The organism is Ruegeria sp. MALMAid1280, from assembly GCF_049195285.1.
In the GTDB taxonomy this organism is placed as follows: domain Bacteria; phylum Pseudomonadota; class Alphaproteobacteria; order Rhodobacterales; family Rhodobacteraceae; genus Ruegeria.
This window is the reverse complement of sequence record NZ_JBMIRT010000036.1, coordinates 112,829-168,088: the sequence shown is the minus strand read 5'-3', so window position 1 is coordinate 168,088 and position 55,260 is coordinate 112,829. Positions and strand designations below refer to the sequence as shown.

Annotated in this window: 64 protein-coding genes and 1 tRNA gene (2 of these 65 only partly in view); 44 read left to right on the top strand and 21 right to left on the bottom strand. The window is 57.1% G+C overall.

The window, feature by feature from the left end; all coding sequences use genetic code 11:
* The 33 genes from ACOQFT_RS03755 to ACOQFT_RS03595 all read left to right on the top strand — a co-directional run.
* Positions 1 to 214, top strand: partial view of a 2OG-Fe(II) oxygenase family protein gene (locus ACOQFT_RS03755; RefSeq protein ID WP_421596708.1) — the end only. The gene continues 407 nt to the left of window position 1, outside the view; only the last 214 of its 621 coding nucleotides appear in the window; the start codon falls outside the window, past its left edge; its stop codon occupies positions 212 to 214.
* A gap of 3 nt (positions 215 to 217) precedes the next feature.
* Positions 218 to 829, top strand: a complete 612-nt coding sequence (locus tag ACOQFT_RS03750) for a hypothetical protein (protein ID WP_421596707.1) — start codon at positions 218 to 220, stop codon at positions 827 to 829.
* A 235-nt stretch (positions 830 to 1,064) separates the two neighbouring features.
* The gene (rpmC, locus tag ACOQFT_RS03745) at positions 1,065 to 1,271 is read left to right on the top strand and encodes a 50S ribosomal protein L29 (protein WP_039538276.1); all 207 of its coding nucleotides are present in this window, start codon (positions 1,065 to 1,067) and stop codon (positions 1,269 to 1,271) included.
* Between the two features lie 4 nt (positions 1,272 to 1,275).
* Positions 1,276 to 1,506, top strand: a complete 231-nt coding sequence (gene rpsQ, locus ACOQFT_RS03740; RefSeq protein ID WP_152459158.1) for a 30S ribosomal protein S17 — start codon at positions 1,276 to 1,278, stop codon at positions 1,504 to 1,506.
* Positions 1,507 to 1,582: 76 nt separating this feature from the next.
* Positions 1,583 to 1,951, top strand: a complete 369-nt coding sequence (rplN, locus tag ACOQFT_RS03735; protein WP_008757934.1) for a 50S ribosomal protein L14 — start codon at positions 1,583 to 1,585, stop codon at positions 1,949 to 1,951.
* A 2-nt stretch (positions 1,952 to 1,953) separates the two neighbouring features.
* Positions 1,954 to 2,265, top strand: coding sequence for a 50S ribosomal protein L24 (gene rplX, locus ACOQFT_RS03730; protein ID WP_170440482.1), 312 nt, complete (start codon positions 1,954 to 1,956; stop codon positions 2,263 to 2,265).
* The gene (gene rplE, locus ACOQFT_RS03725; protein ID WP_421596706.1) at positions 2,258 to 2,818 is read left to right on the top strand and encodes a 50S ribosomal protein L5; all 561 of its coding nucleotides are present in this window, start codon (positions 2,258 to 2,260) and stop codon (positions 2,816 to 2,818) included. Before rplX ends, rplE begins: the two co-directional genes overlap by 8 nt.
* 19 nt (positions 2,819 to 2,837) lie before the next feature.
* Positions 2,838 to 3,143, top strand: a complete 306-nt coding sequence (rpsN, locus tag ACOQFT_RS03720) for a 30S ribosomal protein S14 (protein ID WP_010437098.1) — start codon at positions 2,838 to 2,840, stop codon at positions 3,141 to 3,143.
* A gap of 13 nt (positions 3,144 to 3,156) precedes the next feature.
* Entirely contained in the window at positions 3,157 to 3,549 is a 393-nt protein-coding gene (rpsH, locus tag ACOQFT_RS03715) for a 30S ribosomal protein S8 (RefSeq protein WP_010437099.1), read from the top strand.
* A gap of 11 nt (positions 3,550 to 3,560) precedes the next feature.
* Positions 3,561 to 4,094 (top strand): 50S ribosomal protein L6, encoded by a 534-nt coding sequence (gene rplF, locus ACOQFT_RS03710; protein WP_010437101.1) that lies wholly within the window; start codon positions 3,561 to 3,563, stop codon positions 4,092 to 4,094.
* Positions 4,095 to 4,105: 11 nt separating this feature from the next.
* On the top strand, positions 4,106 to 4,465 hold the full coding sequence (gene rplR / locus ACOQFT_RS03705; RefSeq protein WP_170356678.1) for a 50S ribosomal protein L18: 360 nt from the start codon (positions 4,106 to 4,108) through the stop codon (positions 4,463 to 4,465).
* 116 nt (positions 4,466 to 4,581) lie between these two features.
* A complete protein-coding gene (gene rpsE / locus ACOQFT_RS03700; protein WP_421596705.1) occupies positions 4,582 to 5,151 on the top strand; it encodes a 30S ribosomal protein S5 in 570 nt (189 codons plus the stop codon).
* 12 nt (positions 5,152 to 5,163) lie between these two features.
* A complete protein-coding gene (gene rpmD / locus ACOQFT_RS03695; protein WP_005621828.1) occupies positions 5,164 to 5,352 on the top strand; it encodes a 50S ribosomal protein L30 in 189 nt (62 codons plus the stop codon).
* A gap of 113 nt (positions 5,353 to 5,465) precedes the next feature.
* Positions 5,466 to 5,849, top strand: coding sequence for a hypothetical protein (locus tag ACOQFT_RS03690; RefSeq protein ID WP_421596704.1), 384 nt, complete (start codon positions 5,466 to 5,468; stop codon positions 5,847 to 5,849).
* A gap of 187 nt (positions 5,850 to 6,036) precedes the next feature.
* Positions 6,037 to 6,252, top strand: coding sequence for a DUF1127 domain-containing protein (locus ACOQFT_RS03685; RefSeq protein WP_421596703.1), 216 nt, complete (start codon positions 6,037 to 6,039; stop codon positions 6,250 to 6,252).
* Positions 6,253 to 6,431: 179 nt separating this feature from the next.
* Positions 6,432 to 7,292, top strand: coding sequence for a hypothetical protein (locus ACOQFT_RS03680; RefSeq protein WP_421596702.1), 861 nt, complete (start codon positions 6,432 to 6,434; stop codon positions 7,290 to 7,292).
* 145 nt (positions 7,293 to 7,437) lie between these two features.
* Positions 7,438 to 7,911: a 50S ribosomal protein L15 gene (rplO, locus tag ACOQFT_RS03675; RefSeq protein WP_421596701.1), complete on the top strand. Its 474-nt coding sequence runs from the start codon at positions 7,438 to 7,440 to the stop codon at positions 7,909 to 7,911.
* Between the two features lie 109 nt (positions 7,912 to 8,020).
* Positions 8,021 to 9,385 carry a preprotein translocase subunit SecY gene (gene secY, locus ACOQFT_RS03670; RefSeq protein WP_421596700.1) on the top strand — a complete coding sequence of 455 codons (1,365 nt, stop codon included), beginning with the start codon at positions 8,021 to 8,023 and terminating at the stop codon, positions 9,383 to 9,385.
* On the top strand, positions 9,382 to 10,026 hold the full coding sequence (locus ACOQFT_RS03665; RefSeq protein WP_421596699.1) for an adenylate kinase: 645 nt from the start codon (positions 9,382 to 9,384) through the stop codon (positions 10,024 to 10,026). Before secY ends, ACOQFT_RS03665 begins: the two co-directional genes overlap by 4 nt.
* Positions 10,027 to 10,227: 201 nt before the next feature.
* Positions 10,228 to 10,596, top strand: coding sequence for a 30S ribosomal protein S13 (gene rpsM / locus ACOQFT_RS03660; RefSeq protein WP_170377641.1), 369 nt, complete (start codon positions 10,228 to 10,230; stop codon positions 10,594 to 10,596).
* Positions 10,597 to 10,611: 15 nt separating this feature from the next.
* Positions 10,612 to 11,001 (top strand): 30S ribosomal protein S11, encoded by a 390-nt coding sequence (gene rpsK, locus ACOQFT_RS03655; RefSeq protein WP_008757289.1) that lies wholly within the window; start codon positions 10,612 to 10,614, stop codon positions 10,999 to 11,001.
* A gap of 115 nt (positions 11,002 to 11,116) precedes the next feature.
* Positions 11,117 to 12,133 (top strand): DNA-directed RNA polymerase subunit alpha, encoded by a 1,017-nt coding sequence (locus ACOQFT_RS03650; RefSeq protein ID WP_170403678.1) that lies wholly within the window; start codon positions 11,117 to 11,119, stop codon positions 12,131 to 12,133.
* A 118-nt stretch (positions 12,134 to 12,251) separates the two neighbouring features.
* Positions 12,252 to 12,671 (top strand): 50S ribosomal protein L17, encoded by a 420-nt coding sequence (gene rplQ / locus ACOQFT_RS03645; RefSeq protein ID WP_170334079.1) that lies wholly within the window; start codon positions 12,252 to 12,254, stop codon positions 12,669 to 12,671.
* 112 nt (positions 12,672 to 12,783) lie between these two features.
* On the top strand, positions 12,784 to 13,407 hold the full coding sequence (locus ACOQFT_RS03640) for a YitT family protein (protein ID WP_421596698.1): 624 nt from the start codon (positions 12,784 to 12,786) through the stop codon (positions 13,405 to 13,407).
* A gap of 60 nt (positions 13,408 to 13,467) precedes the next feature.
* Entirely contained in the window at positions 13,468 to 14,856 is a 1,389-nt protein-coding gene (locus ACOQFT_RS03635; RefSeq protein ID WP_421596697.1) for a trypsin-like peptidase domain-containing protein, read from the top strand.
* 1 nt (position 14,857) lies between these two features.
* Positions 14,858 to 16,171 (top strand): replication-associated recombination protein A, encoded by a 1,314-nt coding sequence (locus ACOQFT_RS03630; protein ID WP_421596696.1) that lies wholly within the window; start codon positions 14,858 to 14,860, stop codon positions 16,169 to 16,171.
* A 106-nt stretch (positions 16,172 to 16,277) separates the two neighbouring features.
* Positions 16,278 to 17,321 carry an RluA family pseudouridine synthase gene (locus ACOQFT_RS03625; protein WP_421596695.1) on the top strand — a complete coding sequence of 348 codons (1,044 nt, stop codon included), beginning with the start codon at positions 16,278 to 16,280 and terminating at the stop codon, positions 17,319 to 17,321.
* Positions 17,318 to 17,989 (top strand): HAD-IA family hydrolase, encoded by a 672-nt coding sequence (locus tag ACOQFT_RS03620; RefSeq protein ID WP_421596694.1) that lies wholly within the window; start codon positions 17,318 to 17,320, stop codon positions 17,987 to 17,989. The genes ACOQFT_RS03625 and ACOQFT_RS03620 overlap by 4 nt, the downstream gene beginning before the upstream one ends.
* Positions 17,990 to 17,993: 4 nt before the next feature.
* On the top strand, positions 17,994 to 18,701 hold the full coding sequence (locus ACOQFT_RS03615; protein ID WP_421596693.1) for an ATP12 family chaperone protein: 708 nt from the start codon (positions 17,994 to 17,996) through the stop codon (positions 18,699 to 18,701).
* 207 nt (positions 18,702 to 18,908) lie between these two features.
* On the top strand, positions 18,909 to 19,925 hold the full coding sequence (locus tag ACOQFT_RS03610) for an amino acid ABC transporter substrate-binding protein (RefSeq protein ID WP_421596692.1): 1,017 nt from the start codon (positions 18,909 to 18,911) through the stop codon (positions 19,923 to 19,925).
* Between the two features lie 127 nt (positions 19,926 to 20,052).
* The gene (locus tag ACOQFT_RS03605) at positions 20,053 to 21,321 is read left to right on the top strand and encodes an amino acid ABC transporter permease (protein WP_421596691.1); all 1,269 of its coding nucleotides are present in this window, start codon (positions 20,053 to 20,055) and stop codon (positions 21,319 to 21,321) included.
* 1 nt (position 21,322) lies between these two features.
* Positions 21,323 to 22,627 carry an amino acid ABC transporter permease gene (locus tag ACOQFT_RS03600; RefSeq protein WP_421596690.1) on the top strand — a complete coding sequence of 435 codons (1,305 nt, stop codon included), beginning with the start codon at positions 21,323 to 21,325 and terminating at the stop codon, positions 22,625 to 22,627.
* Between the two features lie 12 nt (positions 22,628 to 22,639).
* A complete protein-coding gene (locus ACOQFT_RS03595; protein WP_421596689.1) occupies positions 22,640 to 23,431 on the top strand; it encodes an amino acid ABC transporter ATP-binding protein in 792 nt (263 codons plus the stop codon).
* A 45-nt stretch (positions 23,432 to 23,476) separates the two neighbouring features.
* On the opposite strand, the gene ACOQFT_RS03590 is transcribed toward ACOQFT_RS03595, so the two are convergent.
* From ACOQFT_RS03590 to rpmH, 12 genes are all read right to left on the bottom strand, one after another.
* Positions 23,477 to 23,974 (bottom strand): SixA phosphatase family protein, encoded by a 498-nt coding sequence (locus ACOQFT_RS03590; RefSeq protein ID WP_421596688.1) that lies wholly within the window; start codon positions 23,972 to 23,974, stop codon positions 23,477 to 23,479.
* Positions 23,971 to 24,657 (bottom strand): ferredoxin, encoded by a 687-nt coding sequence (locus ACOQFT_RS03585; RefSeq protein ID WP_421596687.1) that lies wholly within the window; start codon positions 24,655 to 24,657, stop codon positions 23,971 to 23,973. The genes ACOQFT_RS03590 and ACOQFT_RS03585 overlap by 4 nt, the downstream gene beginning before the upstream one ends.
* A 19-nt stretch (positions 24,658 to 24,676) precedes the next feature.
* Complete coding sequence (gene argB / locus ACOQFT_RS03580) at positions 24,677 to 25,540, bottom strand: acetylglutamate kinase (protein WP_170328750.1); 864 nt, start codon at positions 25,538 to 25,540, stop codon at positions 24,677 to 24,679.
* Between the two features lie 60 nt (positions 25,541 to 25,600).
* A complete protein-coding gene (gene yihA, locus ACOQFT_RS03575; RefSeq protein ID WP_421596686.1) occupies positions 25,601 to 26,254 on the bottom strand; it encodes a ribosome biogenesis GTP-binding protein YihA/YsxC in 654 nt (217 codons plus the stop codon).
* Entirely contained in the window at positions 26,251 to 26,988 is a 738-nt protein-coding gene (locus ACOQFT_RS03570; protein ID WP_421596685.1) for an MOSC domain-containing protein, read from the bottom strand. Before ACOQFT_RS03570 ends, yihA begins: the two co-directional genes overlap by 4 nt.
* Complete coding sequence (yidC, locus tag ACOQFT_RS03565) at positions 26,985 to 28,814, bottom strand: membrane protein insertase YidC (protein WP_421596684.1); 1,830 nt, start codon at positions 28,812 to 28,814, stop codon at positions 26,985 to 26,987. Before yidC ends, ACOQFT_RS03570 begins: the two co-directional genes overlap by 4 nt.
* Before the next feature lie 123 nt (positions 28,815 to 28,937).
* The gene (locus ACOQFT_RS03560) at positions 28,938 to 30,482 is read right to left on the bottom strand and encodes a putative bifunctional diguanylate cyclase/phosphodiesterase (RefSeq protein WP_421596683.1); all 1,545 of its coding nucleotides are present in this window, start codon (positions 30,480 to 30,482) and stop codon (positions 28,938 to 28,940) included.
* A gap of 72 nt (positions 30,483 to 30,554) precedes the next feature.
* Positions 30,555 to 31,448 carry a tRNA 2-thiocytidine(32) synthetase TtcA gene (ttcA, locus tag ACOQFT_RS03555; protein WP_421596682.1) on the bottom strand — a complete coding sequence of 298 codons (894 nt, stop codon included), beginning with the start codon at positions 31,446 to 31,448 and terminating at the stop codon, positions 30,555 to 30,557.
* 44 nt (positions 31,449 to 31,492) lie between these two features.
* Positions 31,493 to 33,109 carry an acyl-CoA dehydrogenase family protein gene (locus ACOQFT_RS03550; protein WP_421596681.1) on the bottom strand — a complete coding sequence of 539 codons (1,617 nt, stop codon included), beginning with the start codon at positions 33,107 to 33,109 and terminating at the stop codon, positions 31,493 to 31,495.
* Between the two features lie 67 nt (positions 33,110 to 33,176).
* Entirely contained in the window at positions 33,177 to 33,419 is a 243-nt protein-coding gene (yidD, locus tag ACOQFT_RS03545) for a membrane protein insertion efficiency factor YidD (RefSeq protein WP_421596680.1), read from the bottom strand.
* On the bottom strand, positions 33,416 to 33,841 hold the full coding sequence (rnpA, locus tag ACOQFT_RS03540) for a ribonuclease P protein component (RefSeq protein ID WP_421596679.1): 426 nt from the start codon (positions 33,839 to 33,841) through the stop codon (positions 33,416 to 33,418). The genes yidD and rnpA overlap by 4 nt, the downstream gene beginning before the upstream one ends.
* Before the next feature lie 25 nt (positions 33,842 to 33,866).
* The gene (gene rpmH / locus ACOQFT_RS03535; protein ID WP_005980833.1) at positions 33,867 to 34,001 is read right to left on the bottom strand and encodes a 50S ribosomal protein L34; all 135 of its coding nucleotides are present in this window, start codon (positions 33,999 to 34,001) and stop codon (positions 33,867 to 33,869) included.
* A gap of 297 nt (positions 34,002 to 34,298) precedes the next feature.
* Here rpmH and ACOQFT_RS03530 point away from each other — a divergent pair, with 297 nt between their 5' ends.
* The 4 genes from ACOQFT_RS03530 to ACOQFT_RS03515 all read left to right on the top strand — a co-directional run bounded on the left by ACOQFT_RS03530 (position 34,299) and on the right by ACOQFT_RS03515 (position 37,995).
* Entirely contained in the window at positions 34,299 to 35,030 is a 732-nt protein-coding gene (locus ACOQFT_RS03530; protein WP_421596678.1) for a TVP38/TMEM64 family protein, read from the top strand.
* Between the two features lie 4 nt (positions 35,031 to 35,034).
* Positions 35,035 to 36,453 (top strand): dihydrolipoyl dehydrogenase family protein, encoded by a 1,419-nt coding sequence (locus ACOQFT_RS03525; RefSeq protein ID WP_421596677.1) that lies wholly within the window; start codon positions 35,035 to 35,037, stop codon positions 36,451 to 36,453.
* Positions 36,454 to 36,471: 18 nt separating this feature from the next.
* Positions 36,472 to 37,854 (top strand): ATP-binding protein, encoded by a 1,383-nt coding sequence (locus ACOQFT_RS03520; RefSeq protein WP_421596676.1) that lies wholly within the window; start codon positions 36,472 to 36,474, stop codon positions 37,852 to 37,854.
* Between the two features lie 64 nt (positions 37,855 to 37,918).
* Positions 37,919 to 37,995 (top strand) — tRNA-Arg (locus ACOQFT_RS03515).
* A gap of 355 nt (positions 37,996 to 38,350) precedes the next feature.
* Here ACOQFT_RS03515 and ACOQFT_RS03510 read toward each other — a convergent pair.
* The 9 genes from ACOQFT_RS03510 to ACOQFT_RS03470 form a co-directional block, all read right to left on the bottom strand.
* The gene (locus ACOQFT_RS03510) at positions 38,351 to 39,358 is read right to left on the bottom strand and encodes a hypothetical protein (protein ID WP_421596675.1); all 1,008 of its coding nucleotides are present in this window, start codon (positions 39,356 to 39,358) and stop codon (positions 38,351 to 38,353) included.
* Positions 39,327 to 39,680: a hypothetical protein gene (locus tag ACOQFT_RS03505; protein ID WP_421596674.1), complete on the bottom strand. Its 354-nt coding sequence runs from the start codon at positions 39,678 to 39,680 to the stop codon at positions 39,327 to 39,329. The genes ACOQFT_RS03510 and ACOQFT_RS03505 overlap by 32 nt, the downstream gene beginning before the upstream one ends.
* Positions 39,680 to 40,462 (bottom strand): dCTP deaminase domain-containing protein, encoded by a 783-nt coding sequence (locus ACOQFT_RS03500; protein WP_421596673.1) that lies wholly within the window; start codon positions 40,460 to 40,462, stop codon positions 39,680 to 39,682. Before ACOQFT_RS03500 ends, ACOQFT_RS03505 begins: the two co-directional genes overlap by 1 nt.
* 196 nt (positions 40,463 to 40,658) lie before the next feature.
* On the bottom strand, positions 40,659 to 41,504 hold the full coding sequence (locus ACOQFT_RS03495) for an NgoMIV family type II restriction endonuclease (protein ID WP_421596672.1): 846 nt from the start codon (positions 41,502 to 41,504) through the stop codon (positions 40,659 to 40,661).
* A complete protein-coding gene (locus ACOQFT_RS03490) occupies positions 41,504 to 42,475 on the bottom strand; it encodes a DNA cytosine methyltransferase (protein ID WP_421596671.1) in 972 nt (323 codons plus the stop codon). The genes ACOQFT_RS03495 and ACOQFT_RS03490 overlap by 1 nt, the downstream gene beginning before the upstream one ends.
* Positions 42,476 to 42,656: 181 nt before the next feature.
* The gene (locus ACOQFT_RS03485; protein ID WP_421596670.1) at positions 42,657 to 43,151 is read right to left on the bottom strand and encodes a hypothetical protein; all 495 of its coding nucleotides are present in this window, start codon (positions 43,149 to 43,151) and stop codon (positions 42,657 to 42,659) included.
* Between the two features lie 18 nt (positions 43,152 to 43,169).
* A complete protein-coding gene (locus tag ACOQFT_RS03480) occupies positions 43,170 to 46,325 on the bottom strand; it encodes a hypothetical protein (protein WP_421596669.1) in 3,156 nt (1,051 codons plus the stop codon).
* A gap of 48 nt (positions 46,326 to 46,373) precedes the next feature.
* Positions 46,374 to 46,847, bottom strand: coding sequence for a hypothetical protein (locus tag ACOQFT_RS03475; RefSeq protein ID WP_421596668.1), 474 nt, complete (start codon positions 46,845 to 46,847; stop codon positions 46,374 to 46,376).
* Positions 46,848 to 47,156: 309 nt separating this feature from the next.
* On the bottom strand, positions 47,157 to 47,681 hold the full coding sequence (locus ACOQFT_RS03470) for a hypothetical protein (RefSeq protein WP_421596667.1): 525 nt from the start codon (positions 47,679 to 47,681) through the stop codon (positions 47,157 to 47,159).
* A gap of 247 nt (positions 47,682 to 47,928) precedes the next feature.
* On the opposite strand from ACOQFT_RS03470, the gene ACOQFT_RS03465 reads away from it, so the two are divergent.
* The 7 genes from ACOQFT_RS03465 to ACOQFT_RS03435 form a co-directional block, all read left to right on the top strand.
* Positions 47,929 to 48,147, top strand: coding sequence for a helix-turn-helix domain-containing protein (locus ACOQFT_RS03465; protein WP_298937879.1), 219 nt, complete (start codon positions 47,929 to 47,931; stop codon positions 48,145 to 48,147).
* Positions 48,148 to 48,336: 189 nt separating this feature from the next.
* Positions 48,337 to 49,110 (top strand): TnsA endonuclease N-terminal domain-containing protein, encoded by a 774-nt coding sequence (locus tag ACOQFT_RS03460; RefSeq protein ID WP_421596666.1) that lies wholly within the window; start codon positions 48,337 to 48,339, stop codon positions 49,108 to 49,110.
* Positions 49,107 to 51,245, top strand: coding sequence for a Mu transposase C-terminal domain-containing protein (locus tag ACOQFT_RS03455; RefSeq protein ID WP_421596665.1), 2,139 nt, complete (start codon positions 49,107 to 49,109; stop codon positions 51,243 to 51,245). Before ACOQFT_RS03460 ends, ACOQFT_RS03455 begins: the two co-directional genes overlap by 4 nt.
* Entirely contained in the window at positions 51,184 to 52,233 is a 1,050-nt protein-coding gene (locus ACOQFT_RS03450) for a TniB family NTP-binding protein (protein WP_421596664.1), read from the top strand. Before ACOQFT_RS03455 ends, ACOQFT_RS03450 begins: the two co-directional genes overlap by 62 nt.
* Positions 52,223 to 54,097 carry a TniQ family protein gene (locus ACOQFT_RS03445; RefSeq protein WP_421596663.1) on the top strand — a complete coding sequence of 625 codons (1,875 nt, stop codon included), beginning with the start codon at positions 52,223 to 52,225 and terminating at the stop codon, positions 54,095 to 54,097. The genes ACOQFT_RS03450 and ACOQFT_RS03445 overlap by 11 nt, the downstream gene beginning before the upstream one ends.
* A 182-nt stretch (positions 54,098 to 54,279) precedes the next feature.
* Positions 54,280 to 54,540 carry a hypothetical protein gene (locus tag ACOQFT_RS03440; RefSeq protein WP_421596662.1) on the top strand — a complete coding sequence of 87 codons (261 nt, stop codon included), beginning with the start codon at positions 54,280 to 54,282 and terminating at the stop codon, positions 54,538 to 54,540.
* A 175-nt stretch (positions 54,541 to 54,715) separates the two neighbouring features.
* On the top strand, positions 54,716 to 55,260 hold the 5' portion of the coding sequence (locus ACOQFT_RS03435; protein ID WP_421596661.1) for a hypothetical protein. The gene runs 397 nt beyond the window's last position; only the first 545 of its 942 coding nucleotides appear in the window; the start codon lies at positions 54,716 to 54,718; its stop codon lies beyond the right edge, outside the window.

Genomic DNA, 55,260 nt, shown 5'->3' with positions numbered 1-55,260 from the left:
GAGCGCGTTGAAACTGGAAGACCCGCGTTCGGGCCGCATGATGGCCGCCCCGACGCGCCTCAAGGACGGACGGCGGGATTTGCAGCCGTTCATCTATATGAAGCCACAGGTAGGGGACGTGCTGCTTTGGGAAAGTTGGCTGCGCCACGAGGTGCCGATGAACATGGCTGAGGAAGAGCGGATTTCGGTAAGCTTCAACTACAAGTGGGAGTAAACCGTGTTCGCGCTATTTCCGGCCAAGGTCACGCAAGCATTTACGCTGTTCTTTGCGATAGCAGCCATGCCCGCACTTGCAAACTGTCCCACTCAAGGGGATGTTTCTAGTGGCATCTGGCTGAAGAATGGGGAAACGTGGCTGTTGCGAGAGCAAAGTCTTGTTGAGACGGGGATTGTCGTTGAGATGAAATCCCAGGACACCAGACGCATAGGTTTCGCTAACCACTACGCTCACCCTATGTTGTTTAGTGAGCTCTTCATGAGCTTCACTTCTTCCAAACGTGCATATGAGCAACCTGTCGCCCCTCTGGATGACCTAGAGAGCCTAAAAAAGTGGCAATCGGATTTTACTGTCACGGATGGTAGGAATGAACCTGAAATCGGCACTGTGTCGGTCGAGTTCCAGAAAAATCGCATAGAGCGGGTTGGAAGCTGCAAGTACAAAGTTTGGGAGGTTCTTGTCCGCGAGCATCTGGCGGGTACCGAAGACAGAGTTCAGAAAGTCTTGTACTCTCCAGAGCTCAAGATCGTTCTTAAGCGCTCTTTCGCAATGCATAATTCTGCTTTGGTGTGGGATAGGGGCTATGATGGTATACGAACCAATAGCGAGTAAGCCTACTGTTTTGCGCCGATCTGAAGCCCCCATCAAAGATAGAGAAAAGATCACACCAGGCAGGCTGCACTCTTCCAGAGCTTTCCTCTTGCCACCCACCCCCCAAACCCTTATACGGCGGCATCCTGCGATCTCCCGGCGTTGTCGGGCGATTCGTAAGTCTATCATTCATCCACCAGGTCCAAGGTGACCCTGTCAGGGGGCCTTCTGGTGTTTTGAGCAAAGGAAAAAGGCGATGAACGCCCAAGAACTGCGTGACAAGACCCCGGACCAGCTCCGCGAGGAACTGGCCAACCTGAAGAAAGAAAGCTTTAACCTGCGCTTTCAACAGGCAACCGGTCAGCTGGAAAACACTGCCGGCATCAAAGCGGCCCGCCGCAACGCTGCCCGCGTCAAAACCATTCTGAACCAAAAGGCCGCTGCCGCGGCATCCGAGGAGTAATCAGATGCCCAAGCGTATCCTGTCCGGCGTAGTAACCAGCGACGCCAATGAGCAAACCGTGACTGTTTCGGTTGAACGCCGTTTCAAGCACCCGCTGCTGCACAAAACCGTTCGTAAGTCCAAGAAATATCGGGCTCATGACGAAAAGAACGCCTTCAAGGTCGGCGACACCGTACGCATCATCGAATGCGCGCCGAAATCGAAGACGAAACGTTGGGAAGTTCTGGAAGCGTAAGCCTCCGGGATTTTCCCATTTGTCGAAACCCTGGGGGATCTAACCAGACCAGCCCCCACAGGTCGGGAGAAACCACATGATCCAGATGCAGACCAATCTGGATGTCGCTGACAACTCCGGCGCACGCCGAGTTCAGTGCATCAAGGTCCTGGGTGGTTCCAAGCGTAAATACGCCTCCGTCGGCGACATCATTGTCGTCTCGGTGAAGGAAGCCATCCCGCGCGGCCGCGTAAAGAAAGGTGACGTCCGTAAGGCCGTCGTCGTACGCACCGCCAAGGAAGTCCGCCGCGAAGACGGCACCGCGATCCGTTTCGATCGCAACGCTGCCGTCATCCTGAACAACAACAACGAGCCCGTAGGTACCCGTATCTTTGGCCCCGTTGTTCGCGAACTGCGCGGCAAGAACTTCATGAAAATCATCTCGCTGGCTCCGGAGGTGCTGTAATCATGGCTGCTAAACTCCGCAAAGGCGACAAGGTCGTCGTGCTGGCCGGCAAGGACAAGGGCAAAGAGGGCACTATCACCTCGGTTGACCCGAAGGCCGGCAAAGCTGTTGTCGACGGCATCAACATCGCCATCCGCCACACCCGCCAGACCCAGAACTCGCAAGGTGGTCGTCTGCCTCAGGCAAACCCGATCGAGCTGTCGAACCTGGCTCTGCTGGACAAGAACGGCAAAGCAACCCGCGTTGGCTTCCGCATGGAAGGCGACAAGAAGGTGCGTTTCGCCAAGACCACAGGGGACGTGATCGATGCTTGATTCCGCAACCTACACTCCGCGTCTGAAAGCTCAGTACGTTGAAACCATCCGTGCCGCTCTGAAAGAAGAGTTCGGCTACAAGAACGACATGCAGCTGCCCAAGCTGGAAAAAATCGTTCTGAACATCGGTTGTGGTGCTGAGGCCGTCAAGGACTCGAAGAAAGCGAAAGCTGCTGTCGAGGATCTGACCGCGATTGCTGGCCAACAGGCCGTTTCGACCAAGGCGAAGAAGTCGATCGCGGGTTTCCGCGTCCGTGAAGACATGCCGCTGGGCGCAAAAGTGACCCTGCGCGGTGACCGGATGTACGAATTCCTGGATCGTCTGATCACAATCGCGATGCCGCGTATTCGTGACTTCCGCGGTGTTAAGCCGTCTTTCGATGGTCAGGGCAACTTTGCCATGGGCATGAAAGAGCACATCGTGTTCCCGGAAATCGACTTCGACAAGGTCGACGAGGTCTGGGGCCTGGATATCGTAATTGCCACCACAGCGAAAACCGACGCTGAAGCAAAGGCACTGTTGAAAGCGTTCAACATGCCGTTCAACGCGTAAGCGCCGGGAGGATTGAGACATGGCTAAAAAAGCAATGATCGAACGCGAGAAGAAGCGCGAACGCCTGGTGGCCAAATATGCCGCAAAGCGTGCCGAGCTGAAAGAAATCGCAAACGACGAGAGCAAGCCGATGGAAGAGCGTTTCAAAGCGCGTCTGAAACTGGCGAAACTGCCGCGCAACAGCTCGGCTACCCGTTTGCACAACCGCTGTCAGCTGACCGGTCGTCCCCACGCTTACTACCGTAAGCTGAAGGTCAGCCGTATCGCGCTGCGCGAGCTGGGTTCTGCTGGTCAGATCCCCGGCATGGTGAAATCGAGCTGGTAAGGGAGACATAGATATGAACGATCCTATCGGCGATATGCTCACCCGTATCCGCAACGCGCAAATGCGCGGCAAGTCCACCGTCTCCACCCCGGCTTCCAAGCTGCGTGGTTGGGTTCTGGACGTGCTGGCGGACGAAGGTTACATCCGTGGCTACGAAGCGACGACCGGTGAAAACGGTCATCCGGCCATCGAAATCAGCCTGAAATACTACGAAGGCACCCCTGTTATTCGCGAACTGAAGCGGGTCTCGAAGCCCGGTCGTCGCGTATACATGGGCGTCAATGACATCCCGCAGGTCCGTCAGGGTCTGGGTGTGTCGATTGTCAGCACTCCGAAAGGTGTGATGTCGGACGCAAACGCTCGCTCCAACAATGTTGGCGGCGAAGTGCTCTGCACCGTCTTCTAAGGAGGTCTGCAATGTCTCGTATTGGTAAAAAACCGGTCGAGCTGCCCAGCGGCGTTTCCGCCTCTGTGTCGGGTCAGACCATCGAAGTCAAAGGTCCGAAAGGCACCCGCAGCTTCACCGCGACTGATGATGTAACGCTGTCGGTCGAAGACAACGTTGTGCAGATCAACCCTCGTGGGATGTCCAAGCGCGCGCGCCAGCAGTGGGGCATGAGCCGCACTATGGTTGCCAATCTGGTTGAAGGCGTCACCAACGGCTTCAAAAAAGAGCTGGAGATCCAGGGTGTTGGTTACCGGGCTCAGATGCAGGGCAACACCCTGAAGCTGAACCTGGGCTACAGCCACGATGTTGATTTCACCGCTCCGGAAGGTGTCACCATCACCGCACCGAAGCAGACCGAGATCGTTGTGGAAGGTATCGACCAGCAGCAGGTGGGCGAAGTCGCGGCCAAAATCCGCGAATGGCGCCGTCCCGAGCCGTACAAAGGCAAGGGCATCCGCTATAAGGGCGAGTTCATCTTCCGCAAGGAAGGCAAGAAGAAGTAAGGACGCAAACAATGGCAAACAGCAAAAGAACCCTGTTTCTGAAGCGCCGCCTGCGCGTTCGGAACAAACTTCGCAAAGTCAACGCGGGCCGTGTACGCCTGTCGGTTCACCGTTCGAACAAGAACATCAGCGTTCAGCTGATCGACGACGTTCGTGGCGTGACCCTGGCTGCAGCCTCGACCCTGGAAAAAGATCTGGGTGTTGTTGGCAAGAACAACGTCGAAGCGGCCACGAAAGTGGGCGCGGCCATCGCCGAGCGTGCCAAGAAGGCAGGCGTCGAAGAGGCCTATTTCGATCGTGGTGGCTTCCTGTTCCACGGCAAGGTGAAGGCAGTTGCCGACGCCGCGCGTGAAGGTGGTCTGAAGATCTAAGACCTGCGGGCAGCTTTGCGGCTGTCCCGATGATCCGGGGGCCTCGGCGACAGTCGGGGCTCACTTGGATTGAAGAAAACGGTGCCGAGAGCGCCATATGAGAAAAGGGATGCCAAATGGCAGAACGTGAAAACCGTCGGGGCCGTGGCCGCGACCGTGACGAAACACCGGAATTTGCAGATCGCCTGGTTGCAATCAACCGCGTGTCGAAAACCGTAAAAGGTGGTAAGCGCTTTGGCTTCGCCGCTCTGGTGGTTGTCGGCGATCAGAAAGGCCGCGTCGGCTTTGGCAAGGGTAAAGCGAAAGAAGTACCTGAGGCCATCCGTAAGGCGACCGAACAAGCCAAGCGTCAGATGATCCGCGTGCAGCTGCGCGAGGGCCGGACACTGCACCACGACATCGAGGGCCGTCACGGCGCCGGTAAAGTGGTAATGCGCACCGCACCTGAAGGTACTGGTATCATCGCCGGTGGCCCGATGCGTGCCGTGTTCGAAATGCTGGGCGTGAAGGACGTTGTGTCCAAGTCGCTGGGCTCGCAGAACCCGTACAACATGATCCGCGCCACCATCAACGGCCTGCAAAAAGAGCAGAGCCCGCGTTCGGTTGCCGCACGTCGTGGCAAAAAGGTTGCCGACATCCTGCCCAAGCGGGACGAAGCACCGGCTGCTGCTGAAGCAGAAGCATAAGGAGAGCGACCCATGGCAAAAACCATCGTCGTCAAGCAGATCGGTTCCCCGATCCGCCGCCCCGCCGAACAGCGCGCAACCCTGATCGGCCTGGGCCTGAACAAGATGCACAAGACCCGTGAGCTGGAGGACACTCCTTCGGTCCGCGGCATGATCAACAAGATCCCGCATCTGGTAGAGATCGTCGAAGAGCGCGGCTAAGCGCATCTTCCATTGAACCAATGAACGCCTCCGACAATTCGGGGGCGTTTTTTATTGCCATTTGAATAGGTCGGGGTACATTTGATCGTGTTTTTTTTGAATGGATGTTGAGTATGAAACTGTTTTTCGCTGCGCTTTGCGTATCTGCAATTGCTACGGCGGCCTATGCCGAATGCCCGGCCAAATCTCCGAAGTTTTCGAAAAGCTATTTTTCCGATGGCGATCAGAAAGTGAATGCGGCTTGGCTTCAAAAGAACCTTTCCGGGCGCAAGGTCGTATATCCCGGGAAAGAATTTGAGACCTACTTTGCCAACGGGTCCTATTCTTACACGGCTAATGGGCAGGCGTGGGAAGCGAGTTCCTACAGGTTCTACGACAACGGGGTGCGGTGCATCGGTTATGACCAGCCCCGATTTGATCTGTACGTCGTGAACAACGGCCAACTGGTCTTGGTGAACCAGCAAAAGCAACGCTACGTCGGAGAAATCCGGAAGTAGCTTGCAGATGCCCGAATAGCGTCAGCCTGTTTGGTGCAGCAGAATACACCCATGCATTATTTGCAAAGCGGCTAGACCGAAACTTCGGTTGTTAGCGCAATGTGCCCAGCCTATCTGAGCCCTGTCCCAAACAGGAACAGAACAAAGTCATCGGGGAATGCGCCCCGATCAGGAAAGGAATTCAGATATGGCTTACACATCAACAACCACGCATGGCGGCATCAACCTGATCGCACGCGTCGCAGAATTCGCCGCAAAGGTGAAAGAGGCCTATGCCCTGCGCGCCATGTACAACCGGACCTATTCGGAACTGCAGGGTCTGACCGACCGTGAGCTGAACGACATCGGCGTACGCCGTTGCGATATCAAGGATATCGCGCATGATCACGTTTACTGCGCCTAAGCGCATTCCCTGATGCAGTCAGCCCGAGGCGCCAATTGGCGCCTCTTTTGGTTTCAGGGTCCATCCCGCCACAGGCAGCATATATTTGGGCGACAAGCATTGCGACGGTGCCTCTATTGAGTCACATGCGGATTGGACGGCTGTTTGAAGTCGCGACAACTGTGTGGAAAGACGTATTTATGGCGCGCGAATATCAGATCGGAATGCTGTGGGTCGATGGACCGCTGAGCTTTCTCGAGCAGTTATGCATCAAGTCCTATCTTGATGCCGGGCAACATGTGCGACTTTACACCTATGGGACTGTAACAGGTATCCCCGAAGGCGTAGAGCAGCGCGATGCACGCGAGGTTCTGCCCGATTCCGAATTCATCACCCATGGCAGAACCGGAAGCCCCGCACCGCATTCGGACAAGTTCCGGTACCGGATGCTGGCGCAGGAGCCTGATTTGATCTGGGCGGATACGGATGCCTATTGCCTCAAGCCGTTTACAACCGAAAACGGCCATTATTACAGCTATCTCGAAGGCGGGGTGGCCATCGGCGTGCTTGCCCTGCCTCAGGACAGCGACACGTTGGGCAAGTTGATCGAATATACCAATGATCCGTACCTTATCCCGCCCTGGCTGCCCCCTCGGCGTCGCAAGCCGCTGGAAGAGGCGCTGGAGAACGGAGAGCCCGTGAACGTACCCGAAGCGCTTTGGGGCGTTTGGGGGCCGAACGCATTCACCTGGGCATTGAAGCAAACGGGCGAGATAAAATATGCGTTGCCAGAGCATGTGTTCTACCCGCTCAACTACACGCGCCGGCGGGCTTTGGCCCGGCCCGGGGCCGAAATCGACCATTTTTTCAAGGATGACACGGTTTCCATCCATCTTTATGGCAGACGGATGCGGGCGATCATGCGGGACAAATATGACGGTCAGCCCGATCCTGACAGCCTGATCGGCCGGCTGGTCGAAAAACACGGCATCGATCCGCTTGCCGCGCCTATTGCCAAACAGGTTGCGGATGAAGCCGAGGCACCGCAAGTCGACAGCTGATCCTGCACCGATCCACGGGCTTGCCAAGCGGGGGCAACGGGCCTATACGCCTCCGGTGGGTTTCCGCCCATGAGAATCAAAACCAAGAAATGCCGTGTTTGGCCCATCACGCTTCGGGGGTCACATCCGGCTTAGGAGAAGCGAAATGAAACTGAATGAACTGCGCGACAATCCCGGCGCCAACCCGAAACGCACCCGCGTTGGTCGTGGTCCCGGCTCGGGCAAAGGTAAAATGGGTGGCCGTGGTATCAAAGGCCAGAAATCCCGTTCGGGTGTGGCCATCAATGGCTATGAAGGCGGCCAGATGCCGCTGTACCAGCGCCTGCCCAAGCGTGGCTTCAACAAGCCGAACCGCAAGGCATTTGCCGTTATCAATCTGGGTCTGATCCAGAAATTCGTCGACGCCGGCAAACTGGACGCCAAGGTTGCGATTACCGAGGATGCACTGGTTGCATCCGGCCTGGTACGTCGCAAGCTGGACGGTATCCGCGTTCTGGCCAAAGGCGAGATCAGCGCCAAAGTGAACCTGGAAGTAACCGGTGCTTCGAAAGCTGCCGTTGAGGCAGTCGAAAAAGCGGGCGGTTCGCTGATGGTCACAAAAGCTGCTGCGGCAGAGTAAGCGCTTGTGAGCGGGCCAAGACCCGCTTACATAGACCTCAGAGTTTTCCAAGACGCCGCCCGAGCCGGAAAACGGTTCCGGGCGGTGTTTTCATAAGAGAGACCGATTTATGGTATCAGCAGCAGAACAAATGGCAGCCAACACAAGCTGGGCTGCTTTGGGCAAAGCCACCGATCTGCGCAACCGCATCCTGTTCACGCTGGGTTTGCTGATCGTCTATCGCCTGGGCACTTTCATTCCGGTGCCGGGGATCGACGGGCAGGCGCTGCGCGAGTTCATGGAGCAGGCGGGGCAGGGCATCGGCGGCATGGTTTCGATGTTCACCGGCGGGGCGCTGGGGCGGATGGGCATCTTTGCCCTTGGCATCATGCCCTACATCTCGGCCTCGATCATCGTGCAGCTGCTGACATCGATGGTTCCCGCGCTCGAACAGCTCAAGAAAGAGGGCGAGCAGGGACGCAAGAAGATCAACCAGTACACCCGTTTTGGCACCGTGGCGCTGGCCACCGTTCAGGCCTATGGTCTGGCCGTGTCGCTGGAATCGGGCGATCTGGCGACCGATCCGGGCATGTTCTTCCGCATGTCCACCATGATCACTCTGGTCGGTGGCACCATGTTCCTGATGTGGCTGGGCGAGCAGATCACCGCACGCGGCATCGGCAACGGTATTTCCCTGATCATCTTCGTCGGCATCATCGCCGAGGTTCCGGCTGCATTGGCGCAGTTCTTCGCCTCTGGCCGCTCGGGCGCGATCAGCCCCGCCGTGATCATCGGTGTGATCGTGATGGTGATCGCCGTGATTACCTTTGTGGTGTTCATGGAACGCGCGCTGCGTAAGATTCACATCCAATACCCGCGCCGTCAGGCCGGTATGAAAATCTATGAGGGTGGCTCCAGCCACCTGCCGGTCAAAGTGAACCCGGCGGGCGTGATTCCGGCGATCTTTGCCAGCTCGCTGTTGCTGCTGCCGGTGACGATCTCGACCTTCTCGTCGGGCGCCACCAGCGGACCGGTCATGTCGTGGTTGCTGGCCAACTTTGGTCCCGGCCAGCCTCTGTACCTGCTGTTCTTCGCGGCCATGATCGTGTTCTTCGCTTATTTCTACACGTTCAACGTGTCGTTCAAGCCGGACGATGTCGCGGACAACCTGAAAAAGCAGAACGGTTTTGTGCCGGGTATCCGTCCGGGCAAGAAAACAGCCGAGTATCTGGAATACGTTGTCAACCGCGTGCTGGTTCTGGGCTCGGCCTATCTGGCGGCTGTCTGTCTACTGCCTGAAATTCTGCGGAACCAGTTTGCCATCCCGTTCTATTTCGGCGGCACCTCGGTTCTGATTATCGTCTCTGTGACCATGGACACGATCCAACAGGTTCAGAGCCACCTGCTGGCGCATCAATACGAAGGGCTGATCGAAAAGTCCCAACTGCGCGGCAAGGGTAAGAAACGCGGCAGGAAGGGACCCGCTCGTCGATGAACATCATTCTTCTTGGCCCCCCGGGGGCGGGCAAAGGCACTCAGGCGCGTCACCTGGTCGAAACTCGGGGCATGGTCCAGCTGAGCACCGGCGACATGCTGCGCGAAGCCAAGACCAGCGGAACAGAGATGGGCCAGAAGGTTGCGGCGATCATGGATGCGGGCAAGCTGGTCACCGATGAGATCGTGATCGGCCTGATCGAAGAGAAACTGACCACCGAAACTGGCGCCGGATTCATCTTTGACGGTTTCCCACGTACGCTGGCACAGGCCGATGCGCTGGCGGCGCTGCTGACCAAGCTGGGCCAGTCGCTGCACACGGTGATCGAGATGCGTGTGGACGACGATGCGCTGGTGGACCGGATCACCGCGCGGTCAACCTGCGGTGGTTGTGGTGAGGTTTATAACGACATCACCAAGCCGATCCCGGCCGATGGAAAATGCACCAATTGCGGCAAGGAAAATGACTTCCAGCGTCGCGCGGATGACAACGAAGACAGCCTGCGCACACGCCTGATGGAATACTACAAAAAGACCTCGCCACTGATTGGGTATTACTATGCCAAAGGCGATCTGCGCCCGGTCAATGGTCTGGCCGAGATCAAGGAAGTCACCGCCTCGATCGAGGCGATTCTGGGCTGACTTCAGGTTGGGGCTTGACGGCCCCACCAAAACCCCATATCGACCCCCATCCCCTTGGGGAATCAAGACCGCAGGCGGGATTCGTCCCAACTGCCCCGACCACCTCGAATAATGCTGAACCCTCTGGCGACACTGCCACGGTAAAGCGTTGTGAAAAAAGGTTCTGGAGTTACGGAACCGCAACGAAAAGGAAAGTGACACGTGGCACGTATTGCCGGCGTAAACATCCCGACTGCAAAGCGGGTACCTATCGCCCTCACATATATCACCGGTATCGGTAACACCTCGGCTAAAGCGATCTGCGAAGCCGTGGGCATTGAAGCGACCCGTCGCGTCAACGAACTGTCGGATGCCGAAGTTCTGAAAATTCGCGAATTTATCGACGAAAACTTCACCGTTGAAGGTGACCTGCGTCGTGAAGTTCAGATGAACGTCAAGCGCCTGATGGACCTGGGCTGCTACCGCGGTCTGCGTCACCGCCGCAACCTGCCGGTTCGCGGTCAGCGTACCCACACCAACGCTCGTACCCGCAAAGGCCCCGCAAAGGCCATCGCTGGTAAGAAGAAATAAGGGAGGGTCTGACTGATGGCACGTGACAAGACTCGCGTTAAGCGCAAAGAGCGTAAGAACATCGCATCGGGCGTTGCCCATGTGAACTCGACCTTCAACAACACCAAGATCCTGATCTCGGACGTGCAGGGCAACGCCATCTCGTGGTCGTCTGCCGGTACCATGGGCTTCAAGGGATCGCGGAAATCGACCCCCTACGCCGCTCAGATGGCTGCAGAAGACGCAGGCAAGAAGGCGCAGGAACATGGCGTCAAGACGCTGGAAGTCGAAGTTCAGGGCCCCGGTTCGGGTCGTGAATCGGCTTTGCGCGCGCTGGCTGCAGTGGGCTTCAACATCACGTCGATCCGCGACGTGACACCGATCGCTCACAACGGCTGCCGCCCGCCGAAGCGCCGCCGCGTCTAAGCGATTTTGAATTGAGCTGGGGCCCGCGTTTTCGCACGGCCCCAGCACGTCATTTTGAACCTCGGGCGTCTGCACCTTGTTGGTCATGGGGCGCGGACAGGAATGGAGGGATTACATGATCCATAAGAATTGGGCAGAATTGATCAAGCCGACCCAGCTGGATGGCAAGCCGGGCAACGATCCCGCACGTCAGGCGACTCTGGTTGCCGAACCGCTGGAGCGTGGCTTTGGTCTGACTCTGGGCAACGCCCTGCGCCGCGTTTTGATGAGCTCGCTGCAAGGCGCGGCCATCACCAGCGTCCAGATCGACAACGTCCTGCACGAGTTCTCCTCGGTCGCAGGTGTACGTGAAGACGTCACCGACATCATCCTGAACCTCAAGCAGGTTGCCCTGCGCATGGAAGTCGAAGGCCCCAAGCGCCTGTCGATCAATGCCAAAGGCCCCGCAGTTGTCACCGCTGGCGACATCAGTGAAAGCGCTGGTATCGAGGTTCTGAACCGCGATCACGTCATCTGCCACCTGGACGATGGCGCCGACCTGTTCATGGAACTGACCGTCAACACCGGTAAAGGCTACGTCTCGGCTGAAAAGAACAAGCCCGAAGACGCGCCTATCGGCCTAATCCCGATCGACGCGATCTATTCGCCGGTCAAAAAGGTCGCCTATGACGTTCAGCCGACCCGTGAAGGTCAGGTTCTGGACTATGACAAGCTGACCCTGAAGATCGAAACCGACGGTTCGATCACGCCTGAGGATGCGCTGGCCTTCGCCGCACGCATCCTGCAGGACCAGCTGTCGATCTTCGTCAACTTCGACGAGCCGGAATCGGCTGGCCGCCAGGACGAAGACGATGGTCTGGAGTTCAACCCGCTGCTGCTGAAGAAAGTGGACGAGCTGGAACTGTCGGTCCGGTCGGCAAACTGCCTGAAGAACGACAACATCGTTTACATCGGCGATCTGATCCAGAAAACCGAAGCCGAGATGCTGCGCACCCCGAACTTCGGCCGCAAGTCGCTGAACGAGATCAAGGAAGTGTTGTCCGGTATGGGTCTGCACCTCGGCATGGATGTCGAAGATTGGCCGCCCGACAACATCGAAGATCTGGCGAAGAAATTCGAAGACGCGTTCTAAGCGCGTCTTCCCCAATGCCCGGGCTGCCGGGGAATATATGGGCACTTCCGCCCCAAGGAGAGCCGGTGACACGCATCGCCGGCCAGACAAAGCAAAACGCGAAAGAAGGAACTAGAAAATGCGTCACGCACGTGGTTACCGCCGCCTGAACCGTACTCATGAGCACCGCAAGGCGCTGTTTGCGAACATGGCTGGCTCGCTCATCGAGCATGAGCAGATCAAAACGACTCTGCCCAAGGCAAAAGAACTGCGCCCGATCATCGAAAAGCTGGTCACTCTGGGCAAGCGCGGCGACCTGCACGCCCGTCGTCAGGCCGCTGCCCAGCTGAAAGAAGACAAAGACGTCGCCAAGCTGTTCGAAGTTCTTGGCCCCCGCTACGCCGAGCGTCAGGGCGGATACGTCCGCATCCTGAAAGCTGGCTTCCGCTATGGTGACATGGCACCGATGGCGATCATCGAATTCGTTGATCGTGACGTCGACGCCAAAGGCGCGGCCGACAAGGCCCGCGTGGCCGCCGAAGAAGCCGCTGAAGAGTAATTGATCAGGGATACCTGATCACAGACCCCCGTTCGGTTGAGCGGGGGTTTTTCTTTGCCGACTGTTCGATGTATGGGACGGCAATGATCCAGCGAAGTCCCCGGAGAATCCATTGACCAACCGCATGTCCGTTTTTGATGTTCAGGGCCTTGCCGTCGGCATTGTCATGACAAGCCTGAGCGTCGTATTTCTGAAAGCCGCCGGTCTGGTGACAGGGCAAACCGCAGGAATCGCTCTGCTGTTGTCCTATGTCTTGCCGCTTGGGTTCGGCCCGCTGTTTTTTCTGATCGGAATTCCGTTTCTGATTTTGGCATGGGTCAAACGCGGGCCGGTTTTTGCCATTCGCACAATTGTCGTTGTGGTCGGGATTTCGGTTTTGTCCCAGCTTCTTGGCAATATTGTGGTGTTCGAGCGGCTGGACCCGCTGGTCGCCGCGGTTCTGGGCGGAGCCTGCAGCGGGATGGGGTTGATCGCCATTTTCCGGCACAACGCATCGGCCGGGGGGATGACCATTCTCGGTATTATTCTGGAACATAAAACCGGGTTCAAAGCGGGCTGGTTTCAGCTATCTGTTGACGCCATGGTCTTCCTCGCGTCGGCCTTTGTGCTGAGCCCCGCGCAATTGTTCTACTCGTTTCTTGGTGCTGTGATCACCAATATGGCAATTGTCTGGAATTTCGACGTCGCCCAAAGCCGAACCGGGCGCCCCGGGTATGGGCGGTCGGCAAACGAATAGCGATCTTGCAAACGGTGTTGCTTGCGGACATATCAATCCTTGAACGTATAAGAGGGTCTCATGTTCCGCACGCTTTTGCTTTGTCTGCCGCTTGCACTCCTGAACGCGCCGGTGATGGCCCAAACGAAAGTGCCGCAATCGCAGGCCGAGATTTCGATCGGCTTTGCGCCGGTGGTCAAACAGGCGTCTCCGGCGGTGGTCAACATCTATGCCAAGATCGTGCGGCAGGGGCGGGCGAATCCGTTTTTCTCGGACCCGTTCTTTCAGGACTTCTTTGGTCGTGGGTTCGGTGAACCCCGCCCACGGGTGCAGAACTCGCTGGGGTCAGGCGTGATCCTGTCGGAAGATGGTTACGTGGTGTCGAATTATCATGTGGTGGGGACGGCCACAGAAATCCGGGTCGTGACCACGGACCGGCGCGAGTTTTCGGCGCAGGTGGTTCTGGGCGACAAGGAGAGCGACATCGCCATCCTGCGGCTGAAAGAAGCCGAGGACCTGCCCTACCTGCAGATGCGGGACTCGGATCATGTCGAGGTTGGCGAACTGGCGCTGGCCATCGGCAATCCGTTCGGCGTGGGGCAGACAGTGTCGTCGGGCATCATCTCGGGGCTGGCGCGGACCGGGGCGGCCACGGGCAATGCGCGGGGCTATTTCATTCAGACGGATGCGGCGATCAATCCCGGAAATTCCGGCGGAGCGCTGATTGATGTGAATGGCGATCTGATCGGGATCAATACCGCAATCCTGACCCGCTCGGGCGGCTCGAACGGCATCGGCTTTGCAATCCCCGCCAATCTGGTGGCCGAGTTTCTGCGACAGGCGCAGGGCGGCCATGACAGTTTCGTCAGCCCCTGGGCCGGAATGGCGGGTCAACACATGAGCGCGGATATCGCCGAGTCTCTGGGTCTGGTGATCCCGCTGGGTGTGGTGATTTCCGACCTGCACCCCCTGAGCCCCTTGGCCGAGGCCGGATTGCGCGTGGGCGACGTGGTGACCCATGTGGACGGGGATGAGGTGAACTCGCCCGCCGAGATGAAGTTCCGCATGGCGGTTGCCGGTGTGGGTGGCACATCCATGGTAACCCGGCTGCGCGGGGAAGAGCGCGCCGAGGTAGAAATCGCGCTGATCAAAGCGCCCGACACCCCGGCGGCCGAGGAAACCACGCTGGATGACCAGACCGTGATGCCGGGCCTGACGGTCTCGCGCGTCAACCCCGCGGTGATTGCCAGGATGGGTCTTGTGTTGTCGCAGACCGGAGTGGTTGTGGTGGATGCCGGCCCCTATGGCGGCCGATCCGGGCTACGTGCGGGTGATGTGGTCAACAACATCAATGGCACAGAAATTGAGACCCCCCGTGACGTGGTTGGCGCGCTGACCGATCCGGGACGCCGGATCAATCTGGATATTCTCAGGGGGGGCCGTTCGATCTCGCTTCGGTTCCGGTTGTGACGTGAGCGATCTGTTCGATACCGGGGCTGACCAGCCCGCACCGCCCGCGCACCGTCCGCTGGCCGACCGGCTGCGCCCGCAGACGCTGGCAGAGGTGATCGGGCAAGCGCAGGTGTTGGGCCCGGATGCGCCCCTTGGGGTCATGCTGGCCTCGGGCAGCCTGTCCAGTCTGGTGTTCTGGGGGCCTCCGGGCGTTGGCAAGACAACCATCGCGCGGCTGCTGGCGCAGGAGACCGATCTGCATTTCGTTCAGATCAGTGCGATTTTCACCGGTGTGCCGGACCTGAAAAAAGTGTTCGAGGCCGCCAAGATCCGCCGCCAGAACGGACAGGGCACTTTGCTGTTCGTGGATGAGATCCACCGTTTCAACAAAGCCCAACAGGACGGATTCCTGCCCCATATGGAGGACGGCACCATCCTGTTGGTCGGGGCCACGACCGAGAACCCCTCATTCGAGCTGAACGCCGCTGTGCTCAGCCGGGCGCAGGTGCTGGTGTTGGAACGCCTCAGCCTTGCCGATCTGGAACGCCTGACCCAACGGGCCGAGAAAGAACTGGATCGCGCGCTGCCCCTGACTGGACCTGCACGTGAGGCGTTGCAGGAAATGGCCGATGGCGATGGGCGCGCGCTGTTGAACCTGATCGAACAGATCGCGGCGTGGAAGGTTGATAAACCGCTGGACCCGGATGCGTTGTCGACGCGGTTGATGCGGCGGGCAGCTAAATACGACAAGTCCGGCGATGAGCATTACAATTTGATCTCGGCCCTGCACAAATCGGTGCGCGGTTCCGATCCAGATGCCGCGCTTTACTGGTTCGCGCGGATGCTGACGGGGGGCGAGGACCCTCGGTATCTGGCGCGACGGATCACCCGCATGGCAGTTGAAGATATCGGTCTGGCCGATCCACAGGCGCAGGCGATCTGCCTGCAATCGTGGCAAACCTATGAACGGCTGGGCAGCCCCGAGGGCGAGCTGGCTTTGGCGCAAGCGCTGGTCTATCTGGCGCTGGCTCCGAAATCGAACGGCGCTTACGTGGGCTACAAGGCGGCGTTGCGGCTGGCCAAGCAATCCGGTAGCGAACCGCCGCCCAAGCATATCCTGAACGCCCCGACCTCGCTGATGAAGGATCAGGGCTATGGCGCGGGCTATGCCTATGACCATGACGCCGAGGATGGGTTTTCGGGCCAGAACTATTTTCCTGACGGGATGGAGCGGCCCGCGCTGTATCAGCCGGTTGAGCGCGGGTTTGAACGCGAACTGAAAAAGCGGCTGGATTACTTTGCCAAATTGCGGGCGCAGCGGAACAAGGGCTAGCGCTGGCTTGACTCTTGCGGTGCAGCACGCCACAGACGCGCATGTTTTCTAAGGCACCTTTGGGCACACAATCCGCGCGGAACCGCCGCGTGAAGGGGATATCGGCATGAGCGGCGTACAAATGATCACTGTGGCAGAGGGGGATGGCGACCAGCGGATCGACCGCTGGCTGCGCCGTCTGTTCCCGCATGTCAGTCAGGGCCGTATCGAAAAGATGTGCCGCAAGGGTGAACTGCGCGTCGAAGGCGGCCGGGTGAAGGCTTCGACCCGGCTTGAGGCCGGGCAGGTCGTGCGGGTACCGCCTCTGCCCGATGCGGATCACAAGCCTGCCGAGGTCAAGCGGCGCATTTCAGACGCTGATGCCAAGATGATCCAGTCTTGCGTGATCTATCGCGACGATCACGTGCTGGCGCTGAACAAGCCACACGGGTTGCCTGTACAGGGTGGCAGCGGCCAGACCCGCCACGTAGACAGCCTGTCCGAGGCACTGCGCTTTGGCTGTGACGAGAACCCCCGCCTTGTGCACCGGCTGGACAAGGACACTTCGGGCGTTCTGTTGCTGGCCCGCACCCGCGAGGCCGCCAAGGGGCTGACGGCGGCGTTCCGGCATCGTGACACGCGCAAAATATACTGGGCTTTGGTGGCCGGGGTGCCGACCCCCTATCTGGGTGAGATCAAGACCGGCCTCGTTAAGGCGTCGGGTCATGGTCAGCAGGGCGAGGGCGAAAAGATGATCCCCGTCCACCTGAACGAAATCAATGACACGCCGGGCGCGAAACGGGCGCATACGCTTTATGCGACGCTGTACCGGGTGGCTGGCCGCGCCGCCTGGGTCGCGATGGAGCCGATCACCGGCCGTACCCACCAGTTGCGGGCGCATATGGCGGCAATTGGGCACCCGATCATCGGCGACGGCAAATATGGCGGTTCAGGGCAGGAAAACCTCGGCGATGGCTGGGGCGCGCAGCTTGGTGGGATCATCAGCAAAAAGCTGCACCTGCACGCCCGGCAGGCGACGTTCCAGCACCCGATGACACGCAAGACCATCACCGTCACCGCGCCGCTGCCGGATCACATGACGCACAGTTGGGACACCTTCGGCTGGACCGAGGACCTGGCCGCAGACGACCCGTTCGAGGAACTGCAATGAGCGCACCGCTGCGTCTGGTGCTGTTCGACGTGGATGGCACGCTGGTCGACAGTCAGGGCAGTATCGTTTCAGCGATGACTGCCTGTTTCGGTGCCCAATCTCTTCCGGTGCCGGACCGCGATGCGATCCTGTCCATCGTGGGGCTGTCTCTGCCCAACGCCATGGCGCAGCTGGCGCCCCAGCATTCCGACAGCGTGCAGCATCGCCTCGTCGAGGGCTACAAGGAAGCCTATCACGCGCAACGGCTGGCGCAGGGTGCGGCAAGCTCTCCGCTGTATCCGGGCGCGCGCGCCGTCATTGAAGCCCTGCAGGCGGTGCCCGAGGTTCTGCTGGGCGTGGCCACCGGGAAATCGCAGCGCGGTCTGGATGCGTTGATCGAGGCGCACGGGTTGGAGCGTTACTTTGTGACCCGTCAGGTGGCGGATCACCACCCCTCCAAGCCGCATCCGTCGATGATCGACACGGCGCGCAGCGAAACCGGGGTGGTTGCGGCCAATACGGTCATGATCGGTGACACGAAGTTCGACATGGACATGGCCCGCGCCGCCGGGGTGGCGGGCATTGGCGTGACCTGGGGATATCATGACCGATCCGCTCTGGACGGCGCGACCTGCATTATTGAAACTTTTGACCAGCTGCCTCGCGCGTTGGACGATATCTGGACCTGACATCATGAGCGACTGGAAACCCAAGCGATTTTGGACCGAAAGCGCGGTGGTCGAAGCCGAGGGCGGCTATACCGTCGAACTGGATGGCCGCCGTGTGAAAACACCGGCCAAGGCGACTTTGGTTCTGCCGACCCGCGCCATGGCCAACGAGGTTGCCTCGGAATGGGACACTCAGGAAAAAGTGATCGACCCGACGGTGATGCCTTTCACCCGGTCGGCAAATGCCGCCATCGACAAGGTTCGCCTTCAACACGCCGAGGTTGCAGACATGCTGGCAGATTACGGCGATTCGGACCTGCTGTGTTATCGCGCGGTTCACCCGCAGGAGTTGCAGCAACGTCAGGCCGAACATTGGGACCCGGTGCTGGATTGGGCCGCCGAAACGCTGTCGGCGCGACTATTGCCTGTGGCCGGTGTGCTACACCAACCGCAGCCTGAGGCGGCGCTGGCAACCCTCAGGCAGCGTGTGCATGGGCTGAACAACTTTCAACTGGCAGCCTTTCACGATCTGGTCAGCCTTTCGGGCTCTCTTATCCTTGGATTTGCAGCGGCGCAAAACCGGGGCGATGCAGAAGAAATCTGGCAGATTTCAAGGCTGGATGAGCAATGGCAGATCGACCAATGGGGTCATGATGATGAGGCCCACGCCGTTGCCGAGACCAAGAAAGCGGCTTTTTTGCACGCCAAACGGTTCTTTGACCTCTCGATTTGATCCCTCAGGACCTGATTTTCGAACGCTGGGCGAGCCATCTCTGGATTGACCCATCGTTTTCCCTGATCGAACCCTTGACGTTTGTTTATGAATGCGCCCAAACTCGTGGCCACTAAAGGGGAGACACCTTTGGGAAACCTTTCTGGTGCCAGAGGTGCCGGACAGAACCGTCCTATGATCGGGGCGGAAAATCAGGAAGAGGTAAAAATGAAAAAATCCGTAATCTTGGGCGTGGCAACCATCGCCGGCCTGGCTGCTGGTGCAGCGGCGGCGGGGACTGTCGATGATGTCAAAGCGCGCGGCAAGCTGAACTGCGGCGTGGCGACCGGCGTTCCCGGCTTTGCCAGCCCGGATGCCAACGGTGTATGGCAGGGCTTCGACGTGGCTGTGTGCCGCGCAGTTGCAGCCGCCGTTCTGGATGATCCGATGGCTGTTGAGTTCATTCCGACCACCGGTAAAACCCGTTTCACCGCGCTGGCTTCGGGCGAGATCGACATGCTGGCCCGTAACACCACCTGGACCTTCAGCCGCGACGTCGACCTGAAGTTCGAATTCGTCGGCATCAACTACTATGATGGTCAGGGTTTCATGGTTCCCAAGGCTCTGGGCGTCAGCTCGGCCAAGGAACTGGACGGCGCCACCGTCTGCATCCAGACCGGCACCACTACCGAGCTCAACCTGGCGGATTTCTTCCGCATCAACAACATGAGCTACGAGCCGGTTCCGATCGAAACCAATGCCGAAGCACAGCAGCAGTATCTGGCTGGTGCCTGTGACGTCTACACCACCGACGCATCGGGCCTGGCGGCGACACGCGCCACCTTTGAAAACGCGGGCGACCACGTAATCCTGCCCGAAATCATCTCGAAAGAGCCGCTGGGACCGCTGGTTCGTCACGGCGATCACGAGTGGGGTGACGTTGTACGCTGGACCTTGAACTCTCTGATCGCAGCCGAAGAGCTGGGCGTGACCTCGGCCAACATCGACGAGATGGCTGCTGGCACCGACAACCCCGAAGTGAACCGTCTGCTGGGCAGCGAAGGCACCCTGGGCGAAATGCTGGGTCTGGACGCAACCTGGGCACAGCGCGCGATCAAGGCCGGTGGCAACTACGGCGAGGTCTTTGCCAAGAACATCGGTGAGGAAACTCCGATCGGCCTGGCACGTGGCCTGAACGCACAGTGGACCGATGGCGGCCTGCTGTACGCTCCGCCGTTCCGCTAAAGTCCACGGAAAAGGGCGCAGGGCAACCTGCGCCCTTTTTCAATCAATAAGAAACACGCCCGGAACGTTCTGAGCAGAGACCAACTCTGCCACTGAGAACCGGGATGCACGGGGAAATACTTAGGTCATGACGACACTCACTGACCCGCCGAAGGAGCACTTCCGGCTGTCCATGCTCCTTTACGATACGCGGTATCGATCTGCGACCATTCAGGTCATCGCTTTGATCGGTTTCATGCTTTTGGCAGCCTGGCTGATCAACAACACCATTCAAAACCTGGAAGCGCTGGGTAAAACGGTCGAGTTCGGCTTTTTCGGCGAACCGGCCAGCTATGACATCAACCAGCGTCTGCTGGAATACAACTCGCGCGACAGCCATTTGCGAGCGGCCTTTATCGGGCTGCTGAACACGCTGGTTGTGGCGGTTCTGGGTTGTATCACGGCAACCATCGTCGGCGTCATGGTCGGTGTTCTGCGCCTGTCCAACAACTGGCTGGTCGCCCGGATCATGACCGTCTATGTCGAGATGTTCCGCAACGTGCCGGTGCTGCTGTGGATCGTTCTGGCCATGGCCGTCCTGATCGAGGGCCTGCCCGCGCCACGCGCCTTCCGGGGTGAAGACCCCGAGGCGACGATGAAACTGTTCGAATCCGTCGCAGTGACCAACCGTGGGGTCTATATCCCCGAGTTCCTGTTCTCGCGCGGATTGGGTGACATCCACCTGTTCGGCACGTCGAGCCTGCGCTTTGACGTCTCGCTGGACCTTATCGCGTTCCTGATCGTGTTTGGCGGCAGCATCTTTGCCATGCGCAAGGTGGCGGCCTGGGCCAACGCCACGCAGGAAAAGACGGGTGACCGTCCGACCATCTGGCACATCCAACTGGGCCTGTTCTTTGTGCCGTCGGCGATCCTGCTGGGCGCACTGGGTTTCCATCTGGGCTACCCCGAGCTGAAGGGCTTTAACTTCAGCGGCGGTACTCACCTTCGGAACTCGCTGATCGCGCTGTGGCTGGCCTTGTCGCTGTATACCGCCGCCTTCATCGCCGAGATCGTGCGCGCCGGTATTCTGGCCATCTCCAAGGGTCAGACCGAGGCCGCATCCGCCCTGGGCCTGCGTCCGGGCCGGACCATGCGGCTGGTGATCCTGCCGCAGGCGCTGCGAGTGATCATCCCGCCGATGATCTCGAACTATCTGAACCTGACCAAGAACTCGTCGCTGGCGATCGCGGTCGGATACATGGACATCACGGGGACCCTGGGCGGCATCACCATGAACCAGACCGGGCGCGAGCTGGAATGTGTTCTGCTGCTGATGCTGGTCTATCTGGCCATCTCGCTGAGCGTTTCGGCGGTGATGAACTGGTACAACAACCGTGTCAAACTGGTGGAGCGGTAATATGAGTGATGTTTCATTTGTCCGCACGGAAATGTTGCCCGAACAGGCCCCGCCCGCCTCTGAGGTTGGTGTTGTGGGCTGGGTCAGGAACAACCTGTTCTCAAGCTGGCTGAACTCGATCCTGACGCTCGTGTCGCTTTATGCGATCTGGTACGTGCTGGCTGGTGTTTTGCCGTGGATCTTCGAATCTGTCTGGAACGCCAACTCGCTGAACGAATGCCGCGAGATTATGATGGCCACGTGGGGCTCAACCCACGGTCACGCATGTTGGGGTGTCATCAACGACCGCTGGCTGCAGCTGCTGTTCGGCTTCTACCCGAGCCATCTGTACTGGCGTCCGATCCTGGCGCTGCTCCTGCTGCTGGTGGCTCTGGCGCCGGTGCTCTACTCGGACCGCGTTCCGACCAAGCTGCTGATCCTGACCGCGATCTATCCCTTCCTCATGCCATGGCTGATGTGGGGTGGGACCATCTGGGCGCCGATATCGGCCGCGTTGGGTTTTGTTGTTGGCTGGGGGGTCTATACCGTTGTTGGCAAACAACTCAGCAACCTGTTCGCGTTGATTGCGGGGGTCGCGGCGTCTTTGATATGGTGGCTGGTCCTGTCCAGCTATTTCACAGACGCGATGGCTTCGATCCTGCCGATCGGTATCGAATACGTGCAAAGCCGTGCCTTTGGTGGGTTCATGCTGGCGATCCTGCTGGGGGTCGTGGCCATTGGTGTGTCACTGCCCATCGGCATCGTTCTGGCGCTGGGCCGTCAATCCGATCTGCTGATCGTCAAATACCTGTGCGTGGGCTTTATCGAGTTCATCCGCGGCGTGCCGCTGATCACCTTGTTGTTCGTGGCCTCGCTGCTGTTGAACATCTTCATGCCGCCGGGCACCAATTTTGACATCATCCTGCGGGTGATGATCATGATGACCCTGTTTTCGGCCGCCTATATGGCCGAGGTGATCCGGGGCGGTCTGGCCGCCCTGCCGCGCGGCCAGTACGAAGGGGCCGACAGTCTGGGCCTGAACTATTGGCAGGCACAGCGGTTGATCATCATGCCGCAAGCCCTGAAAATCTCAATTCCGGGCATCGTGAGCACATTCATCGGGATCTTCAAGGATACGACTCTGGTGTCGATCATCGGGCTGTTCGACGTGATCGGACTGGCATCCGCCATCCGCGCCGACACCGCCTGGAACGGCATCTACTGGGAACTGTTCGCGTTCATCGCGGCGTTGTTCTTCGTCGTCTGCTTCTCCATGTCCCGTTATTCCATGTATCTGGAGCGCAAGCTTCAGACTGGCCACCATTAAGGAGTTCAACACATGTCTGAACTTGCAATTGAACGCGAAATCGACCGCTCCAAGATGCAGGTGAGCGACGAGGTCGCCATCGAAATCACCAACATGAACAAGTGGTACGGGTCCTTCCACGTGCTGCGCGACATCAATCTGACCGTCAATCAGGGCGAGCGGATCGTGATCGCGGGGCCGTCGGGGTCGGGTAAGTCCACCCTGATCCGATGCCTGAACGCGCTGGAAGAACACCAGCAGGGCACCATCGTGGTGGACGGGACCGAGCTGTCGAATGACCTGAAAAACATCGACAAGATCCGGTCCGAGGTTGGCATGGTGTTCCAGCACTTCAACCTGTTCCCGCATCTGACCATTCTGGAAAACTGCACGCTGGCCCCGATCTGGGTGCGCAAGACGCCCAAGAAAGAGGCCGAAGAGCGCGCGATGCATTTCCTGGAAAAGGTGAAGATCCCCGATCAGGCACTGAAATATCCCGGTCAGCTTTCGGGTGGTCAGCAGCAGCGTGTGGCGATTGCGCGAAGCTTGTGCATGATGCCGCGGATCATGTTGTTCGATGAACCGACATCGGCGCTGGACCCCGAGATGATCAAAGAGGTGCTCGACACCATGATCGAGCTGGCCGAGGAAGGCATGACCATGCTGTGCGTGACTCATGAGATGGGCTTTGCCCGTCAGGTCGCCAACCGGGTGATCTTTATGGATGCTGGTCAAATCGTGGAACAGAATGAACCGGAAGAGTTCTTCAACAACCCACAGAGTGAGCGGACCAAGCTGTTCCTGAGCCAGATTCTGGGCCACTAAGCCTAACGAAACAGATCAAAAGGCGGGGTGTTGCCCCGCCTTTTGTCATTCCAGCAGCTCGCGCGGAATGACAAATCCCTGCACGTTACCGCTATGCCAGCGGACCTGCGCCCAATCGTCGATGTCGAGGCGGATCACGGTCGTGGCGCAAGTCGGGTAGTCGTGGAATCGCGCGTGGTCCGGGGCGTGCCGGACGATACGGCTGGCAAAGGCGGCGATGCCGGGGTTGTGGCCCAGTATCAGCACCGTGGGTTCCGTGGCGCCCGACAGTTCGACCAGCATGTCCTCGGGGGCTGCGTGATAGAGCGTGCGGTGGAAACAGACCTTATTCGCGTGAAGCCCCATCCGATCCCAGGTCTCGCGTGTGCGGGTTGAGGTGGAGCTCAGCACTTCATCCGGCAGCCAGCCATTGTCACGCAGCCAATCGGCAATCGCCGGGGCCGATTTGCGTCCGCGCTTGTTCAGGGGGCGGTCGTGATCGCCTACGCCCAGATTGCTCCAACTGGATTTCGCATGGCGGGTCAGGATCAGGGTGCGGGTCATGACGGGTGAAACGCTCTCATGTGGTGGGCGGATTGTTCCGGGTCGCGCCCCGCACCTGCGCTGAGCGGGCAGGACAGCCGCGCAAGGCAGCCTCCGGTCATGCAGGTCTGCCCCTCTGGGGTGGAAAGATGTGCGTGGCAGGCGGCTACGTCATAAAAGTCTCGGGTGTTCAGTGCCTGGACCGGGCAGGAGGTTGCACATGGGGCGGGGCAATCCATGCACGGCGACGCGCTGCTGCCTTCGGGGATGTCGAATTCCCGCGCGAAATGCAGCGCCCCACGAAACGAGATCATCATACCCACGGTGTCATGCACCAAAGCGCCAACCGGGCTGCTGAAGGTGCGCCCGGATTTCAGCGCCCAGTCGATGAAAGGTGCATAGGGTGGTCCGCCAAACGGAAAAAATGCCTGCGCGCCCAGATCCTGCGCCATCTGACCAATGACGCGGCTGGACCAGCGGTCCACCGGGTCAGGCTCCGACCACTCCGGGGATGCCTTCAAGACAGGCCAGAAAGCTGAACCCGCGCCCAAAAGGATCAGAGTCCCCCCATCCAGACCCTTGGCGCCGCTTTTTCGCGGATGAGTCGCGCCCATGACGATCAGGCCCGCTTGATGCGCCGCGCGCATTACCCAGCCATAGCTGATTGCTGCTGCGTACGAGGAGGGTGGGGGGCGTCCGTTCATCTCTCCTCCGCGGGTTACGTCAATCGGGGCGGATCAGTGACCCGGCACCGTGCTCGGTGAACAGTTCCAGCAGCACCGCATTGGGCGCGCGACCGTCCAGAATGACAACCGCCCGCACACCGCTGTGCAGCGCGTCCAGCGCCGTTTCCGTCTTGGGGATCATGCCGCCCGCGATGGTGCCTTCCATCGTCATCTCGCGGATCTGACCCGCCTTCAACTCGGTCACGACCTCTCCGGCCGCGTTCTTGACGCCCGAAACATCGGTCAACAGCAGCAGCCGGTCCGCCTTGAGCGCGGATGCGATGGCGCCCGCCGCCGTATCCCCATTGATGTTGAACGTCTCACCGTTCTTGCCTGCGCCCAGAGGGGCAATCACAGGGATCACATCATGCGCGAACAGGTCGTGCAGAATTTTCGGGTCCATCTTGGACGGAGAGCCGACAAATCCCAGCGCCGGATCGGCCTGATCACAGACCATCAGGTTCGCGTCCTTACCCGACAGGCCCACGGCCGTACCGCCCTGACCATTGATCGCCTGTACGATGCGCTTGTTCACAAGGCCGGACAGGACCATCTCGACCACCTCAACGGTGGCTTTGTCGGTCACCCGCTTGCCGTTCACGAATTCGGATTGAATATTCAGCTGATCCAGCATCGCGTTGATCATCGGACCGCCGCCATGCACGATCACCGGGTTCACGCCGACCTGACGCATCAGCACGACGTCGCGGGCAAAGCTCTCCATCGCCTCGTCGCTGCCCATGGCGTGACCGCCCAGTTTGATGACGACAATCGCGCCGTCGTAGCGCTGCAGATAGGGCAAGGCGCTGTTCAAAGTGGCGGCGGTGGCGATCCAGTCCCGGTTCATATCTCTTGTCTTCATGGCTTAGGTCCCTTTGACGTTCCGTGTTAGGGCCTTTGCGTGGTGCTGCCAAGAGGCAAGCTATTCCAGATGCGCGATGATCGAACGAAGAGTGGGGATGCCGTCGCCCTTTTCAGACGAGGTCAGTACGATTTCCGGGAAAGCCGCCGGGTGTTTCGACAATGCGCCGCGCACCTGTTCCAGAACCTTTTCGCGATCCTTGGCCTTGACCTTGTCGGCCTTGGTCATCACGCATTGAAAGGTCACGGCGCTGGTGTCCAGCAGCTTCATGATCTCGGCATCGACCGGCTTCACCCCATGGCGCGAGTCGATCAGGACAAAGGCCCGGCGCAGGGTCTGACGACCGCTCAGGTATTGTTTCAGCAGCCGTTGCCATTTTTCCACCACCTTCACCGGCGCGTTGGCATAGCCATAGCCCGGCAGGTCGACCAGAAATAGTTCTGGGCCCTGGGTGAAAAAGTTGATTTCCTGCGTGCGGCCCGGCGTGTTTGACGCGCGCGCCAGCCCCTTGGTGCCGGTCAGCGCGTTGATCAGGCTGGATTTGCCCACGTTCGAGCGACCCGCAAAGCAGACCTCCAACCGGTCGGGCGCGGGCAGGCCGTTCATGGCGACCACGCCTTTGACAAACTCGGACTCGCCTGCAAACAGCTTGCGGCCACGTTCCTGTGCGAATTCATCGGGGTCTTCAGCCAGAGGGAAGAGGAGGGTGCTCATAGCAATTCTACCTTATCGCCAACCGAGATTGCGCCGCCTTTAAGAACCTCGGCATAGACACCGAAATCCTTGTGGTCCCAGGTTTCCAGCGCGCCCAAAGTGTCTGCATCGCGGACGCCCGTGTCCGGGTTGGCCGTTGTTGCCAGACAGCGTGTGATACGTTCACGAACGCGGAACACGGCCTCTCCGATTTGCACCTCACGGCCGAGCCACTCGAATTCTTCCCACAGGGGCATGCCATCGAACCAGATATTGCCGCGCCAGCGGTGGATCGACAGGTCCTGGCCCAGCTTTTGCCCAACTGCGCGGTGAGACGCCATGTTGCACAGGCTGATCGATGGGAAATCGCTGTCGGTCATACCGCGCCCCGGCACCCGGATGATCCGCGCCGAGGCGGCCCGGTCTGCGGGCATCAGCGGTTGGACCCAGTCCAGAAACGCCTGCTGTTCGCTGTCGGGGGCAAAGGTCAGGTCTGGGCGGTCCGGGTGGGACAACGTCAGGGTTTCACCGGCGTACCGCGCCGAGATTGCCATCAGCTTCGGCGCTTTCGCACACCGGCTGAAATTGGCGCACGGCACCCATTCCGAGCCGTCCGCCTTGGACGCCTCATGCGCAACCGCCCAAACACGATCCCCGGGCATGGTCTGCCCGGGGTTCACGGTTACGGTTTCGACAGCTTCCCGACCATGGCTTTTGATCGGGTGCCGCCAAAGCTGGGTCACTTCAGCTGTCATTTATCATCCGTTTTCGGCGTGCGCTTGAAGCCGGACTTGATGTTGCCGAACACGTCCGGCGTATATCCCTGGCTGCGCATGATCAGGTATTGTTGGGTAAACGTAATCGTGTTGTTCGCGATCCAGTAGACCACCAGCCCGCTGGCAAAGCTGCCCAGCATGAACATGAATACCCACGGCATCCAGGCAAAGATCATCGCCTGTGTCGCGTCGGTTGGTGCCGGGTTCAGCTTTTGCTGCAGCCACATCGAGATACCCAGCAGCAGCGGCAAGATACCGATGAAGATCAGCGCCATGAGGCTGTCAGGCTGCGGACCGGCAAAGGGCAGCAGGCCAAACAGGTTCATAATCGAGGTCGGGTCCGGCGCGCTCAGGTCCTGGAACGGACCAAACCACGGGGCCTGACGCAGTTCGATGGTGACGAAAATCACCTTATACAGCGAGAAGAAGATCGGGATCTGCATCAGGATGGGCAGACAGCCCGCAGCGGGGTTCACCTTCTCTTTCTTGTACAGCTCCATCATGCCCTGCTGCATCTTTTGGCGGTCGTCGCCAGCGGCCTCTTTCAGGGCCTCCATCTGCGGCTGCAGCTCCTTCATTTTCGCCATCGAGACGTAGGATTTGAACGCCAGCGGGAACAGGATTGCTTTGATGATCAGCGTCAGGCCGATGATCGACCAACCCATATTGCCAATCAGGGCGTTGATGTTGTGCAGCAGCCAGAAGATCGGCTTGGTCAGAAAGAAAAACCAGCCCCAATCGATGCTGTCGATGAACTTTTGCACGCCTTCCTTCTGGTATTCACGGATGGTTTCCCATTCCTTGGCACCAGCAAACAGTTGCGTAGTGACCTCTTCCGTTGCACCGGGGGCAACGGTCAGTGTCGGCAGAACCGTTTCGGTCTGATAAATCTTGCGGCGTGCGTCATATTTCGCGGCGGCCTTGAACGCGGTTCCCGGTTCGGGGATCAGCGTGGTCATCCAGTAGTGGTCGGTGAAGCCGATCCAGCCGTCTTCCTTGACCTGATAGACCTCGGCCTGCGCGCGTTCATTCGGGTCGATATCGAAATCGCGGACATCGCCGTAATCGATCTCGGCCAGCGTACCGTCGGCCATGCCGATCACGCCTTCATGCAGGATGAAGAAATTCTTCAGTTCCGGCAGGTCGCCGTCCTCACCAATGCCGTGGCGGGCCAGAATGCCATACGGGGCCATTCCAACCGGGGCCTGGGTGTTGTTTTCGACGGATTGGTTGACCGTGAACATATAGTCCTGATCCACCGAGATCGTGCGGCGGAAGGTCAGACCATTGCCGTTGTCCCATTTCAGGGTGATCGGCGTGTCGACACCCAGTGTCTCACCCTGTTCTACCGCCCACTGCGTGTTCGGGCCGGGCACGTCAGCGCCTGCCACTCCAGCCCCCGGAGCCCAGCCGTAAAGGGCGTAATAAGCCGAATCCGATCCAACTGGGGACAGCAGCTCGACAATCGGCGCACCGTCAGCGATCGAGACCTTGTAGTCCTTCAGAAACAGCTCATCAATGCGGCCGCCCGACAGCGATAGGCTGCCCTGCAGACGGGGCGTGTCAATCTCGACCCGCGGGGCCTGCTCTTCTGGCAGGGTTTCCTCGGCGGCGGTTGTCGCTTCACCAACGGTCCCGGTGCTCGCAGCGCTGGGCGCCTGAACCTCATTGCCGTCAACAGCGGTAATCTCGGCCTGATCTGGTGCCGGCTCTTGTTCCGGCGGGGGGAACAGCACGAACCAGACAAGGATCACGACAAAGCTGAGCGCGGTTGCAAGGATGAGATTCTTGTTCTGATCGTCCATCGGGGACAGCCACCTTAAGCAGTGAAACACACCCGGTGGGTTCAACAGAGTGCAGGCCCAAAGGTCAAGCGGAATCGCCTGTCAATTCCACACGGATTGCGTTTCTGTGGCGTAAATTTGCGATTACGGGCCGGTCTTGCGCCCGATCTTCGGCATTCCGTCGACCTTGTTCTGATGCGCTGCAACCCAGTCCAGCGTCTTTTCGAACGGCATCGGTTTGCCAATCCCGAACCCCTGAACATGATCGCATCCTAATTGCGCCATCAGGGCGTGTTCACCGGGGGTTTCGACCCCTTCGGCCAGCGTTTCGACGTTCAGGCGTTCGGCCATGGTCAGGATGGCGCTGACCAGTTGCTGCTGGCTGGCGTCGCGATCCGCCTTGGCAACAAACGACCGGTCGATTTTGATCCGCGAGACATTAAAGCGCTTGATCGAAGCAATCGAGGCATGCCCGGTGCCGAAATCATCCAGATCAATGCAGCATCCCAGTTTGGACATGCTGGTCACGTTGCGAGTGATCACATCATCGGGTCGGCGCGAAAATACTGTCTCCAGAATCTCGACCGCAAGCCGGTCGGGCGTCAGGTCATTTTGGTCCAGCTCCCATTTCAGCCGGTCGATCAGGGCCGGGTCGCGCAGCTCATCAGACGAGAAATTCACGCCGATCCGGGGCACTACGATCCCGGCGCGGTCCCAGTTGCGCATGGCGGCAAAGGCGTGATGCCGCATCGCCTGACCAAGCTTTTCCATCAATTCGGCCTGCTCGGCGAAAGGCAGGAATACCTGCGGACTCAACACCCCCTTTTGCGGATGCTCCCAGCGGGCCAGCGCCTCGAAACCTGTAACACGCCCTGTATCGGTCGAAACCTGAGGTTGATACCACGGGCGGATTTCACCGTTGTCCAGCGCTGCCTCGAACTCTTTGCGCAGATTGGCGCGAATGCGCGACCGGCGCTGCGTTTCGGCGGAAAAGGCGCGAATGGTGGATGGTCCGTTCCTCTGCGCTTCTCCCAACGCGGCCGAGGCAGCGTCGATCCAATCCTCGTACCGACCATCTGCCGCGCTGGACAGCTGGCTGAACCCGATCGAGCAGGACACATACACCCCGGTACCGTTGAGGGTGAAGGGTTCCTCAACAACGGCCTGAATGCGCCCGGCCATCTGAATGCAGGCCTCAAGATCCAACTGGGGTGAAGGTTGCAGGCCAATTGCGATCTTGTTCTGGTCCAGCCGGGTCACGATGTCCTGCGTGCGGATGACCGAAAGGATGCGGTGGCCGAACTGTTGGGACAGATGGTCGGCAGCGGCGTTGCCGTGAAGGTCCAGAAAATCCGGGTAATCATCCAGCGCAACCAGGATGCAGGCCGAATCTGCCCCGCCGGGCGTGAATGTCTTGAAAATACCTTCCAGTTCAGTGGCGAAGGCGTCGATTGCGATCATGCCAACGGGCAGGTTGCGCCGATGGCGTTGCCGGTCGGATCGTGCGTCAAAGGCGGCGGAACCAATGAAAACAAGCGGCAAACAAAGGGCTGCAACCACCAGGGCCCGCTCTCCGCCAATCCAGAACGCGGCCAGGCTGATCGCCGGGACAAAGGCCAGAGCGGCCGGGCCGCTCAGAACGGAAGTAAGAACATCGAGAACGCGTTCGACTGTGAGACGTTTCCACATCGGTTTTCTGGGCCTCTACGTTTAGGCATAGCACGTATTGGGCAACCGTAGAAAACCAATCTGAGTCAGACGTTAACGCAACTGTGGAATTTCACCCGAATTTTCGTCTTTTTTGTCGGGGTTTAGCGCAAGGCCCTGGAAATCGAACAGTTTCGGGTCCAGCAGGTGCGAGGGCCGTGCGTTGGTCAGGGCCCGGAACATCACCTGACGCCGGCCGGGGCTGTTCTTTTCCCACTGGTCCAGAATCTGTTTGACCTGCTGGCGTTGCAGCCCGTCCTGACTGCCGCACAGATCGCAGGGGATAATGGGGTAATTCATCGCGTTCGAGAATTTCTCGCAATCGGCCTCGGCCACATGGGCCAGCGGGCGAAAGACGAACAGATCGCCTTCTTCGTTCACCAGTTTCGGCGGCATTGTCGCCAGACGCCCGCCGTGGAACAGGTTCATGAAGAAGGTCTCGAGGATATCGTCCCGGTGGTGGCCCAGAATCACCGCACTGCAGCCTTCCTCGCGTGCGATCCGGTACAGGTTACCTCGGCGCAGGCGCGAACACAGGGCGCAATAGGTGCGGCCCTGCGGAACCTTGTCCATCACGACGGAATAGGTGTCCTGATATTCGATGCGGTGGGGCACGCCCATCCGTTCAAGAAACTCGGGCAGGACGGTGGCGGGAAAGCCCGGCTGACCCTGATCCAGATTGCAGGCCAGCAGATCGACCGGTAGAAGCCCGCGCCATTTCAATTCATGGAGCACCGCCAGCAGCGTATAGCTGTCCTTGCCGCCCGACAGGCAAACCAGCCAGCGCGGCGGCTTGCCGTCTTTGTCATGCGCCGACGGGTCCACCATCCCGTATTGCTCGATGGCTTCGCGCGTTTGGCGCACGATGCGTTTGCGCAGCTTCTTGAACTCGGTGGTCGAGGGCGCGCCGGCAAAAAGCGGGTGGATATCGTCAGCTTCGTCAAACATGCGCAGCCCCTACAGCAGTTGGCGCAACCGAGCAAGGGGACGGGTCAGCCCAGCCGGGACAGCAAGGCGTCCGTGTCCAGCCCGGAAACCGATCCGGGGATGCGCCCGCTGTCGCCCGACAGGCGCGTGGCGATGAAACCATCGGCGACCGCGCCCGGCGCGTGACGCAGCAGTTGTGAAGCCGTGAGCAGCAGTGCCGTGCGTTCGGCGAACCAGCGCGCCTCGGCCTCGGGCGGCAGGTCGGGCCAGCGATCACGCTGCGCACTGAGGGCCGCGTCATAGGCGCGATCTGCGCCCGTTGCGGCGTCCAGTTCAGCCTGCAGCATGTCGGCAGCCAGCGGCTCTCGAGCAAGAGTGCGCAGGATGTCCAGGCAGATGACGTTGCCCGACCCCTCCCATATGCCGTTCAGAGGAGTTTCGCGATAGAGCAGGGGCAGAGGGGTATCTTCGACATAGCCCATGCCGCCCAGCACCTCCATCGCTTCGGCCACGACCAAAGGGCAACGCTTGTTGTTCAGGAATTTGGCCAGGGCGACGCTGATCCGGGCAAATGCCTTGTCCTCGGCGGTTTGCTTGTCGAACGCCTGCGCCACGCGCATCCCCAGCGTCACCGCGCCTTCCCAGTCCAGCACCAAATCGGCCAGAACAGAACGCATCAGCGGTTGGTCGATCAACCGGCGCTGAAAGGCGCTGCGATGGGTGACCCAGTGATGCGCTTCGGTCAGAGCGGCGCGCATCAGACCAGCCGGTGCCATCGCTGTATCGAGCCGCGTGTGATGCACCATCTCGATGATCGTGTGAACGCCTGCGCCTTCGTCGCCCAGCTGATAGGCCAACGCATCGTCGTATTCGATCTCGGCCGAGGCATTGGACCTGTTGCCCAGCTTGTCCTTCAGCCGCATCAGGTGGATGGCGTTGCGCTCACCCTCCAGCCAGCGGGGGACGAGGAAACAAGTCAGCCCGCCCGGCGCCTGCGCCAGCGTCAGAAAGCCATCCGACATCGGGGCCGAGCAGAACCATTTATGGCCACGCAACCGCCAGTGGTCGCCGTCACGGGTTGCTGTGGTGGTATTGGCGCGCAGGTCCGAGCCGCCCTGTTTCTCGGTCATTGCCATGCCCAGCGTGGCGCTGGATTTCTCTGAGACCGGCCTTGCCGCCGGATCGTATATGCGTGCCGTCAGCCTTGGCTGCCAGATTTCGGCGAGGTCCGGATTGGCGGCCAACACCGGAAACGCGGCATAAGTCATGGTCAGCGGGCAGCAATGACCCGGCTCAATCTGGCTGGCCATATAGTTCATCGCGGCATGGGTCGTGTGGCCACCCGGCTGCCCGTCCCAAGGCAGAGCAGCGTATCCGGCGGATTGGCTGATCTGCATCATCTGGTGATAGGCGGGGTGAAACCGAACCTCGTCCAGACGCCTGCCACCCGAGTCGAACAGCTTCAGTTCAGGCGGGTGTCGGTTCGCGTCACGCCCCAGCTTGCGGGTTTCAGCGCGTCCCAGAAGCTTGCCATATGCCTCCATAGGCGCGGAGCGGCCCGCGGCGAAGCCGACCGCATTGCGCAGAACCGGATCCGACGCCCAAAGGTCATAATCCCCGCGTGCGGGCGGTTGATTCAGGACCTCATGCGTGGGCAGCGTTTGGCGCGCGTCGGATGCCATCTGGACCTCGGGCTGTGTGGGTCCAAGTGTTCAGCGCAGAATGTGATGGGTCAAGTCTGACCGGGGGTCACGCGGAATCGTCGCATTTGCCTTCGGGTACCGGATCGTACCCGTCGCCGCCCCACGGGTGGCAGCGCCCGATCCGCCGGGTTGCCAGCCAGGCGCCTTTGACGGCACCGTGTTTTTCCAACGCCTCCAGCGCATAAGCCGAGCACGTGGGCTGATAGCGACAGTTGAACCCGACCCAGGGGCTGAAGACCAGCCGATAGGCCCGGACGGGCAAGGCCAGGATATGCGCCAGCAGGGTCACTTTCGCGGCCCGTGCACTTTGCGCAGGGCATAGCGCAGGTCATCCAGCAGAGCCTCGAACGGGCGTGTGGCGGTGACCTCGGCGCGGCCGATCAGCACGTAATCCCAACCGTCCCGCCCATGAACGGGCAGCACGGCACGGGCGGCTTCGCGCAAGCGTCGCTTGGCGCGGTTGCGGGCCACGGCATTGCCGACCTTTTTCGAGCAGGTGAAACCGACGCGAATCCCCGACACTTCGTCCGGTGCGCGTTTGCGGGCTTGCACCATCATCGATGCGGTTCCCTGTCGACGCGCGCGCGCGGCTTTCAGGAAATCGGACCGTTTCTTGAGAACAGTCAAAGTTTCGGTCGCGCAAACGGACGCCGCCGGGGGCGTTTCCCGGGGCTGGTTGTTACCATCCTCAGGGGCCTCCGGCGGCGTCATGTTCATAACCTGATCGGTGAGCGGTTTACGCGCTCAGCGATTTGCGGCCACGTGCGCGGCGCGCGTTCAGGATTTTGCGGCCGGCCTTGGTGGCCATGCGCGCGCGGAAACCGTGGCGGCGTTTGCGAACCAGGTTCGAAGGCTGATAGGTGCGTTTCATCGCTCCGTCTCCAATCAATAGCGGTGGGGTGCGGCGCGGATTCGCCTGGCCCGAGTGTTCGAAGCCCGTCCTCTACTGGGAAGCGGGGGGTAAGTCAAACCCCTAGGTGGGGGTTTTATCCCCTTTTGCAACAATTCTGTAACTGCGGCAGGCAAAAGGTTTCAAAAACGCGGTTTTGACGCCCCAAACCCTCACATTCCCTGCCGTAAACATCAAGGCCGCGTGAAGCCCCTGTTGCGTGGGCCTTGGACGGCGCATGTTGGGGGCAGAATGAAACGAACGAAACCGGACAGCCTCATGAGCGATACAACTCAGGCGCCGCGCAACGGGCTTGCGCGCCATATCCCCTTGCTGGTGATTCTCGCCGTGGCTGCGGTGGGGTTCTTTACGCTGGGCGACTACCTGACGTTTGAGACGCTGCGCGACAACCGCGAGGCGCTGTTGGCGTGGCGGGATGCCAACTACTGGTCCATGGCGGCGGCTTTTGTGGCGATATACATCGTCATCGTCGCCTTTTCGTTGCCGGGGGCTGCCGTGGCCTCGATGACCGGCGGGTTCCTGTTCGGCCTGTTTGCGGGCACCGTCTTTAATGTCTTTGCCGCCACCATCGGCGCCTCGGCCATCTTTCTGGCGGCGCGCTGGGGGTTGGGTGAATCCCTGACGGCGCGACTGGAATCCTCGGAAGGGTCGATCAAAAAGTTGAAAGACGGTCTGCGCGAGAATGAAATCTCGGTGCTGTTCCTGCTGCGCCTGGTGCCGGTTGTGCCGTTCTTTGTCGCCAATCTGGTGCCTGCGCTGGTGGGTGTGAAGTTCCGCAACTTTCTGATCACCACGGCGCTGGGCATCATTCCGGGCGGCATCGTCTATACGTGGATTGGCGTCGGGTTGGGCGGTGTGTTCGACCGGGGCGAAACGCCTGACGTCTCGTTGCTGTGGGAACCTTTCGTCATCGGCCCGATCATCGGCTTGTGCGTGCTGGCGGCATTGCCAATAGTAATCAAAGCCCTGCGTGGCCGAAAGGACGGCTGAGTTCATGCAAGAGTTAAAAACCGATATCCTGGTGATCGGAGCCGGGTCGGGCGGCTTGTCCGTGGCGGCCGGGGCCAGCCAAATGGGCGCCGACGTCATCCTGCTGGAAGGCCACAAAATGGGCGGCGATTGCCTGAATTTCGGCTGTGTGCCCTCCAAGGCGTTGATCGCCAGCGGCAAAGCGGCCTATGGGCAGGCCCATTCCGCCGCGCTGGGCGTGGCTGATGTGGTTCCGCGAGTGGACTATGCCGCATCCAATGATCATGTGCATGACGTGATCGCGCAGATTGCGCCGATGGACAGTCAGGACCGGTTTGAAGGCTTCGGGGTAAAAGTGATCCGCGATTATGGCAGCTTTGTCTCTCCGACCCAGGTGCAGGCGGGCGAACACCTGATCACCGCGCGGCGGGTTGTGATTGCGACGGGCTCGTCGCCCTTGGTGCCGCCGATCCCCGGACTGGATCAGGTGCCCTATTACACCAACGAGACGATTTTTGATCTGCGCGACAAGCCTGAGCATCTGCTGATCATCGGCGGCGGCCCCATCGGTATGGAGATGGCGCAGGCCCATGTCCGCCTGGGCTGCGAGGTGACGGTGATCGAGGGCCTGCAGGCGCTGGGCAAGGATGATTCAGAGGCGGCCGAGATCGTGCTGGACACGCTGCGCGCCGAAGGCGTGGCGATCCACGAACAGGCGATGGTCGCCCAGATTCGCAACAATAAAGGCCTGGTCGAGGTCGTGACCGAAAATGGCGACACCTATACCGGCTCGCACCTGTTGCTGGCCGCCGGGCGCAAGGCAAATACCGACCGCCTGAACCTTGAGGCCGCCGGGATCGAGCCGACCCGCACCGGGATCAAGGTGGATGAGACGCTGCGCACCACAAACCGCAAGGTCTATGCCATTGGCGACGTTGCAGGCGGGATGCAGTTCACCCATGTGGCCGGATACCACGCCGGGATCATCATCCGCTCCGCCCTGTTCGGCCTGCCGTCCAAGGCGAAAACGGCGCATATCCCCTGGGCTACCTATACCGACCCGGAACTGGCGCAGGTCGGCCTGACCGAGGCGCAGGCGCGCGACCAGTACGGCGACAAACTCGGGATCGCGCGCTTTGACTATCACCACAACGATCGCGCCATCTCGGAACGCAAGACGAAAGGCTTCATTAAGGTGATGGTCTTAAAAGGCCGTCCCGTGGGGGCGACAATCGTAGGGCATCAGGCGGGCGAGCTGATCAACTTGTGGTCGCTGGCCTTGGCCAATAACCTGAAGATGGGGCAGGTCGCTGCGATGGTTTCGCCCTATCCGACGATCGGAGAGCTTAACAAACGGGTGGCGGGTGCTTATTTCTCGCCAAGGCTGTTTGAGAATCAAATGGTTAAACGCGTGGTCCGGTTCGTCCAGCGCTGGATGCCCTGACCGGGAAGGGAGAGCAGATTGAACTCGCTGTCGGGCCGATTTCTGATCCTGACGACGGTCTTCGTGATGTTGGCCGAGGTTCTGATCTTTGTTCCCTCGATTGCGCGTTTCCGCGAAGATTTCCTGCTGAACCGGCTTGAGCGCGCCCAGATCGCCTCGCTGGCGTTGCTGGCCGATGACATGCTGGCCGAAGACCTTGAGGCCGAACTGTTGGCCAATGCCGGGGTCTATAACGTGGTGCTGCGGCGGGACGAGGTGCGGCAGTTGATGCTGTCTTCCCCGATTCCCGAGCCGATCACCAAAACCTACGATCTGCGCGATGCGGGGCCTTGGATATTGATCCGGGATGCCGTGGTGCGCCTGTTCACGCCGGAAAATGAGGTCATTCGCGTGATCGGTGAACCGGTCAAGGGAGCTGGGCTGTTGATCGAGGTCACCACGGACAGCGAACCCCTGCGTATGGCGATGACCGACTATGGTCTGCGCATTCTGGGCCTGTCTTTTGTCATCTCGATCATCACCGCGTTTTTCCTGTTTCTCGCCGTGCGCGTGGTTCTGGTGAAGCCGATCAAAAGCGTTGTGGGCTACATGCAGCGCTATGCAGGGGCCCCCGAGGATGCGCGCGGGATCATCTCGCCCAATTCCAAAGTGACCGAACTGCGTGAGGCGGAAGAGGCGCTGCAGCAGTTGCAGACCGAGCTGACACAGGCCCTGAAACAACGCGAACGTCTGGCGCAGCTGGGCGGGGCAGTGGCCAAGGTCAGCCATGATCTGCGCAACATCCTGACCTCGGCGCAACTGTTCACCGACCGGATCGAGGCCAGCGATGACCCGCTGGTGCGGCGTATGGCGCCGAAGCTGGTGAACTCGATCACCCGGGCGGTGTCCTTGTGCGAAAACACGCTGGCCTTTGGCCGCGCGGAAGAGCCCGCTCCGACCCTGACCATGGTGCCCCTGCACGACGTGGCCGAAGATGTGGTGGCCAGCGAAAGGCTGGCCGTCGCCGATGCCTGTGTCGAGATCGTCAACGAAGTGCCCGAGGATTTGATCGCACGCGCGGACCCCGAGCAGATGTTCCGCGTCATGATGAACCTCGTGCGCAACGCGCGTCAGGCGCTGGTAGCGTCCGGCAAACCGGGCAGGATCACGATTGCCGGGTGCGAACACGAAGACGACTGGTGCGTTGAGATCAGGGATAACGGCCCCGGCCTGCCGCCCAAAGCGCGTGAGAACCTGTTCACGCCGTTTCAGGGCGGGGTGCGCAAGGGCGGCTCGGGGCTTGGGCTTGCGATCTCGCAGGAACTGGTGCGCGGGCATGGCGGCGATCTGGTGCTGTCCGAGACGGGACCGCAGGGAACGACCTTTGAAATCCGTCTGCCGCGGGGCGACGTGACTTTTTAGATTTTTTTTGAAGAATCGGCTTGCACGTCCCCAGAGGTGGGTCTACATAGCGCCTCACCAACGCGGACCGATAGCTCAGCTGGATAGAGTACTTGACTACGAATCAAGGGGTCGGGGGTTCGAATCCTCCTCGGTCCGCCACTTGGTAAATTGTGGGACGACACATAGTTTTGCCGTTTGGCACCCATAGTCGTTCCATTGTAGATAGCGCCCCATTTTTTCGTTGCTTTGCCGTGTGTCCATCGCTGAAGTCGAATACCGGAATTCAACTGGAAATAGGTGGTTCGCTCTGGCTGCGTTTTTACGAACTCGGGTCGGTCCCAAACAGCCACTCCGAGGTTTCAGATGCTGCAGTCGCGTCGGCATAACGGACATTCACGGCGTTAGTATAGTCTTACCACCACTGCTATTACTTTGCCCGACCCAAATAGTTTACGTAATTCTGGCACAATTTCTTGTGGCTATCGGATACGGACCTGTTGGGAAAACGGCTGCTTCATGCCTCTCTCCTAGAGCTCTCGCTCCATGTTGGGCATGATAGCCGATCAAGGCCTCTAGAGTGGTAATGGCACTTTCCCCGGTTTCGACACCCATCGGTCAATTCAGTCAAGAACCTTGGGTTGGCAATTAGATCGCGACAGAGGCCAACCTCAACATTGTTAGGCAGATCCCCTAGAAAGGCCGAAACCCGACCTGAAAGGATGAAGCGCTGCTCCGGAAATTTATTTGCGATCTCCAAACTGTCATGGTGCCTCTGGGAAAGAAAGTAGTCTGTGGAAGGGTAGATGAGTCTTTTGTCTATGTTGTAGTGGCCGGAAGAAAGATCGACGAAATCGAACTGAAGTGAAGAAACATTGCTAACGCTTTCTTCGATTCCCCTTTGATCAAACTCGGAGTCACCCGTGCGAATTGACCAGCGCACCGATGTTTCGACCTTTTGGGACCGTAAGAAGCTAGCCAATTCAGCCATCTCGTCTTTTACATATGGTGCAAGAGGGTTCAGGTCTTTGTCCAATAGCAAGCAAGGAAGATATCCGTGTGCAGCATGAATTTGTATGTGTTGATATCCGTGTGTAACCGCCATTTGAGCAGCTGCACGAAACCCATCCATGACACTGTCGATGTCATCTCGCGTCATCATTGAAAGTAGCTGACGCGCAGCTTTGATCGTTTCACTGGGCTCTCTGACTACAAATTTTCTTTGACCGATATAGCTTGGCCACGTGGTGGCAAGTTGGATTCCAGGTGCGGTTCCCTCTGACGAAATAGCTTCTGCTATCGCAGCCCATCGAGAATGCGTCGACAGCGTAGGCGTTTGATTATTAGTCCCAAAGCCTCCAGGAATCACAATGTTGCCCAAGATCGCGCAGTATAAATGGGCGGAACTTCTTTCCCTGTAGAAATCTATGAACTGATTGTCTGGCAGCCCGTCTTGGACGAAGCCAGTATTCACACCGAGAAAGAAAACACGTTTATTCTTCAAGATGGCGGTAGCGTTCATCATTCTTCGCCATTTTCTCCAGTAGGTCGTTTTCGATATCGCCTCCCAGAACGTTTGATAGTCGGATGATGTAGATCATTGCATCCGCGAGTTCTTCTCGGAGGTCCGCAGATGCAATTTCAAGTGAATACCCTTCGTAACCATCAACACGGAACGCCAATTCCACTTTTTTTAGCAAGTTAGCGAACTCGCCAACCTCGCCGACAAGGCCAACCGTGTCTCTGGTGAGTTGGGCAAGCCGATCCGCATCCGATTGCAATTCTTCCGAAAATCCGCGCTTAACATCCGCTGCCATCTGACGAGCGACGATCTTCGCAAGCTCCATTACTTCGTCCTCCCAAGAAATCCGACCACCAGGGCAAGAACCGCGACAATGCCAGACGCTATCAGACTGCCCAAAACGCCGTAGAAATCATCAAGGAGTTCGCTCTCGGTTTCTACTAGGTAGAGTGCGACCCCATTGATGCCAATCGCTAGCACGAGCAATGCCAACAACCAAAGCACTCTTCCTTCGAGTCTTCGGATTATCACCTTTGTTGCCTCTGGCAAAAGCGCCAACGCCTCGTCCTTTTCCGAAAATACACGATCGTCATTTGCGACTTCACTGTGCGTTTTTTGCAGATGGGTTTTGATCGGCCAAATCTCGGCTTGGAATCCGTGTTGACCCCTATAGAGTTTGGTTGCCGGATTGCTTAGGTTGCTAAAATCGGCCTTCGCGATTGGCTCGCCCTGGGAAAGCTGAATATAACTATTTCTGAAATTCTGCGTGACTATGCCGAGGTTGCCAGAGAAGCCCGGGTCTGCGTAGGTAGCGACAGGGCTAAGCCCAATACTGAACAGTGATCCTTTGCTGACTACTCGGGATACTATGTTCGCAGGAACATCGAACTCCTCTTTAGTTATCAAAACGACCCTATGTCCTGGCTTGATGAGTATCGTTTCGCCGTAGGCGAGTTCAAAACGCTTCCCATTCTCTGACAGATCATAGTAGACGTTGCCGAGCCGTAGTTGATAGCTGGAACCTTCAACCATCTTATCATCAGTGCCAGTAAGTAGTCTTCCAGCTCCAATTTCTTTTTCTAGATCTACATTGCTCAGTGTTGCCATTGCGCCCTAACTTTCGAATTCTCTAATAAGTGTTTTCGCTCAGTGGATCAGGTTCCACGCGCTGATTTTGGACCAGCCTACCGCTTTCGTTTCACCTGACATTAAAGCTGGAGTGGCCTTGGACCTGAAAAGCTGGGATTCGTTGCCGAACTGTGTGAGACGAGTTTCTACCTTATCTCAAACCTTATTGTAGTGCCTAAGTTACTAGATCTAATGGCAAGTCGGAGATGTCTCTTAGGCGCTTGCCCTCGACCATAGTATCCAACAGTTCGAGCGTTTCATCGCGACCCTGATCTACCAGAGCTTTGCGAAGCTCGTAGAGAGCGAAGTGATAAACGCAATCAATATCGCCGGTTCCGAGCGCTAAAGATGCCACTCGGCCAGGTGTCGGTTCTCCGGTGATAACTGCGATATGTGGTAGCCTTCCTTTGCGGTTTCGAACCAAGTTGAGACCTTCAGACCGGGCATTCTGCGCACGGTCACTTCGCAGTGTCCATTTGCAACTGATTGAGGCATGAAGGATTTCAAGAGGCTGATTGACTGCACGCAAGCTCGAAAGTCGTGCTGTGCCAGTGTCAACCAATGCGCCTTTCGCATTGATGGCCCCATCTGCCTCGGGCGCTCGTGCTACGACAATATCGGGTTTGATTAGATAGTCGGAGCCGATGGCCGTGGCGATCTCTCGATTGGCTTTGGCGATAGCTTCAAGATCATCCAGGTGGGCATACTGATCGAACATTGCGATGCCGCCGCCTTTTGTAACAGTAAAGGAGCCAGGGCGGAGATGCTGCATTCGCTCGAAGCACACGCGCACAAAACTTGCACACACGCCTTCAAAATCTGCGCCAGCTGTCTGACCGGGAAGCTTTAGTGCGGTTTTGGCTGGTCCGAGCTGATCTAGAATAGAGCCAGCGATTTCTCTGCTGGGTTTAGAGGCTTTGTCAGCATTGCTAGGGATGCCAGCTGCGCTTTTGGTTAAGATGCCCCCAAGAAGGGTCGCGTGGAACTCGCGCCGTGCCTTTGTGAGCCATGCGACGCTCATTAGGCAACAACCCGAACGGATTTGCGGGCTGAAATCGCTTCTCGGATTTTGAACGCGACAGCTTCAGCTACTGGCGGCGGGAACGCGTTGCCCACCTGCCGATAGGCGGGTGTTTTTTTGCCGGAGAAGCGCCAGTCATCGCTGAAGCCTTGCAATCGTGCCACCATGGGCACCGTAAGTCGGGGCATACCTACAAAGTCACGTTCTGGGGCTTCATTCGCAATACCCATGCCGTCAACCCCGAGTGTTGCCCAAGCTCGCTTTGCTCGCGTTGGCCCAAGGTCAGGGCCGCCATGTTTCTTCGAACCTCCAACAATAGTCGGGGCAATATCATCGGCCTGCTTGCTCCAACGTGTGGCTCCTCTCCAACCGTTCTCAGCCATAAGATCATGCAGAGTTTCACCAACTGTCGCAGGCGAATTGCAAGATGAAACTGGCCAAGAGAAATGCTCAGAGAAGTCTTTTCGCAAGGCGACGATTACTACACGCGGTCGCAGCTGCGGTACACCGAAGTCAGATGCGTTGAAGAGATGCCAGTCAGCTTTATAGCCTAGCTTGCTAAGTTGTCGTTTGAGCTTTTGGCGGTAGTCTGCAAACACGGCGTCAAGAAATCCGCGTACGTTCTCAATCATAACAGCCTGTGGTCTGATTTCATCAACTAGACGCAAAGCATCAGGAAAAAGATTACGCTCATCGGCGTGTCCTAGCTGTTTGCCGGCCACGGAAAAAGGCGGGCATGGCAGACCGCCGGCCAACACATCGATGCCCTCATAGGGGCGGCCATCAAAATTAGCTAAATCGGCCTGTTCACCATCTACGACGTTCCACGACGGACGATTGAGCAACAAGGTGTTGCGGCAATGATTGTCAATCTCAACAAGCGCTTGATGGCTGAATCCGGCACGTTCTATGCCAAGAGCCTGACCGCCTGCACCGGCGCAAAGTTCAATAGATGTAAGATTCGTCTGCATCAATCGCCTCATTTTTTTTGCACCATACCCTTGTAGGGATGGTCATGGAAGACACCAGATATGGATTCTCACAAGTCCGCAGTTCTCTATATGTTCTACGAAAGTGGTTACAGAAGAAGTAACAAGTTGAGCCCAGCGGGATGACGTGAATGCGTTACAACCACCCCCTGCATTTTGACAGCTATGTGAGTACCACTCCCAAAAGAGTGCCTGCGATACCCGAAGCAGCTCCAATGAACGCGGTCAGAACGGGCAACCACCAACGCCGGTCCTTCGCCTGATCCATCGCCCGAGAGTGAAGCTCGACAGCCGTTTGGATCAGAGACGCCATCTCTCCGTGTGACAACGGACTCCTAGAGATCCGTACCTTTTGTGAGTCATCCATCGAACGAAACTCTTTCGTCTCGATCTGTATCCTGGCGTCAACATCGTAGTTCTTTGGATGTTGGCGCCTTGCTACTAGTGATGCCTTTTCCCTAGCCGCATCCAATCGGAAGAATTCAGGATGCTCTACGAAGACTTGCTTCCAGTGTTCACATTTTTCTGGATCGCCGGAAATGCGATCAGACCATCCAGAAAAGTCGAGTTTATAGAATTTATAGATGCTCATAGCTTGTATCGCGGCAATAACGTCGCCAAGCCTTGCGTCGTCTTTTAGGTACGGGGAATCTGCCATTGCGCTCACCTCAGAGCATTATTCGACGGAAATTTTAAAGTACCGAGTTTCCTTAGCACCATGTGAGTACTTTTCCGGATCGAATTTGTCCGGCCTCACGTACCAGACCTTGTTTGCGGGATATCGACAACAGAAAGCGGCACTAGCAACAGTATCGAGTTTCCCACCGGTCAGTCCGATTTCAAAGTTCATACCGCTATCAAGGTACTTTTGTATGTAAGACTGCTCGATCGACTTAAGGATGCCTTGCGGCTCCATCAGGTCGACTTCAATGATTTCGCTCGATTCCGCTTCTCTCGCCGCAGCTTTTGCAACCATGGCAGCAATCCTGGCATGTGCATTGTCGGCGGTGCTAGTTACTAAGTCGGCATGATTGTAATTACTCTCAGATACTAGGTGCACTAGTCTTTCATGAGATGAACTAGAGAAAGCCAACAGCGCGCGGCTACGGGTTGCATCCGAGTCCATTCCGTCAACTTCTATCGAGTGGTACGGTGGAAACTCACTGCCGACAATTTGGCGTAGACTGTCGACGACTGACTCCTGCTGTTCTTGAGCTTTCAGTATCTTAGTTAGGTCTTCGTCCCTAGGAGAGGTCATTTCTGGTTCAGTGAACGCAAGATATACGAACCCCTCCAACTGTACAGCTTGCTTGATGGTCCGGTAGATTATCGGCTTGGCAAGTCCAGAAATGTCGATCAGTCTGGAGGTCTTCGAAGCGTCTTTCTCAAAAAATGACTGTGCGGTTGCTTCACGGGTTTCTATGTCACTCAAGTGACCCAGTACCGTGTTTCTGATGGCGTCCATTCGGCCTGGAAGACTGTACTCAATCAACTTAGCCGTTTGAGGTCTCAGTCTTTCGAAGCAGTTACTCGCTGATTGCTCGCATGACTCTTCGAAGCCCAGACCCAGCAATATCTCGTCCACTTGAAGCATTTCGACTTCGTTGGGAGACAACTCGCAGATTTGCGGTACATCAAGGTGATGCGTCTCTTTGGTTGCCTGCAACTGAATAGCTGGAACTGGCAGGTCGAACTCGGCTTGCTCCGCTTCGGGAATGCTGGGTTCTACACTCGTTGTTGCAACTTCATCCATCTCATATTCATCATCGATTTCAGAGCCAAGGTTCCTGTTTAGTAATTCCGGCCCCCTCTGGGGATCTGAAAGCCATTCGGATAGGTCTTTTCCAGTCAATTCAAACCGGTCTCGATCAGCCAATGGAATAAAATCCGCGAGACCGTAGATCTTTCGAAAAACGAGTTTGAATTGTTGCACTGGATCCGAGTGTTCAGTTTTGCTCCTCGGTGTTCCGCCATGAAAGACAAAAACACCTGCATCGACCAGTTCACGCAACTGCTCATTCTGGTTGCCCGCATCGTCGGCAGAGGCGTTGACATAGATTGAGGTGTACTGTCGAAGGCCCCTAGTCTCGTCCTTTCGAAAGGAATTTATCAATGCTCGGTGCGATGCCGCTGCAAAAGACTTTGCAGTGTTTTTTAGATCGCTACCTCTTCGGTCCAAAACATATAGATGGCGCGAGCAGTGATCTTGGAAGACTTGTGATTGGACGTCTGCTGGGACAGGGTGAACGGTCTGCCCCTTGTGCAGAATACTCTCGTAAATGGAAATCACGCTGCCGATATCGCCTACGCAAACTGCTTTCAAAGTAGATATCCCAGCATAGACGGATTTCCTGCGACCCGAGGTGGCGGAGTTTGCAGCGATTTCATGAGCAAGTTCATTTAGCCTCTTGTCGCCCAATACGATTGATGGATGAACTTTGGGGTGACTTGGAAAATACTGAGATCTCTGTGAAAGAATTTCCCCAATAAATTCCTTTCCTCCCTTTCCTTTGAGTCGCGTGTATACTTCCGCACCCAGATCAAAGGTCTCAAAATCACGCCAATGCGCGGCGTACTCAACTCCACCCAATGACTTCAAAGACAGAAATATCGTTTGAGTTTCCGATGTAAGTTTAAATGCGCAATCCGCACCCTGATCTGTGTTTTGAAATATTATTGCGGAGAAGATTTCTTCTATTTTTTCTGGCTGAAGGTACCGTGTGGATACGTCATCCAACAGAAATAGGATCCGGGAATCTGCCCAAATCTTCGAACATTGAGCGATCGCTTTGGCGAGCGCAGGGAAAGACTTCGATGGATGGATATCGAGCGTACATGAGTTGTCAGGCTTGCTTACCTCCAAAAGCTTCCGAACCAAAGCGTGCTCAAAACGCTCAATGGAGTTCCCAGGAACTTCAATTTGGAAGTCTGAAAGCAGGTTAGATAGTACGTCAGATATGAGTTTAGGCGAATGCGGTGATACGAACTCTGCTTTGATATCCTTGAGATGGGCAAGAGCTCGCGAGGCCTCAAGGGCATACGCAAGCAACAGCCGAGCGAAGAGTTTGTTGTTGGGCGTTTCGATTGAGGTGCCTCGGTCCACTAAAATCTGTGCTGAGACAAACAAACCAACAAAGCCATCACCTCTTAGCCTTGCGATCACCTGCTCTTCGGTCTCGTCTCGCTTTTGCATGGCGCGCGCGTGAAACTGCAGCGACCTTAGCAACATAGTTTTCCCGCAACCCCGCATGCCGGTGACAATAAGAGGTCCCTTCGAGCTTGCGCGTCTTTGCCAATCGCCTTCCGGGTCCACCAGTAACTGTGGAATGTGCCAAGGCGCCAAGGTTTGAGCATTGTAGGACTCGCCGAAGTTCTTAAAGACCAAGGGAGAGCGCCATGGCCTCCAAGGCTCTCCTGACCGGTAAAAAGCTTGCTCAATGGTTCTGACCAATTCCTCAGCAGGTGGTGTTCTTTGTGTTTCAACGGGTGAAGAAATTGATGCTGCGACATCTTTCAAAGATAATGCAACTCTTGCGTCGAGATCGTCTATCTTGCCGTCTGCGGTCTGAAGCAAATTGCTTGAGAGGATATCGATGTGTTCCGCAACCCAATGCAAGTCGCTCTTGTATCCACCTCCAGAACGGCGATCTCCAGAAGTCGAACCAAGGTCGATAGCTACTGCTCGTACTGACGGCTCAAGTGCCGCGTCTCGGTAGCGTTCCCGAGACAGTTTTTCGATAAGTATGTTACCAGCATGGAAGTCGTTATGGTTCTGGTTCCTCGCTCGAAGCTCGTGAACAACCTTGACGAGATCACATGCAATCTGAGCCACTAGGCCTGCGCTTAGCTGCGACTTCCCATCAAGATAGCTTTGAAGTGGTTAGCCATCCAAGTATTCCAAAACAGCGACATGTACCTCAAGATCATAATCGCCGAACGCCGCGTGGTCATCAAACGCATCAACAATGTCCACAATGAAGTCCGCCCCGTCCGCAGTTCTTGCGTGGGTTTGACATTCTTGCGCAAAGTCCTTCCCGAATTCCTTATAGTTTTCTTTTGGTACTACTTTGAGGACGTACTTTCGCGGTATCGGACCCGTTCGCTCAGCGACAAATGTTGCTCCGTAGAAGCCTCGACCGAGGGCACGAATAATCCTGTAGTCACCAATCTCGCTAGGGGGATTCTTAAGCTCATAGTTGTATGGGCAACCGCAATCAGGGCATAATTCGTCGATAGCTTTGATACTGAAATCAGGTTTGGGGCACCTAAAGCAGCAGAACTTTCCCAGACTAGACAATAAACGATCCTTTTCAAATTGATTAACCAGAAACGAGGCGGCATCTGACAGCGTCACGGTCGTTCGGTTCTAGCGTCATAAGCTTGCCTTACCAAATACAACACTCAAGTCCTAGCTTGCTAGAGACTGCGTAGACTGCAACCGCGGAAGTTCAGAAATTTGGAATCCTCGCATCGATCGCGCCGATGACTTAGGCTTTTCGGTCCCCTCTTTTTGCGGCCACTATTTTGAAGGAGCGACCGGACTTATTAGCGGCGATTCTGAAAGGTCCAAGGCTAGCGTCGTGCAACCGCAGCAGGTAGATAGCTTGGGAATGGCTCCCACAGCGTATCTCTTGGGAGATCTCGTGTATGTCTATAAGGTCCGCTAAGGCGGATCATCACGCGTTTGGTTGCCGGGCCGGGTCGAAGAGGATTTTACCATTTCGATCAGTCCGAAATCCCCTAAAATCCTGCTGGCGGTTGTCCAGTGCGTATCTAGCGCCTTAGAAAACTCGTTGATTGTACGGCAAACGGCCCAAATTCTAGCTGCTGACGTCAGCTTAATGTTCGGACGTTTTCGACCTCGAGACACACTTAGATTTCTTGCGGCGAACAAGGCCGTAAGCGTCGCCACTTTCATCCCGTTTTCGCGAGCAATTTCTGTGCAAGTTTTGCCAGTTTCATACTGGCCATAGAGATCTAGTACGTAGTCGATCTTGGCGAGTCTCAGCAGCTTGCGGACAAGAACCGGGCTAACTCCAAAGCGCTCGGCCAATTCACGCAAGTTCGTGTCTTTTCGATAAAGCCGTTTGATCTGCGCGGGTCGGTATCCTTCACACTCGAAGTCGCTTGTGGCTATCGCGATGACATGCCCGGAGCGCAGTTTTACGGGGAAAACCTTGCTGTACATGCCGATATCTCCGCCAAATCAATAAGTTGCCGCGACAGTAGCTTGATGAAGATGATGTTGCCAGCAACAGCTTTTCGCAATCACAGCGCTTTTTTCAGAAAATAGGCGATTTCTAAAATAGGTGAATTAGGGAGACTTAGTGTAATTTATTGTAAAATAACAATAATATTGCACTTTGGGTGAGTTTCGCAGTACCAATTGGACGAAAGACTCGGTCGGAGGACTTGGCTTGGCACTTCCATTGGTAGTGGATCTTGAAAAACACGAACGCATCAAATGCGCTCTTCGCATTTCCGGAAGCTCGTTGGCCAAACTGAGCCGGGAGCTGGGGCTTTCCATCAGTTCGGTGTCGACTGTGTCTCAGGGATACCGAAGATCGCGGCGAATCCAGAAAGCTATCGCGGAACAGCTCGGAAAGTCACCCGAGGAGCTTTGGCCTGAACGGTATCAAACAGAGGAGGATTGAGAATGAGGTAGCCATGAAAACCTAAGCAGCAACACAAGCTGTCCGGGAAATGAGTAAGGCCCCGAGAGCGGCAACTCTCTAGGGCCTTTGCAATCAGTATCGATACCGTACCGATACATCTTCTTCCCTCTTGTGACCCCAAAAGTCAACCGCTTCATCGCTCGAACGGGCGATGGACATGGATTGGTTTTGCAATTCGATACTCAGAAGAAGGTGGAAGCGGTTTGGGATGCACAACGCGTGTCGAACCGTTCCAAAAACAACATGAACGACAACGACGACAGTTCCGATCGCGGGGACCTTGCCCCGCTGCCAAGCCGTGCAACGAGAAACATACCCAAGCGATCCCGTGCCAGTTCACGAGGCGCTATCCTTGCGCACCTACCATCCGACAATCATACACGCGTCATCCAGTATGAGAGCAAACTTGAACAGCGGGTGCTTTGGCTGTTCCTGGCCAACAAAGATGTCGTGGACATCAGAGAGCAGCCTGTACCTGTTTTCTATACGGATCATCTAGGGCGTCGCAAATCCCATGTTTTTGATTTCTGGGTTCAGCTTAGGTCTGGGCGACGGCTCGCAGTTGCAGTCAAGCCCGCCAAACATGCGCTCAAGCGAAACTTTGCGAGAGAACTTCGGCACGTTCGGCGGTCTATGCGCAAGACATTTGCCGATGATGTCGTGCTGATTACGGATCAAGACTTTCAACGCGGAGAAGCGATCAATGCCCAAAGGTATTGCGAGTTTTCGTGGCATCGATGCAGACAGACGGAAATTGAGCTTCGCGAACTTTTGGCATCGGTCGAGCTGCCAGCGCGGATAAGTGCGCTTTGTGATCAGCTTGCCAAAGGTGGGAAGGGATTTCGAGCGGTCTTCCTGGCAATCTATGATGGCTTGCTGGTGGCTGACCTTACCCGACCTATTGGCATGGACACGCTGGTGACTGTGGGAGGTGCAGCATGACTGCATTTATGCGGCTATCGCGCTTCGATCGGCTTGTCGTTGACGGCATCAGCTATCAGTTCAAAGCACAATCTGATGTTGAAGTTGTTTTTGAACGAACGGATTCAGCATTCAGGACATGGATATTTACCAACTCAGAACTGAGGGACACCTTGAAGCTCCCGACAACAGTGTTCGAGCGGGATTACTTTCGACCGGAGGCGGTCAAACAAAGAAGAAACGCCAATGTCGACGCTATCGGCGATCTACCGGAGAAAATGCGCGGGCAGGTACTTTGGAAGCTGGCCTATTGCCAGGCTTTCCGTTCCCTCGAAACCGAGGGCCGCGTGAACCGCACTGACGCCTCTATCGAAGCAGCCTTGCCGCTGATGATGGCAATCGTTGACCGGCAAGATGTCGTCAATCAGTACCAGTGGAAGCGTCCTAGAGCGGGGCGAGAGATAACACGCCGCAAACCACCTTGCGCCACATCGCTCCGGAAATGGTTGAAAAAATACGAAGAAGGTGGCCAATCGCCTCTCAATCTGATCCCGCGCTACCATCGGTGCGGGAACAGATCAGACCGTTTTTGTGGTGCTGGTCGGCGCATCATCGCGGAGGCGTTGAACGAGTTCCTTACGCAGCAGCAGGTGTCGGCAAAGATCGTCTACGATGAGTGTAAAAGGCGCTTTAAGGAAGAGAACCAGCGACGTCAGAACGCGGGCCAAGCTGAACTTAGACTTCCGTCGAAGCGCAAGATAGAGAGGGCGGTCAAAGCACTCGATCCATATTTTACTCGGGTTCATAGGCGCGGCGCAGCGGAGACCAACCGCGACTTGGTGATCTGGGAAAATGGACTGGACGCGACATACCCTCTTGAGCGCGTTGAGATAGATGAGTGGAACGTCGATCTCATCGGTATTCTGGCCGATAGGGGCGCGCTGGATTCACTATCGCCCGAAGAACTGGCGCAAATCGAACGGGGACGTCGTTGGCTGTATGTCGCTATTGATTGCGCGACGCGGTGCATTGTCGGTATGCGACTGGCTGTCCAGCCGAATACAGCGGATGCCATTGCAACTTTAGCCGACATCACACGCGACAAAAGCCAACTCGCCATAGCAGCGGGCTGTTCGGGCAGTTGGGACCAGAGCGGCGGCCTCGTCTCCGTCGTGACCGATCAAGGCGCTGCGTTTGCAAACGATGTGTTTCACACAGCCGTTCATGATGCAGGCGGCCATGTGGAGACGCCCACTGCGGGTGTGCCCAAGCTTCGTGGGAAGGTGGAACGGGTTTTCGGGACATTTGGCACGGCGCTTATGCCGCGCCTGATCGGGAGAACCTTCGGCAATCCCAAAAGCCGAGGTGATTATCCGTCAGAGGATGTAGCATCTATTTCAGACGACGCTCTCATGCAGATGCTCGTTTTGTATGTGGTGGATGTGTATCACAACCAGCCGCATAAAGGGCTGAAGGGCGAAACGCCGCGTAATTGCTGGCAGCGTTTATCGGCGGAAAAAGGTGTTGCACCCGACATTTGCGATCGAACACGCAAGCGGGCATTTGGTCTCAAATTAACTCGAACCGTCACCGGAAAAGGTGTGTCGGCATTTGGTATTGATTATACCTGCGCCGCCCTTCGGCATTTCTTCCTGCATGATCATGACACCGAGGTCGATATCCGTGTTGATCCAACCGATCTGGGCTGGATCATGGTTCGTATCGGAAAAGAATGGTTTGCGGCCATCGCGTTGCAGCGATGTTTTGAGGGTGTCTCTCTGGAAGACTGGCGCGCGGCGGCACTGGAACTCAGACTGAAACACCGAAGTGAAGCTGCGCTTTATGAAGATGTCGTCGTGGGCGCGCTGAAGCGGATCGCTCAAATCAATGCACAAGAACAAGACCGGTTCGGCAACCACCTTCGCCGTATTACACCGCAAGGATTACAGCACGCGCATGATGATTTGTTCCTGGGCCTGAGCATTGAGGCCGAACATCCAGGCGGCTTTGATCTTCCCCCAGAGAAAGACCTGTTTGGTCGACTGATCCCACTCTCAGAAGAAGGTGAAGAAAATTCCGAGGAGCTGACGACTGATGACCGTTCAAACGAAAGCCAAGCGCGCGATCAACAAGATTGGAGCTGGGAAGATGATTGATCATTCCGACATTCAGAGTGTCGATATTCAACTGGCTAAACTGAGGACGCGTTTTATCACACATCAGCCCTACCGGGACCTTCAGGAGCAATTTGATCGATTGTTGCGCCGTCGTCGCGCGGTCTTGTCTCTCGACACGTATCTTGAAGCAAAGGGCATTGCGGTTGTGGGCGCGTCAGGGAGTGGCAAAACCACTGCCGTAAACAGGTTGATCAGTAGGTATTCAGGCCAAACTGATCCTCAAGACAGAAATGCTATTGCCGAGATTGTCAGCTTACAGATCCCATCACCCGCGACGCTTAAGTACGTTGGATCTTCAATGCTGCATGCCTTGGGGTATCCCTTGCAGCGAGACAAACCTGCCGCATTCATCTGGGATCAGGTTCGCCATTTGCTCAGGGAACGCCGAACTCTTTTTGTGCATCTTGATGAGGCGCAAGACCTCTATTCCAATACCAGTCCGATGGCGCGTGACGCGGTCGTGAATACGCTCAAATCACTGATGAACAACAAGGACTGGCCGGTCGGTTTGATCTTGTCAGGCATGCCAAAGGTGATCGACATGATCAATGTAGATGACCAGCTCAAGAGGCGGATGAGTATTGTTCAGTTGAAGGCGGTGTCGGTGTCGTCCCATAGTAATGAGATCGCGACGATGCTGGAGCGGTATTGCCAAGTGGCTGAGCTGGCAATTGGAAAAGACCTTCAAAATTGCGACTTTCGAGCACGCCTGGTTCATGCGGGGGCCAATGAATTTGGGTTGATCATTGAAACCGTTTTGGCGGGCGTCGAGGACGCGTTGCTTGCCGGTCACGCTGAGCTCGGCATCGGGCATTTCGTGACAGCGTTTCAGCGGAAATCCGGCTGTATTCCTGCGCTCAATCCCTTCCTGGCTTCAGACTATCTCGCAATCGATCCGCGTGCCGTCATGGGGACAGTGAGTTTCAATGGAATGTTGACAGAGAGTGGAGGAAAACATGGAGCATAAGCTTGCATTTCCACTGAATCCTTTTGAAACACCCACGTCATATGTGTCACGATTGACCCGTTACTGTGGTCTCAGCTCTCCAACCACTCTTTGCGCCGATCTTGGGTTCAAATGGCACGACTATGTTCGTGGAGATGAAACGCTTCTAGCACGTATTTCGGCGGTTGGAGGTGCAGACCCTGATTTGTTGTCGCGATGGTCCATAAAAACAATCGGAAACGGGCGTTACACGATCCGCGGGCACCGATGCGCCAAGGGAACAATTTACAGGACACGTGTGCAAGTCTGCCCAAAGTGCCTTCGCGAGGATGCTGAACAGCATGGTGAAAATGGTGCCTACCGCCGCTACTACTGGCAACTGACATCCATTCGTTGCTGTGCAAAGCACTCAGTTGGGTTATTGCAGCTTCCGACCGAGCAATATGCGATCAACGCCTATGATTTCGTTGGCCAAGTGGAGAAAAACTGGGATTTGATCTTGGCTGCTTCGGAGAGCCCGGTGTCGCGCGAACCATCCGAGTTTGAACAATATGTCTTCGATCGATTGGAAGGGGTAAGGCAGCATACGTTTCTGGATGGTCTATCACTTCATGCGGCAACAAAACTCTGCGAAACGCTCGGTTTTGTGATGCTTTTTGGGCCTTTAGCCAAACTCAGCAAGGCCACGGAAGCGGAAATGCACCGAGCAGGGAAGGCGGGGTATGATGCTTTGAAATCTGGCCAGGACGGTTTGCTGGATACGTTGGGAACGTTGATCTCTGATCAGGCACTGTCAACGATACGCCAGAAGTCAGATCTTGGTGCATTCTATGAATGGATGTATCAGACCCCGTTTCCAGAAGAAGTGGAGCCCGTCCGCCGCATCGTGCGAGAATATATCTTTGAGCACTACCCGGTGCCGGATGGTTACGAGGTACTTGGTCGCGCGTGTTCGAAACGGTCTGTTTATACTGTCGAAGCGGCCTGCAAAACGCTTGGAATGGAACGCAAACGTATCGGTCGATACCTTATCTTCAACGGCTTGGCTGAACGTGGTGGGAGCGTTGATGGCATATCCTTGAAGCGCGCAATCGAGCATAAGGACGTGGCTACGATGTCCGACGAAATTCAAGGGCGGATAACGGCCACCGAAGCTTTGAAGATGCTCCATACAAAACAAAAGATGCTTCAGGATTTGTGCGAGCTGCGTTTGGTAACTCAAGAGCTTGATGCTCTGGATCATCGGCCAAAATACGATCGCGCAAAACTTCAGGCATTGATGACTTCGGTGGCAGACCGCGCTGCCAACACCTCCGGCAGTGTCGCAAATCTACTGCCGCTGGCGGACGTGGCGCAGCGATTGAGATGCCGATCAGCAGAGATTCTGGCGCTCATCGTGGCTGGTAAGCTTAAGGCGATCTCTGCCGACATGGATCGCACCGGTCTTGATGGTATTGCGATTGATCTCGACGAAGTCCGCTGTGCTTTGCCCAAATTGGTGATGCCCGGCATCACGCGTTCCGATGCTGCGACAAAGCTGCGGGTGACCCACCAGACGATCAACTATCTGATTGATCAGAATTTGGTGATGTCCGCACGTATGCGTAGTCCAAAATCCCGACAATCGGTCACCGCTATTTCTGAGGCTAGTATTGAGAGGTTTCTGTGGACATACGACACTCTGGGGCTCATGGCATTTCGATACCGAAGAACGCCCGGGCCATTTGGGTGTCACCTCGAAGCCCGGGGCATTTACCCACTGGATACACCGCCAGGTGTCAGTCGGCTCTACAAGAGGCGTGGATTGGAAGCGCGATTGCGCAAGATCGGACTTGTTGTTCCAACAAGCAAAGAAACCCAAAGTGCGGATCGTACTGCGGAGTGACTGCACGGTTTTATTGACTAGGGAAGCACCAACAAAAATGCAAAACTGTGGTATCGTGGGTGCATGCAAGCTGGCTGGTCAAGACAGAGTGGTCGCGTTGCTGACGATCGGAAATCCTCCAACTGGAAAAGGTGCTAGATTTTTTCGCAATGGATAGGAACCAGCCTCAGCAAAGAGTGCCAATGACCAGCACGCGAGAGCTCAAAGCTGAGGTTCACGAGCTGGAGCGCAGCGGCGCAGTTTCGACACCAGCGGGGCAAGCGAGGTTGCGAGAAATTCTAAAGATTCTTGGCGTAAACCTGAACCCAGCCGAGGGCGAAGATATCGACCGAATGCAGGTCAGAACTGAGCCCTTCTCTGACGAGGAGGCGTGGCAAAACACGCCTCCGTGTTTCCGGCATATGCTGCCACCGGAGGTGATCCAGAAGTTTGACAAAGGATAGCTGACCGGCGGTTTGGGTTTTGTGCAGTTGATGTTTCCATAGTCCCATTTTGCAAGGGCGCCAGTCAACAAGCCCTAGCACAAATAATCGGTGGTTTGGTTGCCCAGCAAGCCTGGCTCTGGTTTAGAAGGACAGATAGTCTTTGCCAAAATTGTTAGGTTCCAAAGGTTCAAATATGGCCCGTGTCTACATCCTTATTTCTGACCACGACGCCCAATTCGGCGACGACCTTCAAACGGTGCTCTCGGAACATAATCACAGAGTGCAATCTTCGATTTACAAAGAAACAGGCACAAACAACTTCCATGAGGATATATATCAATCAATTTCCCAAGTTGATGTGCTGGTAATTGTAGCGCCAAAGGATTTTAGCGATTTAAGAGCCACCGAGAACGAATTTAAGAGAGTTAAAGACTATTTTTCTCAGCTTGGACTTCTAGAGATAGTAGAAATACGGCTTATCGAAAACGGTGACATCGAGATTGTTAGCAGTTTCGAGAGAAGAAGGTGCGAAGGTCACGATCTTGATGAAGTTGGAACAGTAATCGGAAATGCGCTCAGATACAGAACTGATCGCCAGAGACAAAAAAGTGAGCTCAGGCAGGCCGTTGAGGCAAGTGCAGCGGAGTTTATCGAAAAGAGCCAAAAGAACTTGAAGGAGCGGGAAACTCGCAATCGGAATTATGCTCACACGTGGTACGTTTTTGCCTGTGTTGTTCT

Coding starts and splice junctions, on each gene's coding strand:
- ACOQFT_RS03635 (WP_421596697.1), top strand. CDS start 13,468: ATGTTCCGCACGCTTTTGCTTTGTCTGCCGCTTGCACTCCTGAACGCG.
- ACOQFT_RS03685 (WP_421596703.1), top strand. CDS start 6,037: ATGGCTTACACATCAACAACCACGCATGGCGGCATCAACCTGATCGCA.
- rplF (WP_010437101.1), top strand. CDS start 3,561: ATGTCTCGTATTGGTAAAAAACCGGTCGAGCTGCCCAGCGGCGTTTCC.
- ACOQFT_RS03625 (WP_421596695.1), top strand. CDS start 16,278: ATGAGCGGCGTACAAATGATCACTGTGGCAGAGGGGGATGGCGACCAG.
- rpmH (WP_005980833.1), bottom strand. CDS start 34,001: ATGAAACGCACCTATCAGCCTTCGAACCTGGTTCGCAAACGCCGCCAC.
- rpsK (WP_008757289.1), top strand. CDS start 10,612: ATGGCACGTGACAAGACTCGCGTTAAGCGCAAAGAGCGTAAGAACATC.
- ACOQFT_RS03690 (WP_421596704.1), top strand. CDS start 5,466: ATGAAACTGTTTTTCGCTGCGCTTTGCGTATCTGCAATTGCTACGGCG.
- ACOQFT_RS03550 (WP_421596681.1), bottom strand. CDS start 33,109: ATGGCATCCGACGCGCGCCAAACGCTGCCCACGCATGAGGTCCTGAAT.
- rpsQ (WP_152459158.1), top strand. CDS start 1,276: ATGCCCAAGCGTATCCTGTCCGGCGTAGTAACCAGCGACGCCAATGAG.
- ACOQFT_RS03450 (WP_421596664.1), top strand. CDS start 51,184: ATGACCGTTCAAACGAAAGCCAAGCGCGCGATCAACAAGATTGGAGCT.
- ACOQFT_RS03650 (WP_170403678.1), top strand. CDS start 11,117: ATGATCCATAAGAATTGGGCAGAATTGATCAAGCCGACCCAGCTGGAT.
- rplE (WP_421596706.1), top strand. CDS start 2,258: ATGCTTGATTCCGCAACCTACACTCCGCGTCTGAAAGCTCAGTACGTT.
- argB (WP_170328750.1), bottom strand. CDS start 25,540: ATGAAGACAAGAGATATGAACCGGGACTGGATCGCCACCGCCGCCACT.
- rnpA (WP_421596679.1), bottom strand. CDS start 33,841: ATGACGCCGCCGGAGGCCCCTGAGGATGGTAACAACCAGCCCCGGGAA.
- ACOQFT_RS03570 (WP_421596685.1), bottom strand. CDS start 26,988: ATGACAGCTGAAGTGACCCAGCTTTGGCGGCACCCGATCAAAAGCCAT.
- rpmD (WP_005621828.1), top strand. CDS start 5,164: ATGGCAAAAACCATCGTCGTCAAGCAGATCGGTTCCCCGATCCGCCGC.
- rpsE (WP_421596705.1), top strand. CDS start 4,582: ATGGCAGAACGTGAAAACCGTCGGGGCCGTGGCCGCGACCGTGACGAA.
- ACOQFT_RS03680 (WP_421596702.1), top strand. CDS start 6,432: ATGGCGCGCGAATATCAGATCGGAATGCTGTGGGTCGATGGACCGCTG.
- ACOQFT_RS03525 (WP_421596677.1), top strand. CDS start 35,035: ATGCAAGAGTTAAAAACCGATATCCTGGTGATCGGAGCCGGGTCGGGC.
- ACOQFT_RS03600 (WP_421596690.1), top strand. CDS start 21,323: ATGAGTGATGTTTCATTTGTCCGCACGGAAATGTTGCCCGAACAGGCC.
- ACOQFT_RS03470 (WP_421596667.1), bottom strand. CDS start 47,681: ATGTACAGCAAGGTTTTCCCCGTAAAACTGCGCTCCGGGCATGTCATC.
- yihA (WP_421596686.1), bottom strand. CDS start 26,254: ATGAGCACCCTCCTCTTCCCTCTGGCTGAAGACCCCGATGAATTCGCA.
- yidC (WP_421596684.1), bottom strand. CDS start 28,814: ATGGACGATCAGAACAAGAATCTCATCCTTGCAACCGCGCTCAGCTTT.
- ACOQFT_RS03610 (WP_421596692.1), top strand. CDS start 18,909: ATGAAAAAATCCGTAATCTTGGGCGTGGCAACCATCGCCGGCCTGGCT.
- rplQ (WP_170334079.1), top strand. CDS start 12,252: ATGCGTCACGCACGTGGTTACCGCCGCCTGAACCGTACTCATGAGCAC.
- ACOQFT_RS03605 (WP_421596691.1), top strand. CDS start 20,053: ATGACGACACTCACTGACCCGCCGAAGGAGCACTTCCGGCTGTCCATG.
- ttcA (WP_421596682.1), bottom strand. CDS start 31,448: ATGTTTGACGAAGCTGACGATATCCACCCGCTTTTTGCCGGCGCGCCC.
- secY (WP_421596700.1), top strand. CDS start 8,021: ATGGTATCAGCAGCAGAACAAATGGCAGCCAACACAAGCTGGGCTGCT.
- ACOQFT_RS03585 (WP_421596687.1), bottom strand. CDS start 24,657: ATGAACGGACGCCCCCCACCCTCCTCGTACGCAGCAGCAATCAGCTAT.
- rpmC (WP_039538276.1), top strand. CDS start 1,065: ATGAACGCCCAAGAACTGCGTGACAAGACCCCGGACCAGCTCCGCGAG.
- rplR (WP_170356678.1), top strand. CDS start 4,106: ATGGCAAACAGCAAAAGAACCCTGTTTCTGAAGCGCCGCCTGCGCGTT.
- ACOQFT_RS03590 (WP_421596688.1), bottom strand. CDS start 23,974: ATGACCCGCACCCTGATCCTGACCCGCCATGCGAAATCCAGTTGGAGC.
- rplX (WP_170440482.1), top strand. CDS start 1,954: ATGGCTGCTAAACTCCGCAAAGGCGACAAGGTCGTCGTGCTGGCCGGC.
- rpsN (WP_010437098.1), top strand. CDS start 2,838: ATGGCTAAAAAAGCAATGATCGAACGCGAGAAGAAGCGCGAACGCCTG.
- rpsH (WP_010437099.1), top strand. CDS start 3,157: ATGAACGATCCTATCGGCGATATGCTCACCCGTATCCGCAACGCGCAA.
- ACOQFT_RS03500 (WP_421596673.1), bottom strand. CDS start 40,462: ATGGCAACACTGAGCAATGTAGATCTAGAAAAAGAAATTGGAGCTGGA.
- ACOQFT_RS03530 (WP_421596678.1), top strand. CDS start 34,299: ATGAGCGATACAACTCAGGCGCCGCGCAACGGGCTTGCGCGCCATATC.
- ACOQFT_RS03620 (WP_421596694.1), top strand. CDS start 17,318: ATGAGCGCACCGCTGCGTCTGGTGCTGTTCGACGTGGATGGCACGCTG.
- ACOQFT_RS03445 (WP_421596663.1), top strand. CDS start 52,223: ATGGAGCATAAGCTTGCATTTCCACTGAATCCTTTTGAAACACCCACG.
- ACOQFT_RS03505 (WP_421596674.1), bottom strand. CDS start 39,680: ATGGAGCTTGCGAAGATCGTCGCTCGTCAGATGGCAGCGGATGTTAAG.
- ACOQFT_RS03665 (WP_421596699.1), top strand. CDS start 9,382: ATGAACATCATTCTTCTTGGCCCCCCGGGGGCGGGCAAAGGCACTCAG.
- ACOQFT_RS03495 (WP_421596672.1), bottom strand. CDS start 41,504: ATGAGCGTCGCATGGCTCACAAAGGCACGGCGCGAGTTCCACGCGACC.
- ACOQFT_RS03485 (WP_421596670.1), bottom strand. CDS start 43,151: ATGGCAGATTCCCCGTACCTAAAAGACGACGCAAGGCTTGGCGACGTT.
- ACOQFT_RS03615 (WP_421596693.1), top strand. CDS start 17,994: ATGAGCGACTGGAAACCCAAGCGATTTTGGACCGAAAGCGCGGTGGTC.
- ACOQFT_RS03490 (WP_421596671.1), bottom strand. CDS start 42,475: ATGCAGACGAATCTTACATCTATTGAACTTTGCGCCGGTGCAGGCGGT.
- rplO (WP_421596701.1), top strand. CDS start 7,438: ATGAAACTGAATGAACTGCGCGACAATCCCGGCGCCAACCCGAAACGC.
- ACOQFT_RS03595 (WP_421596689.1), top strand. CDS start 22,640: ATGTCTGAACTTGCAATTGAACGCGAAATCGACCGCTCCAAGATGCAG.
- ACOQFT_RS03440 (WP_421596662.1), top strand. CDS start 54,280: ATGACCAGCACGCGAGAGCTCAAAGCTGAGGTTCACGAGCTGGAGCGC.
- ACOQFT_RS03560 (WP_421596683.1), bottom strand. CDS start 30,482: ATGTGGAAACGTCTCACAGTCGAACGCGTTCTCGATGTTCTTACTTCC.
- ACOQFT_RS03455 (WP_421596665.1), top strand. CDS start 49,107: ATGACTGCATTTATGCGGCTATCGCGCTTCGATCGGCTTGTCGTTGAC.
- rplN (WP_008757934.1), top strand. CDS start 1,583: ATGATCCAGATGCAGACCAATCTGGATGTCGCTGACAACTCCGGCGCA.
- ACOQFT_RS03510 (WP_421596675.1), bottom strand. CDS start 39,358: ATGATGAACGCTACCGCCATCTTGAAGAATAAACGTGTTTTCTTTCTC.